The following is a 46,954-nucleotide window of genomic DNA, read 5'->3' as shown; positions in this document are numbered from 1 at the left end:
GAGCCACCGATGCTGGCTGAAGAATCTGCGATCTGCATCATTAAGTCAGAAACGCCTCAGTCGCCCTTACCTGTAGCGCGTCAAAATACAGCCACGACGGGCGCTGACCTGCGGTTAGACGGGGTCCGTCCCCGCAGAAAAGATCGCGTCTTGTGCTTGTCCGTCTGCTCTATCTGATCGCGCTCCGGGTGTTCGGCTGGCTGATGTTGCTGGGCCGCGGTGAAGTGTCGTAGGACACGGAGATCATGGTGTTGCGTCACGAGGTGGCGGTGCTGCGGCGTCAGGTCGGACGCCCGAAGCCGGACTGGGCCGATCGAGCCGTTCTCGCGGCGCTGGCCCGGTGGTTGCCGTTGGCGCTGCGCGCTCATCGGCTGGTCACTCCGGCGACATTGCTGGCATGGCATCGTCGCCTGTTGCGACGGGCCTGGCCCTACCCGCATCGGCCCGGGCGTCCAGGAACGAGCCGGGAGATCCGGGACCTGATCATTCGCCTGGCGCGGGAGAACCCCGGATGGGGCCATCGACGGGTGCACGGGGAGTTGACGCGGCTTGGCTTCCAGGTCAGCGGGGCGACCGTGCGGCGCATCCTGCGCTCGCGCCGTTTCGGGCCGGAGCCCCGACATCTCGACACCTCCTGGCGGACCTTCTTACGGTCGCAGGCTAAAGGGCTTCTGGCTTGCGATTTCTTCCACGTTGACTCGATCTTTCTGAAGCGCTTGTACGTGTTGTTCGTGATGGAGGTTCGCACGCGACGGGTGCACGTCCTGGGCGTGACCCGCCATCCGACCGGGGCGTGGACCGCTCAGCAGGCCCGCAATCTCCTGATGGACCTCGGCGAGCGGGCAGGGTCGTTCCGCTTTCTCATCCGAGATCGGGATGCCAAGTTCACCACCGCCTTCGATGAGGTGTTCACCGCCGTGGGTATCACGGTGTTGAAGACGCCGCCGCGGACACCGAGGGCCGAGCGCTGGGTCCGAACGGTGCGCGCCGAGTGTACCGACCGCGTGCTGATCTATGGCGAACGTCACCTGCGCTCGGTCCTGAACGAATATGTCGATCACTACAACGAACATCGGCCGCGTCAGGCTCGTGGGCAACGGCCACCCGATCATGATGAGCATGTGGTGGTGCCGATGGAAGGCCGGATCGAACGCCGCAAGGTGCACGGAGGAGTGATCAACGAGTACCGCCGAGCCGTCTAGCTCGACTGGTGAACCCCCAGATCAACCCACGTGCGCGGGTTTGACGCGCTACAAGATCGCGGCTTAGGCGGTCTTCCACTCCTCCTGGAGTTGCCGCCGGGTTATCCCGTGGTGCCGCTCCAACTCTTGGTGGATCCGGCGGGTCTGGCGCAGCAGGTCCTCGTAGGTCGCTGCGGCCGAGTCCGGTGTCTCCTTCATGGCTGCCACGTTGCCACCCTCTGTTCCGCCACGCTGGTCAGATCTCTCTCCGGCGTGCAGCCAGGTCGTCCTCGGCGGCATTCGGGTCGCGCAGGTCGCGGATGGCGCCGGGCGAGAGGTCGGGCATGGCGAAGGTGTAGGTGTCATGGACGCCGAGGTGGGAGTGGACGACTGTCCTTTTCTCCCATATGGCTGGCGTTATCTCCCCCACCTCGGGGCTCGCTATCGCCAATGAGCGTTCGGTTGTTCCCGATGGGCCGTTCCCCGGAACATTGGCCGCTACGTCGGAGACCTTGCTGGCTAACTCGCCTTCAAGCGGTTAATGCGAGTTCTGTCAGTTCAAGACGGGCGAGATGGCTGGTTCGGCCTCGATCGAGGCTGCGGCCGTTCCACCAGGCGTCCAAGCGGGTCAGGTTGAGGGCGACGGCTGAGAAGACCTGTTCGAGGTGGACCTTGGCGATGCCTCGGTAGCGGGCGCGGCGAAGATCGGTGGCCACGATGGCCTGGCGGAATGTGTCCTCGACTCCAACGCGGATCTTGTGTTTTGCCCGGCGGCTCAGGCGAGAGATACGGGTGGTCCCCCAGAGCGCGGGCGCACCTGAAATCGTTCGCCGAATCCTGCTGGTGGCCCACACACTGGCGGTGTGGAAAGAACCGTGACCGCCCTGGTCACCTGTGGTGACAAGTATGTCGGCGTCGTCGGCCCGTTCCCGGTTGCGGTCCCGTGGTGGGCGATGGTCGAGCCGGTGGTCGAGTATCTCGAAGCCGTGCTGGGCGGGCCCGTCGTGGTCCTGCGCCTGGTGAGCGTCGAAGGCGGCGACCCGCCGCGCGGCGGCCACGTGACCTATCACGCCGAGTTCCTCGGCGATCCCCGGCGCGCTACGTCGCCTGCCGTTAAGAGTCCTTCCCCGAGCGTCCCGGCTGATCTGCTGGACATCCAGACAGGGCGTTCCGCGTGGGCCACGCCCCACGGCGTACGAGACGCTCTGGCCTGGGCCGGTGACGCGCTCCGCGCTGCCGGACGACCCGCGCTCGGCCCGGCCCGGCAGGTCAAGACGTGGAACCTCGCGGGGCTGTTTCGCATCCCGACGCTCGACGGCCCCGTCTGGTTGAAGATCACGCCGGAGTTCGCCGCCGACGAAGGCAGCGTGATGGCGGCGCTCGCCGAGGCCGACCCTGCGATCGTGCCGACCGTGGTCGCCGTCGACCCGGCCAGCCGCCGGGTCCTGCTCGATCACGTGCCGGGCGAGGACTGCTGGAACGCCTCACCCGATGTCATCCGTACGACCATCACCCGTTTCGTCGCCGCCCAGGCGGCCGCCACCCCTCCTGCAGGACTGCCCCGCCGTACGCCGGAGGGCCTGGCCGAGCGCGTCGACGAGGTGATCGACCGAACGGACCTTACGTCTGAGGAACGAGAAAAAGCCCGGCGGCTCGTCCACGTCCTGCCCGCTCTGGTCGCCGAACTCAACGCGTGCGGATTACCCGAAACCGTCGTGCACGGCGACTTCCATACAGGCAACTGGCGCTCGAACGGCGGGACCGCCGTCGTCCTTGACTTCGCCGACGCGCACGTCGGCCATCCCGTCCTGGACGGCCTGCGCACCCGGATGTTCATGTCCGAGGCCGACTGGCACCTGCCGATCACGACCTGGATCGACGCGTGGCGCAAGCACGCGCCCGGCTCAAATCCGGCCCGAGCCCTCGAACTCGCAGAGCCCTATCAGCACCTGTTCTACGCGGTCCGCTACCAGGAGTTCCTCGACGGCATCGAGCTCAGCGAGCGTGTCTACCACGACGGCGATCCTGTCGGTGAACTCCGAAAAGCCCTCCGCGCTATCCGTCCTTGAACGGTGTGAGCACATCTGATCCCGCAGCAGCACCGCGAGCTGACCGTCCATAATTGACCCGATTCCGCAGGCTCCGACTCTCCTGACCACCGATTCCGCCAGCAGTCCAGCATGTTGCGGAGACATATCGACGCCGCGTCGGCCGACCAGGAATGTTTGGCTATGAATGCCGGCTGCCATCTGCTGCCGCAGCCCTGCGGATTCGGCTCAGCAAAATCGCCAGGGTGCTTGCCTTCCTACCTCCACACGGGCGAACGTGGTCACGTGCGCGGACACTTCCCCTCATCTCCCGATCAGCGGGCAGGGTGAGCATCGTTCCGCAGCAAGGCCCGACAAGGAGTGCCACGGCCGCAACTTGGCGCGTACCTATCCACCTCTGCAGATCAGCAGCATGAGTGCCTGCTTGCAAACGGGAGCCAGTCACAACGCAGAGAAGTCCCCTTCCCTGGCCAAGCGATAGATGGGGACCGAAGGCGTGTGATCGTGTAATACTCCGTTGCTGTACGCCCTTGCTGTCGGGCCAAAAGAGAGCGGAGGACGCCACCTTCACCGCGCTAAGGCCGATCGCCACGGCCGCGAGCACCATTCCCGCTACTGATGTACTGCGGTTGGACACCATAGTGATCGTGGCTTGCTTCCGCACCCCCGGCCATGCCAACGCCGCCGCAGCAGCCCCAAGCGCGGGGCCGCGTCGCACAGCCGCCGCCACACCTGCGGGGATGCCGATCCTGTGGGCGCTGGCCAACCCGAAGATCGGCGAGCGGGAGGTGCTGACCGCGATGCTCGAGATCGACGCCGACCTGATCGCCGAGCGCGAGGACATCCTGCTCATCTCGGATAAGGGCTTCGCCTCCAAGCCCTTTGAGAAGGACCCGGCCGAGCAGGGCATCGAACTGCTGCGTCCCTCACGCAAGCGAGAGAAGCAGCGCTACGGCGAGCCGATGCTCAAGAAGGTCCAGCCAGCTCATCGAGTCGGTCAACGACCCTCTCAAAGGGCAACTCGACGTTGAACAACACGGAGGGCGAACCTTCGAGGGCGTGGCCATCCGGGTCGCTCAGCGCATCCTGGCAATGGCCGCAGCGATCTAGCACAAAAACAAGACCGGAGCCCCGATCACCCGCTCGCTGATCGTCTACGACCACTGATCACATCGGACTTACTCGTTAAGATGTCGCCTCGATCAGAATCTGGCTCTGCACCACAAATCCATGATCCGAGGGGCACGCCTTAGAGCATACGCTGTGCCCAGTACTGCTCAAGGCCGTCGCCTTTCTGCCACTGGATGACCGGCGCGCCATTCTTGTCACTGCCCCTGCCCACGGCCAGCCACAGGCCGCTGTGCACGTTCTGGATGCGCCAGCCGTCATTGGCGCCCTCCGAAACCTTTCGCCAAAGTTGCTCCTGGCCACCGTCGCACGCCCAGTGGATCGCGGCTGCGCCGGCGGCCTTGCTGGAGCTACCGATGGCCAGGCACTTGTCGGGTCCTATGGCGTTGAAGTTGACCAGTTCGAACAAGGCCAGCTTCGCGGTGCCGACCGATGCTGTGCCGCCGCCGGTAAGCGACGTTACCGTGGCCGTCACACCGACCGTCATGGTGATCGTTACCTGCCGCAGGAATCCGTTCGCAGGTTGACACTTTCGCTGCATTCCTGGCTACCAAGGAAACATCCACCCGGCGTGGATGGACGGCCAGGATTTTCTCGTCTGAAATGCCGTCCGTCCACATGAAGGGCATGACCTGATCGCTAACAGTAGGTTGCTCCGGAGCGTCGGCAGGGCAATCCCGGGCTCGACTCACCACCGGAGAGGAGGGGTTGCTCTCGCCCCTATAACGGACAGGCGCCGTCCGCTATCCGCCCTACCTTCGGCCGCCACGATGAGAAACACAACGACATCCACATCGTGGAAGCGAGTGAGAACAACCCCAAGGGCGTCAAGTCGTAACCATCACGGGGCGCCCAGGCAGGCTGGGCTGGCATGATATCCGATTCACTATCGAGGATCGGCTCCTACCGATATTGGACGGCGAGCGGTGAGGGTGATCTACTTCGACCGCTACAGCTTCTGAGGCGAAGAGCTCGCCGTACAGTTCCGTGCCCACTTTCGCCGACATTCGGCTGAGGATGGCACCGGGCCGTCGCCGGGACGACATTTTCTCTTCACTCAAAGTTTATCCGCAGAAGTCAGACCATTCAATTGATCGGAAGGGTGTCCTGTGAACAAGATTTTCCGGAAGACCTCCATCGCCATGGCGGTTGGTGTGGTCGCGTCAGTGACGTCGCTTACTGGCACGGCATCGGCCAGCGCCGCCACGTTCGAACTGCTCAACTACAACGGTTGGGCGCCCGAACTGTGCCTGGCCATCGCGGGCGGCAGCAAGGCCAATGGCGCACGCGCCATCCAGTGGGGGTGCAATGGGGGCAACGAGCAGCGTTGGTACTGGAGCGGCACGAGGCTCGTCAACGCCAATAGCGGTAAGTGCCTGGCCATCGGTAACGCCAGCAAGGTCGCCGGTGCAGCCGCGATCCAGTGGGAGTGCGGGGATGGCGCGGAGCAGCGTTGGCGGAAGGTTTCGATGGGCGCCGGTGAAGGCTGGGGCTTCCAGAATTACAACAGCAACAAGTGGCTGGCTGTGCCCAACAGCAGCCAGGCGAACGGTACGCCGGTCATCCAGTGGCATGCCAGCCAGAACCAGGACCAGAACTGGGCGATGCGTATGCACGGCTAGGGTCGCGCCATTCATCTGAACGAGAATTTGACATCGCAGTGTCCCCGCGAGCGCGGACACTGCGATGTTTCACGTACGAGGCAAGATGAAGAGTGTGATCATCCGGCGGCCCCATCTGGTCGATGGCACCCATGGGACAACCCTGCTGGAAGGCGCTTCATTCGCCAGGGGGTAAGCTTCAAGGTTCGGTGTCACAGGTCAGCTACGCGTTGAGCCGCGTAACAGGCCAGACGACCGCGATGACGGCGGTGGCTCCTGAAGGGTGTCAAAACTAGGCCCAAAGCCCTGACCTGCGTATTTCATGACTGCACCCCGTTGGTCAGCCAGCTCGCTGGTACTCGCTGATCAGCCCGCCGAGGACGTGACGGCGCTCGATCCGGCCCGCCGGCAGCGGAATCACGTCAGACCCGGTGGGCGCTCGAAGGCCGAGGGAGTGGTGTGGCCGGTGCCGATTGTAATGATCGGCATATTCGTCCAGCACAGTACGAAGGTGCGGCTCGTCGAAGATCAGCAGCCTGTCGGTGCACTCCGCGCGTGCGGTGCGGACCCATCGCTCGGCGAACGCGTTCGCGCGAGGCGACCGCGGCGGGACCTTCAGCACGTGAATGTCGTCGCCTGCGAACACCTCCTCGAAGCTGTCGGTGAACTTCATGTCCCGATCCCGGATCAGAAACCGGAACGTCCCGGCTGGTCGTTCAGATCGGCGAGAAGGTTACGGGCGTGCTGGGTAACCCTGCGCCTGCCGAAAATTACATCCGCCCGGGTCATGACCCTGAGAGGGCTTCGCGTGGCATGCGCAAGCTCCGGTCACCAGAGGCAAACGCGTGCGGCATGACGATCGGCCGTGCTCCTTCGCCTGGCCTGTCTCACGGCCACGAACACCTCGCCGCGCTGCGGTTGCTGCCCATGAGCGATCGGGACAAGGATGTCGAGATTCTCGCCCTGAGTCACCAGATCACCGTCCTTGAACGACGAACTCGGCACCGACACCAGAGTCAGATCCGCACCTGAAGGCCGGCCCTTCTCGCCGCTCTCCTGACCTCGCTGCCCCACGAACGGCCATCGGCTGATCATCCGCTCGACGGCTCATCCCGGAGCCAGGTCCTTTCGTGCGCTCTGAAAGGTCTCGCCGTCAAGCAGGCTCTGCACGATCGGCCCAGCCCATACGACGATGTCGTCGTGGTCGGCCGAGGCGACAGGGGCGACGCGCATGCCGTACCTGGCGATCGCCAGTCCCATGAGCTGAGCGGTGATGAGAGCGGCGCGCATCGCGCGGTCGGGACCATCGATTCTCTCTGCGATCTGCGCGGTGAACTCCCTGTCGATGAACTCGCGCAGCATCTGCGCCGACGGACCGTGGCTGCCTGCGGACATGGTCAGGGCGAGGATCGGCTCCAGGCTCGTGGTCGCGTCCCACAGTTGGAGGAAGCGCCGGACCAACTCGGCGCCGACTCCGGCGCTGCCATGGGCGAGCAGGGCGGTGACCGGCTCGCGTGGGCTGCCGGGCGCCTGCAGCGCGGCGGCGAACAGCTTGTCCTTGCCACCGAAGAAATAGCTGATCATCGAAGGGTCCACGCCGGCGTCCGCGGCGATGGCGCGCACGGTGGCCTTGTCGTAGCCGTCGCTGGCGAAGCGGGTGCGTGCGGCTTCGAGGATCTTGCGGCGGCTCTCCATGCCGCTGCGCCACCGGCCTGATCGTGCACTCATGACGCGATCCTACATTTTCTCCAACAGGCGTTGAAGTATGTCGCCGATCTGGCTATATTCTCCAACGGGTGATGAAGAATGGATGTGCTGATCGTCGGCGGCGGCTTGAGTGGGCTGACCGTGGCGGCTCTCCTCAGCCAGGTTGGTGTGACGTGTTTGGTGGTGGAGCGCGAGCGGGAGATGCCCAGAGCGCCGAGGAACCACCGACTCAATCCGCGCACCATGCAGGTGCTGCGTGGAGCGGGGTTGGAGGAGCCGGTTCGCGACATCGAGCTGGGGCGCGAGAGCGGCGGCCTGATCGTGGCCGACACGGTCACGGGCTCGGCGAGCGCTCGCTTGCTCTCGCCGTGGGACCCGATACCCCCGTCCGTCAGCGAGGTGCCCGTGTGCACCTGCAACGAGCGGGAATTGGCGGCGGTCATGCGTACCCAGGCGCGTGAACGCGGCGCCGAGGTGCGGCTGGGCGTCACGCTGACCGGCTTCGAGGCCAGTCCGGGCCGAGTCACGGGCGTGCTGGACGACGGCACGACGGTCGAGGCTCGCTACCTGATCGCGGCCTCCGGTTCCGCCCTCAGGGATGCGGCCGGGGTGTCCGCGCACGGGCCCGGCAGGCTCGGCCGCCAGCTCACCATCAGCTTCCGTGCTGACCTTGACCTGTGCGACGGCTATGTGCTCGGCAGCGTGAACGGGCTGCTCCTGCCGGAGGAACCAGGGATATTCGGGCTCACCGTGCCGATGACCGGCCTCACGACGGAACAGTGCGCGGAGCTGATCAGAACCGCGATCGGGCGTGCGGATCTACCCGTCGAACTGGTCGGTCTCGAGCCGCTCGAGATCGCGGCCGAGATCGCCGACCGGTTCGTATGCGGGCGCGTGCTGCTGCTGAGCAAGTCCGCATACGTGTCGCCGCCCACACCCGGTCTGATCGGTAACGCGCGCATCCAGGACGCGCACAACCTCGCATGGAAGCTCGAATTGGTCCTGTCGGGCGAGGCGGGGCCGGGCCTGCTCGACACCTATGACACCGAGCGCAGGCCGCTGGCGGAGTTGACCGTGCGCGACGGGCTGAGCAGGCTCCCTGCGCACATGACCGCGCCCACCGTGACCGCCGAGGCGCTGACGGTGGATCGCCTGACGTTCGAGCTGGGCTACCGCTACGGCACCGGCGACCCGTTCGAAAATCCACGTAGGCCCACACGGCAGCCGGGCGGCATGGTGCCGCATTTCGACCTGTCGGCCCGCTCGTTCGTCCTTCTCGCCGACGGCGACGAACAGCGCTGGCGCGCGGCCGCCGACCCGCTCGGCGTCGAGGTACGCGCGGGCGGCGGCGGAGCGGAGGCGCTGCTCGTGCGGCCCGACGGCTTCGTCGCGTGGCGCTCCACCGAACCCGGCCACCTCACCCAGGCGCTGGAGCGCCTCCTCCACAGAGAAGGGTCTTGACATGAACGAACCCCTGCGCGTGCTCATCGCGGGCGCCGGCCTGGGCGGGCTCTGCCTGGCCCAACGACTGCACCAGGCCGGCGTGGACGTGCTGGTCCTCGAACGCGACGCCGGGCCGTACAGCAGAGCCCAGGGCCATCGCGTCCACATCGACCAGCGCGGGGAGGACGCGCTCCGCGCCTGCCTGCCCGGACCGCTTTTCGAGCTGTATCAGGCCACGCGCGGTCAGCCGAGCGAGCGGATGATGCTGATCAACGCCGAAGGCGCGCGGCTCCAGGAGGTCCCCCTGCCCGCACTCCCCGACGGCACCTCGATCATCAGGACGGGCAGGGCGGTCAGCAGGAACACCCTGCGCGAGATCCTGCTCGGCGGCCTGGACGGCGTGGTGCGCTTCGGCAAGGCGTTCACCCGCTACGAGCAGGACGGGGGAGGGCAGGTCCGGGCCTGGTTCGCCGACGGCACCAGCGAGAGCGGCGACGTCCTGGTCGGTGCCGACGGGATCGGCTCAGCCGTACGCGGTCAGCGCCTGCCGCAAGCGCGGGTGGAGGATCTGGAGATCCGGTGGATCGGCGGCAAGGGCCCGATCACCGGCGAGATCGAACGCTCGCTCCCGGACGGGCTCGAGCACGCCTTCGCGGCCGTGACGGGCATGGACCCCGCGATGATGATCGGATACATGCGGTTCGAGAACCAGCCGCGGCCCACCGCCGAACACCTGGCGCCAGACGTGCTCCTCACCGACACCGGCGACTTCGTCATGTGGGCGATCACCGTGCACCGCGACCGGCTCGACGCGTCCGACGCCCACCTGCCCGGACCCGAGCTGCACCGGCGAGCCCTCGACCTCACCGCGGACGCGCACCCAGCCATGCGACGGATCATCGAGCGATCATGGCCCGAGCAGACCTTCCATCTCTCCATCGGCACGACTCTCCCGATCCCGGCGTGGGTGAGCGACCATGTGACGCTCCTCGGCGACGCCGTCCACGCCATGCCACCCTCCCGCGGCTCCGGCGCCAACACCGCACTGAGCGACGCCGCTGACCTGGCCCGCCACTTGATCACCGTCCAACAGGGCAGCAGCACCCTGCTGGAGGCGATCAGCGCCTACGAGCGCGCCATGATCGAGCGCGGCTTCGCAGCTGTCGAGTCCTCGACGAGCGCGATCGAGGCAATCGCCCGGAAGATCATCAGATGAGCTGCATCGAGTCCACCGTCTGCGTGGCCGGCGGCGGCCCCGCCGGCCTGATGCTCGGCCTTCTGCTGGCCAGAGTTGCCATCCAGGTCACGGTGCTGGAAAAGCACGCCGACTTCCTGCGGGACTTCCGTGGCGACACCGTGCACCCCGCCACCCTGGAGGTCCTGGACCAACTCGGACTGGCCGACCGTTTTCACGCGCTGCCACATCGCAAAGTCCCGGCCATCGAAATGGTGCAGGGCGGCCGACGGATGGAGATGGCCGACTTCCGGCTGCTGCGCGTGCGGTTCCCGTACCTGGCGTTCATCCCCCAGTGGGAGTTCCTGAACCTGCTGGCCGAGGTTGGCGCCGGCCTGCCGACCTTCCGGCTCCTCATGCGGTCTCAGGCCCACGACCTCGTACGCGACGGCGGGCGGGTGGCCGGCGTGCGATTCCGCGATGCCGATGGCGAGCACGAGATACGGGCCCAGCTCACCGTCGGCGCGGACGGCCGCAACTCCGCGATCCGCATGGCCGCAGCCCTGCCCTCACGAGCCTTCGGCGCGCCCACCGATGTGGGGCTGTTCAAGATCAGCCGTCGTGCCGACGATCCGGACGAAGGATTGTGCATACGGGTCGGAGGCGGCTCCGTCCTGAGCCTGATCGATCGGGGAAGCTACTGGCAGGCCAGCTTCGAGATCACCAAGGGCACGGCGCCGTCCGGTATCGAGCACGTGAGAGAACAGGTGGCCGCGCTCGCCCCCTTCCTGGCCGACCGAGTGAGCGAGATCCACGAGCTCCATCGACTCGACGTACGCATCGACCTGCTACGCCGCTGGCACGCCCCCGGGCTCCTGTGCATCGGCGATGCCGCGCACGCCATGTCACCGATCGGCGGATTCGGCGTCAACCTCGCCATCCAGGACGCCGTCGCCACGGCGAACCTGCTGACGGTGCCCCTGTTGCACGCGCAACGACACGGCACGCCGATTCCACCGACCGTGCTGGCCGCGGTGAAACGGAGAAGACGACAACCGACTGTGGCGGCACAGACGTTGCAGCGGCTGATTCAGCGTTTCGGCATCGAACCGGCCATGAGGGGAGACCGGCTCCGTCAACCGATCGCGGGCTCACGCCTGGTTCGCCAGGCGATGGCGTACATGGTCGGGGTCGGCCTCCGGCCTGAACGCATCACATGCCTGCCCGGCTCCGCTGATCAGTGAGTCCAGCAACCGACAACGCCTGGCCCGCCGCTGGGAGGGCGGGTCAAGATGCAGCGCCCGCAGCGAAGCGATGGCGAACGATCTTGACGCGGGACGAGCCGCGGCGATCGTCGCAGCGTCGAGGAAGAGCCCCGACGACCAGCCAGGAGGCCATGAACCCTCGCCGAGCCGATCAACCAGTTCGCGCATGAGGAAACTGCCCCCCGAACGGCAACTGACGGCCTGGGAAGCACCTGAAATCCTGGGTCTCCTGGCCTGAAGTGGTCAGCGGAAGTCGGCGGCGTGGTCCCGCGCCCATTCTGCGAAGGTCTGTACGGGCCGTCCGGTGAGCTTTTCGACGATGACGGAGGTCTCGGGGGCGACCTCGGAGCCCGCCTCCCACGCGCGCATGATCGCCTCTACTCCCATCGCGGGCATCGTCCTGCCCAGGTCGGCCGGCGCCTGTTCGGGTGTGACCACCTCGATCGGGATCTTCCTGCCGCAGACCGCCCGGCGATCGGCGCTCGGGCGGCAGCGACTCCGGCACGCCCAGCCAGGTCGCGGCCAGCGACACGAGCCCGAAGACCGTTAGCGCGCAGAACACCGTACGCCACCCGGAAGCGCTCACAGTCACCCCACCCAGCAGCGGTCCGAGGACCGGCGCGACGCCGAGGATCATGGCCAGGATCGAGAAGTAGACCGGCAGCCGCGGCCCAGCGAAGCGGTCGGTCAGGACGGCACGCGCCAGCGCCAGCCCGGCCGCCCCCGCGCAGCCCTGCAGGAACCGGCCGGCCACCAGCAACGGCACGGTCGGCGCCAGCGTGCAGCAGGCCGACAGGATGGCGAAGGCGGCGGCGCCCGGCACCAGCAGCCGGCGCCGGCCCAGCCTGTCGCTCAGCGGCCCGATCATGAGCTGGCCGGCGACCAGGCCGACCAGGAAGACGCTCATCGACAGTTGCACCGCCGACCCGCTCGCGGCCGGCTCTCGTCCCAGTTCGGGAAAGCCGGGCACGTACATGTCGATGGCCAGCGGCGCCACGGCGGTGAGCAGGCTCAGGACAACCAGCAGCGGGCCCGGACGCCGGAGGGCGGTGCTGTCTGTCATGAGAACAAATGTAAACCGATGGTCAACCCGTTAACAATATGGCGGAAGGCATGAGCCGCAGCACCGAACGAGTTCGCGAGTTGTGGGCCGCGGCCCGGCCCGACTTCGACACCTCGCCGATGGAGGTGATCGGCCCGCTCGAACGCGTCATCGCCCTTCTGGACGAGGCATCGGATACGCCGATGCGGCACTCACCGGCTCGGAGCCCGATGCCTGCGGACCCTGCGCGGGCTCTTCGTCGGACGTCGAGGCGGAAGCCGTACAGGGGGTCTCGGCCGCTGCGACGATCCCCTCGCCTGGATGCCCCGGGAGCTCGGAAGCCGGGGGACAGGGGCATGTTTCCGCCTCTTGACAGGTGATGGGTGTTCTGGGTTACTTGGCGCACATTAACCGAACGTTCGGTCGTTATATCCCGTGGTGCAGACCACGCGCAGAGCCCATCCCGTCGTCTCTGCCTGCGCATTCGCTTGGGCGCAGTGGCAACGAAGGAGTCGCGATGAACTTCGCACATACAGCCCGGGCGGGGCCGGGACTCCGCCTCGGCGACCTGCTGGACGACGCTGAGCGTCTGACGCGCGAAGAACGACGAGGACCTCGAGTGACCCGGCTGTGGGCCACGCCGGGCACGCGTACGAGAACGCGGAGCTGTATCGGAAGAAGTTCGACGACGCCGTGGTCAAGCCCAATAGCTGCCGGTCCCCAGCCACCACCGAGGCCGACCTGCGAGATACCTACCCGTACGGCATGTTCGCCGTCCCCATGGACGAAGTCCACCGGGGCCGCAAAAGTGCGCATCTCTTGCGTGCTGTTCACCGGTGGCTCGGCGCTGCGCAGCGTGAGGCCGTCGAGCGTGCGATCGCCAAGGGCATCAAGGACGGGGTCGGCGTCTCCGTAGAGGTGAAGATCGTCGAACCCGAGACCCTCGAACGCTCCCCAGGCATGCTCCGCCGGGTCAAGGACCTGTGCGCGCACTGAGCCACCAGCTCACGCCGCCTTCTCTCACCACACCCGTTTCCTCACCTGCGTCCCCCCGAATTCGGCGGCGCGGTCTGTCGCGCTGCCTTCAGTTCCGCACGCGATACAGGGCTTCCCCTTCACCGACTCCTCGCGCGCCTCTCCCTCCGCACACCACGGCCACATCCCCCCAAGGAGCCATCATGTCCGTGCCCTCAGAAACGTCTGGAGCATCCAGCAAAGCCCCTGACCCGCGCGGCCTGCGCCGCGTCGTCGGCGCCAGCTTCATCGGCACCACCATCGAGTGGTACGACTACTTCATCTACGGCTCCGCGGCGGCGCTGATCTTCGCCAAGCAGTTCTTTCCGACTTTCTCTCCGGCCGCGGGCACCCTCGCCGCGTTCGCCACCTACTCCGTCGGCTTCCTCGCCCGCCCCCTCGGTGGCGTGATCATGGGCCACTTCGGTGACCGAGCCGGGCGTAAGGCCATGCTGGTGCTGTCCCTCATGGTCATGGGTCTGGCCACCGCCGGCATCGGCCTGCTGCCCACCTACGCCACAGCGGGGATCTGGGCACCGATCCTGCTGGTCGTGCTGCGGTTTGCCCAAGGCCTGGCTGTCGGCGGCGAATGGGGTGGGGCGGTGCTCATGGCCGTCGAGCACGCCCCGCGCTCTCGGCGCGGCTTCTACGGCAGCTTCCCCCAGATGGGCGTCCCCGGCGGCCTCATCCTCGCCAACCTCGTCTTCCTCGTGACCTCCAGCGCCCTCGGTGCCGAGGTCTTCGCCGACTGGGGTTGGCGTATCCCGTTCCTGGCGAGCCTGGTGCTGGTCGCGGTCGGCCTGGTGATCCGGCTCAAGGTCGAGGAGAGTCCGGACTTCGCCGAGCTGCGCAAGGGGTCGACCGCGGGCGAGCGGTCCCGCGTTCCCGTGGTGGAGGTGCTGCGCACGCAGTGGAGGGCGGTGCTGCTGGCCGGTGGCGGGTTCATCGGTACCAACGCCATCGGCTACATCTTCATGGTGTATGTCCTGTCCTACACCACCCAGACGCTCGGCCTTGGCCGGGACGACATCCTGCTGCTCGTCCTGATCGCCGCCGCCGTCTGGCTCGTGACGATCCCCTGGGCGGCGGCGTGGTCCGACCGGTACGGCCGTCGCAGGGTGTTGCTCGTCGGCTCCGCCGTTCTGCTGCTGTGGGCTGCCGTCTTCTTCCCGCTCATCGACATGGGGACGACGCCTGCCGTACTGGGCGCGCTGGTGGGGATGGGGATGGCCCTGGGCCTGGTCTATGGCCCTCAGGCGGCGATGTTCGCTGAGCTGTTCGCCGTACGGCTGCGCTACAGCGGAGTGTCGCTGGGCTACCAGATCGGGGCTGTCCTCGGCGGCGGCATCGCCCCGACGGTGGCCACCGCACTGTTCGCCACGGGGAACGGCACGTGGCCGATCACGGTCTACCTCACCGGGGTGGCGGCGCTCAGCCTGGCCTGCCTTGCCCTGCTGACCCGCAACGATGAGCAGGGCCGCTGACGAGCCTCCTCGGGCCGGTACCACTCGACGAGGGAGTCGGGCTCCGGCTCGCTTTCTGGGAGCTGGTAACGGTGGGTGGCCTGGACGTCAGTTCAGCAGCGTGCAGGACCCTGCTGGTCAACTCGTTTCAGGCGGTCAGAGCTGGTTCGAGTCGGGCCAGGTGGCTGGTGCGTTTCCGGTCCAGAGGCTGGCCGTTCCTGGGCGCTGGTGCAAAGAGTCCGCGCCGACAGGGGGCACACAGAACAAGGGAACGGTCTTGGGTCGCCGATCCTCCTTCGGGAGGGTCGGCGATTGCGTTCGTGAGAGCTTTGATCGCTGGCAAGTTGTCCTCCTTGACGGTGATGTGGATGAGAACTTCGTGGGTGTTGACGCGGTAGCGGAGTTCGAGGTTGAAGGCGTCGAAGAGTTCGCGTTGGAGGTTCTCGTCATCGCAGCCGATCGCTGTGGCAGTCCTCTTGCGACGGGTCCTGGCGGCCCAGTCGGTCTCGCAAGGCGCTGGCGCGCTGGGTGTATGTCGCGGATCACGTATGAGCGGTAGGCGTATGTGCGGACGCTCTGGAAGGTGACGCCGCGCCGGTGCAGCAGCCGGCGCAGGTGCTCGCGCCCGATGACGACCCTGCGGTCGCTGTGGCGGGCCAGGTGGTCGGGGAGCTTGCGTACGCTCCAGTGGGTGAACGGACGCCCCGGCCTGGCCGGGCGCGTGGTGGCCGTCTGGATGATGAACGCGATGTCCTCATCCGTGGTCAGACGGGGACGGCCTCCCGCCCTCCGAGGGGCCAGCGCGGCCGGCCCCCCGTTCATTGAAGGCATCGATCACATCGCGCACGGTGTCCTCATGCGTTGCCATCAGTCGCGCGATCCCGGAGCGGGAGTCCCGACGCCGACGCCATAATGATCAACGCCCGCCGCATCCGAATCGACTCGTGTCTGTCCCGGCGCACGATCTGCTGCGACCGGCGGCCTTCGTTCCCGCTCGACCGTCGTGCTCTGACCGGCTCTGCCACCCACACACCTCACCCTCGACGACAACCTGCTGCCATCGAGAGCGACCGATCAGCCTGCCACCGCGGATCCCGAGATCGATGCCTCACGCCACCCGGTGAACCTTCGTGGTCACCCCACTAGCCGAAGAGGATCGGGGTCACTCCGCCCAGCGCGGCGGTTCCAACAGTCAGCCCCACGAGCAGGGCCGCGGACGGGCCCTTGCCCGAACGTCGCGCGACGACAACCGCGGCTCCCCCCGTCAAAACCGCGGCGGCGAGGGCGATGATCGTTTTAATGATCACCATGGTGGACATGCTTAGCGAACCTCCAAGATCCAAGGCCATCCAAAATGACCGCTAGGTGCTCTTCCTGCGGATTTACTATCAGCAACGCAGTACGGACGGCCGACGGATGATCATTTCGGAGCAAAATGGATCTTGATGGATTGATTTGAAACAACATGGAACGGATCTGAGCGATATGAGCCGGGAACTATGAGCTCCTGATGCGCATGGGGCATTAATGTGGCCAGAACACTCGTGACGTACGAGACAATTGGTGCTTCGTCAACGGCGACGGACTATGGGTGGTGGTACACGAGGTGGACGCTCCTTCTCCCGGCGCTGCCCTCAGTCAGCTGAGCGCAGAACTTCGCAAAATCCACCAGAAGGCCGGCATGCCGACGTATCGGGACATCCTGAACGGCTGGCCGCCTCCTGGAGAGATGAGTGGCCCATCGCTTACTCGACTGTTGAAAGGTCAAGGTGTCAGGTTTCCGCGTTGGAAGACGGTCGCCGGCTTCGTCCACGTGTGCAGGGACACGCTCGCGGAGACGGGTGTGGACCCTGACGTTGAGATCGGCAGCATTGGATCATGGCACACCTATTGGAAGCAGTTAAACGATCTTCACCTGGGCAACGCCGACGAGTGCCCGGCTGTCCTCGACAATGAAGACGCGGGCGCGGGTCGTGACGTCGCTGGGCCGAACATCCATGGCCAACCCATAAGCCACGTGCCGAGACACGCGTCTGACGGGAGGCTCTGCTCCGCTCTCGATGAAATTCTTTTCAAGCGCTGGCTCGGGTATCGGGGGACGGAGCTGCTCGACTGGGTAGAGAAGCGGAAAGCCCTCCCGACTTTCGAGCTCGGCATTCTGTTGACTCTTCGAGGGCAGTCAGAGGGGTCGATATTCCTGGAAAGGGCCGCGTCTTTGGACTCGAGGCTCACGCTGAACCTGACGCTAAATCCCCCAGACAAGCTGTACGGCCGCATCCCCTCGGACATCTGTCACCGCGTGGGCACCGGTTATGCTTATGAAGGGCAAGCGGATTTGGCTCAGCAATGGCACGCCTACGCGAGGTCGCTCAACGGCATCCCCATGATCGGGATCCTGTCGCCCCCGGGTCGACATGCGGTCCCTGCGGATGTTCTCGATCTTCAGCCCGTTCGCCACGCTCCGCTCGATCCGAACAAAGTCCTCCAGATCGACACGGCTTATCACGAGGTCTATGACTGGACGCCGGAGCCCAAGGGGGACTGCGAGATCCTTCCGATGCCGCCACCACCTGCCGAGGAAACGGGAACGGCCGAGATATCCGTAGCACTGCAAAGCTCGTCACAAAGAAAGTGATCGCCCCATTACCTGATGGCTCTGCGCTCGGTGGCCGTTGTGAGCGCGACGAGGAAGAGGTGGCGAGGCGGAGAAGGCACAGGAGTTCAGCGCTTTCCGTTGGGTGCCGGCCGTTCCACAGGCGTGGATATGCAAGCCGCCAAGCACCCGCAGATGGACGAGCACCTCCTGGACCCTGACCGCTCTGATCCAGAGTTCCCGCGTTCTCGACACGCGGGTAGGCGCGTACTTCCCGAGCTTCCCTACAGTCGGCGACGTCGCCGGACCGCGCGAGGGTAGGGCTGTTGCGCGACAAGTAGTTGACAGCGGTTCCCAGCGCGGACTTCCCGATGCCGCCGGGCCCGTCGATCACGGTCACGGAGAAGCCCGCGCCCGCGTCGATCGCGGCGCGCAGATGCGCGACCTCGGCGTACCGGGCCGTGAACGCCGAGATGTCAGCGGGTAGTTCGGCGGGAACGATCGGCTCACCCATCGAGACTCTTTGCTCCGGGGCGCCCAGGTCGATGACGGGATCCTCGGCGAGCACGGCCTGCTGGAGCCTCCGCAGCTCCGCGCCCGGCTCCAGGCCCAGCTCCTCGATCATGACCGCGCTGGTAGACCTCCAGCGCGTCCATGCCCGCGAGGCCCGGTACAGGGCGAGCATCAACTGAGCCGCCGAGCGCTCACGCAGCGGATACGCGTTGACATGCGCGGCCAGTTCCCTCGCCACGGCGTCGTGGTCTCCAGCCCCAAGTCGCAGGTCGACGTGCTCCTCGAAGACGGCGAGCCGTTCGTCCTCCAGGCGCGCCGCCTCGACCCTGGCCCACAAGGCGCCAACCCCGCTCAACGCGGGGCCACGCCACAGGCCCAGCGCCCGGCGGAACAACGCGTCCGCGGTGGGCATCCCCTGCGCGCGGGCGGTACGGGCCCACCGCCGCGCAACCCACCCGGTGGACATACCGCCCGTATACCGGCGTTCCCTACCGTGCGGCCTATGAGATGGGTGAGATTCGGCGTGTGCGCCGGCCTGATAGCGATGTCGACGGTAGTGGCCGTCTCCGAGCCCGCAGAGCCCGCCGCGGCGCAGGCAAGCGGGCTGAGCCCGTATGACCAACTGGTCCTCTCGCACAAACCTGCGGCGTACTGGCGGCTGTCCCACCCATCGGCCGGTACGGAACTCGACCGGGCCGGCAACGGGTACAAGGGCACCTTCCGCGGCGTCACCAGCTCCGAACAGCTCCCCAACAGGGACGGCGCCGCCGTCTTCAACGGCACGTCGGGTTACTTCGAGGTGCCCAACGCCAACGCCTTCCACATATCCACCACCGGGAAGTTCACCGTGAAGGCGTGGATCAGGCCGCACGCCCTGAACTTCCCCGACGGGGAACAGGACGGCTACGTCTACTTCATGGGGAAGGGCACGAAGTCGAACGCGGGCGGCGACCAGGAGTGGGCCGGCCGCATGTACAACAAGTCTCACCCGGAACGCCCCAACCGCATCTCCGGCTACGCGTGGAACCCCGAGGGCGGATTCGGGGCCGGCGCCGCCTTCCAGCACCCGCTGACGGTCAACCAGTGGATCCACGTCGCGATCACGTTCGACACCTCTGAGGGCACATACGGGAAGGTGCGCATCTACAAGAACGGCGTGCTCTCCGGCTCCGACAACCTGGTCTACCGTCCGGGCCAGGAGGACGAGGTCATCGTCAAGCCCAGGCCCGGCTCGGCCCCCGTTCGGGTGGGCACCCGCAACTTCGCCTCCTATTTCAAGGGGGCGATCGGGAAGTTCGCGATGTACAACCGCGCGCTCACAGCGGCCGAACTCCGCTCGCACTACGCGGTGATGACCGGGGCGAACCAGGACTTCAACCGCGACGGGGTCGGCGACCTCTTCTCGACCGCCACCGGGACGCTGACCATCTGGAACGGCACGGGCACCAACAGTTTCACCTCCGCCACGCCCGTCGGGTCCGGCTGGAACGCCTACAGCCGACCGATCGCGGGCGACTTCAACCGAGACGGCCTCACCGATCTGGCCGCATCGAGGAAGGACGACCACACTCTGCACATCTGGAACGGCAAGGGCGCCGACAACTTCACCTCCGCCCAGCAACTCGGGGCGGGCTGGGCGCCGTACGAGGACACGTTGACCTCGCTTGGAGACATCAACCAGGACGGCAACGACGACATCGCGGCCGTCTACAACAGCACGCTGTACGTCTGGAACGGCAAGGGCGGGAACGCCTTCGGCCCGAAGACCGCCATCGGCCCGAACTGGGGCGCCTACACCCGGCCGATCGGCGGCGATTTCAACGGCGACGGGATCGGTGACCTGGCGGCGGTCAGGAAGGCCGATCACACCCTCTTCATCTGGAACGGCAAGGGCGCCAACAACTTCACCCCCGGCCAGGAAATCGGACCGGGCTGGCAACCGTACGAGAGCACGTTGATGACGCCCGGCGACATCAACCAGGACGGCATCACCGATCTCGCCGCCACGCACAACGGCACCCTGTACATCTGGAACGGCATGGGCGCCAACACGTTCGGGATCGCCCAGTCCCGCGGCTCGGGCTGGGCTGGGTATTTCTGAGTTCGCGTCTTGGCTTGATCTTCAACCTTCGCCGTCGGCCGACTCGGTGGACTGGGTGAAGGTTCAGCCGCTCGGGGGACGGCGAGACGGCCTTGGCGTGATCATGCGCGTTGCCGAAGACGCTGCCGATCACCGCCAAGGCCGTGAGGATGAGTGCGCTGAACGATGCTGCCAATGTCACGTCCCTGGCCGTGTTGTCCAGCCCGCATCAGGACCGACTACGGCTGCCTGCCCATTCTCGGCGGTTTCAGGTGGCGATCTGGTACTCGTTGATGAGCCCGTCGGCGCTGAGAGGCATGCCGGTCGGCTACTCTCACCCGTGATCATCCGCCCGGTGAGAGGCTGCCCGTGTTCCGTGCCCTGGCCGTCTTGGCCGCCGCCGCACCGCAGTTGTTATCCATCTTCATGCTCGAAAGCTGCGGCTGGTTCGCGTATGAAGTGATGGAGCCGGGGCCGTTGGAGATCGCCGTCTGGCGGACCGCCGGATACGCCAGTTTGCTGCTGCCTCTCGTGCTGGCGTTCCTCGCGCTCTGGACGCCTCGGCGGTTCCGGACGGTCGGCACGATCTTCGCGGCGGTGACGCTGGCGCTCAACGCGCTGACCCTCGTCGTCCCCTACACCACCCCCTGCGGCCGGAAAAGCGGCGAGTGGCTCGTGGTGGCCTGCCACGCGGTCGCCGTCGTCGCCCTGCTGCGGACCCGCCCGGGGCAGCAGGTGCCGAGGCCGCGGGCAGCCGTCTGGAGCGCCGTCGTGCTCCTCGTGCTCGGCCGCGCCTTGGTCCGGAACCACTCCTCCGACGGCGCCGTCGGCTGCTGGGCGGACCTGCAGGGCACCTGGGCCCAGACCATGATCCACCTCGACACTGCCGAGGCCCTCTACATCTGGGTCTGCCTGGCTGCTGTCGGAGCCGTGCTGGCCACCCATCGGAGCGCGCCGTTCGTCGGCCTGGTGCTCCTGGTGCCTGGATTGTTCCAGCCGATCGCCTGGGTGGTGTCGGACGCGACGCACGGTTGCTCCAGCACGTTCGAACTGTTCGCCTGGCCCTACCTGATCGCCGGAGCGCTGGCTCTGCTCTCCCAGGCTCGCCTGCCCGGCCGGGGTGATCCCGGGGCGACCCCGGAGCGGGACGAACGGTGATCTTGGTCGACACCGTTCCAGCAGGCGCTCCGTTGCCGTCTCCGCAGGCTTGACAGACCTGCCATCACGCCAACTGAGCGGCATCGGGACTAGACCTCTACGCGAGCGGGCACAACGTGCAGACGGGCGGAACCCGCGGCCTCCTCACCAGGCCTCGCAACACCCGCTCGCGACATGCCGCAGATGTTCCCTGCCCGTCTGCCGAAGGGGTGACATTGAGCAGCGCCACCCGCACTTCTCCACCGCCTGCGCCCGGACGCCTTCCCGTGATCGGCCACGCCCTCCAGCTATGGCGGCGGCCACTGGAGTTCCTCGACACCCTCACCGCCTACGACCCGCTGGTGGCCGTCCACCTCGGCCCAAGGCCGAGCTACGTCCTGATCAACCCTGGCCTGGTCCAACAAGTTCTGGTCACCGACGCGGCCCGGTACGCCAAGGGTCGTTCCTTCGAGAAGCTGCACGACTACCTCGGTCAGGGCCTGGCCACCTCCGAAGGCCCGTTCCATCTGCGCCAGCGGCGGATGATGCAGCCCGCCTTCCACCACGGTCAGATCGCCCACTATGTCGACATCATGGCGCGCCTGGCCGCGCAGCGGGCCGCGTCCTGGAGGCCCGGCCAGATCGTCGACGTCACGCATGAGATGCACGACCTCTCCCTCGCCGTGGTCACCTCCACGCTGTTCTCCACGGCCCTCGACGAGGGCCTCGTCGCCGACATCCGCCACGCGATGCCTGTCGTCCTGCGGGGCGCGTACACCCGTGTGCTCGACCCCACCAACCTGTGGCACAAGATCCCCACCCCGGGCAACCGACACCTGGCGGACGCGAACCGGCGACTGCACACCGCCATCGACCGCCTCATCCGCACCCGGCGCGAGAAACCGCAGGCAGAGCAGCAGGACCTCTTGTCAATGCTGCTACAGGCCCAGGACGGCGACGGCGGGACCATGACCGACCAGCAGGTCCACGACGAGCTGATCACCCTGCTGGTGGCGGGAACGGAGACCGCCGCCGGTGGCCTGGCCTGGCTCTTCCACGAACTGGGGCAGAACCCGGCCGTCGACCGGGCACTCCAGCGGGAACTCCGGGACACACTCACCGGTGCCCTCACCCCCGATGTTCTGAGCCGGCTCCCGTACACCCGCCGGGTGGTCGACGAGGCACTGCGGATGCGCAACCCCGGAGGCATGACGACCAGGCGGGCGATGGCCGAGGTCGAACTCGGCGGTCACCACTTCCCCGGCGGAACCGAGTTCATCTTCAGCGCCTGGGTGCTGCACCGCAATCCGCGGTACTTCCCCGACCCTGTCCGGTTCGACCCTGACCGCTGGCTTCCCGACCGGCCGCCGGTTCCCCGCGGAGCGTTCATCCCCTTCGGCGCGGGCAGCCACATGTGCATCGGGGAGTCCTACGCGCGCACGGAAATGACGACGGTGGTCGCGGCCGTCGCGAGCCGATGGCGCCTGGAACCCCTGCCCGGAGCCGAGGTACGCGGCATCATGACCTCGACCAACAGCCCCGGCAAACTCCTGATGCGCGTGCAGGAACGCTAGTGCCGCATCAGGCCCATGTCCGGCCCCACGCGAGGGCGGGAGGCGTCACCCGCGACGCCCAGGCCGCGCGCCGGCGCCCCGCCGGTCGAGAGTGGGGGTGGCATCGACGATGGCACCCCCACTCGGCCCGTGGCCAGATGCAGGTGATGACGCCCCACCGGCTCGTGTCAGCGGGCTGGAACGAGGCCGGCGGGACAGATCCACCGGATTGTGCCTCCCGGCCGGATGACGCGGCGGACGCTAGACGTAGGCGTAGGAGCGGTCGAAGGGGATGGCGTGGCTGTCCGGGGTGATGAACGCGGAGGTGCTCCCACAGTTCCGGTAGTACACGTTGATCGTGGTGCCTTTGACCGGCCAGACGCCCGTTTCAGAGGTTAGAGGCAAAGCTCGGCCGAGATGCCCATGGATCGGCCAAGCATCGTCGGCGCATCGCGGATGTATCAACCCCGCCGAGGATCCTTGGGATTGTCAGCACAGCGGCACTCCGAAGGAGCACAGCGATGACCGCCTCCCAGGCCTTCCATAGCCTGCCCAGCAAGGCCAGGACCACGATACTGACCCTGACGGCGGTATCGGCCTCATCCTGCCTGCGATGACGGGCGTCAAGCCGAAGCTCACGCCGCTCGCCGCGGCCGGCCTGGCCCTGACGATGACCCTCGCGACGGTGTTCCATCTCATGCGCGGCGAGTATGGCCTGGTACCCGCGAATCTCGCTCTGGGCGGCGTCGCGGCGTTCGTCGCGGTCGGACGATGGAACTTCAGACCCACCGCGGCGGCGACCCTGATCACCCCACACCTTCTCAAGTCGCTTGCGGTCCTCGCCATGATGGCCCTGCTGGTGTTCGCTCCGACCTGGTACACGATGACCCACGCTCAATTTTGAGCTGCGCGGTCAGGCCCGCCGGCACGCCACCGTCGAAGCGGTACGGCTCGGCCATCGCGTCCAGTACGGCACGCAGGTCGGCCACCCGCACCGCGAAATCCCGAGAGTAATGCTTGAGACCGGCGCACCGACCCGGAGACGGCGAGTGCCGCCGGGTTTCCTCGTCGAACGCGAGCCGGCGACCGCAGCCCGACGTGCGGTACTGAAACAGAGACATCGTGAGAGGCAGCAATGAACCAAGGCACCCGCGGCGAGCTCATCAGTCGGCTGGCCGAGGCGATCAGGTCCGTCACGACCGCGCACCCGCTGCGGGTCGCCATCGACGGGCCGCCCGCCGCCGGCAAGACCACGCTGGCCGACGAGCTCGCCGTCGTGCTGCGCGCGCAGGACCGCGACGTCATCCGCGCGACCATCGACGACTTCCTCTTCCCCCGTGCACAGCGCTACCGACGCGGCCAGTACTCGGCCGAAGGCTGCTACTTCGACGCCCACGACCACGCCGCGCTGTGCCGGGTCCTGCTCGATCCGCTGGGACCAGGCGGAGACCGAAGGTTCCAGCACGCGGTCTACGACAGAGACACCGACACCCCGTCGTCCCCGCCGGCCATGACCGCGCCCGCAGACGCCGTACTGCTCTTCGACGGCGTCTTCCTCCTGCGCCCAGAACTCATCGACCGATGGGACCTGCGCATCTTCGTGTCCGTCCCATTCGAGCAGACGGTGGATCGCGCCCGAGAGCGAGGTACAGCGCCGGCCGGATCCACCGCAGACACCGCCGAAATCGAACGGTCCTGGCGCAACCGCTATATCCCCTCCCAACAGCTCTACTTCGCCACAGCCCGCCCAACCGACCACGCCGACATCATCGTGTACAACGATCAGCTCCAACGGCCGACCTGGGAAGTCCGACCACACTCATCGAGACACAGGATCTGACAATTGCTCCCCGCCCCACGCCCGCGTACGCCCTGCCGGACCACGGGAATTTCGCCGTGTGCTACAAGCCCTCTGACTGCGACATGGGCTTCACCAAAGCCGCCATCACCTGGCCCTTCGAGTGGTCCATCACCGCTGTGTAGTGCTCGGGGGCAGGGCCGGCGGAACGCGCTGCTCGCGGCCTGCCAGCGATCGGGTTCCCATCGTTGGCAGGCCGCCCGCCTCAGAAGGCCATCCGGGTACGTACGTCACAAGGACGGAGCGGCTGTAGTCCAGGCCGAGAGCGCCGAACCTCTGGACGGCAGTGGTCTCGTCTCGGCGGGCTGGGTCAGACTCCGAACGCCGCCGGGTAGCGGATGGTGCCGGTCGGCGCAGGCCGGGTGGGGTCGAAGACGAGCGCCATCATGTACTTGTCCTCGACGTCGAAGGGCGGCCGGATGAAGTGGCCGGAGGCCGGGACGAAGCCGAAGCGGGGATAGTACTCGGCGTGGCCGAGGACGAGCACGAGGTTCTCGCCTTGCTCACGGGCGGCGTCGAGGGCTGCGTGGATGGTGGCCGAACCGGCGCCGGACCGCTGGTGTTCGGGCCGCACGGCGCACGGGCCGAGAGTGAGGGCCGGAGAGTCGTCGACGTGGCAGCGGGTGAGCAGCGCGAACCCGGCGATGGAGCCGTCGGGCGCCTCTGCGACCCAGGACAGGCCGGGGATCCACGCCTGCTGGTCGGCGCGCAGGGCCTCGACCAGGTCGGCCTCGTGTGAGGTGGGGAAGGCCGCGAGGTTGACCTCACGGATCTGGGCGAGGTCGGCGGCGGTCTCGGTGCGGGTGATCCAGGAAGTGCTCATGGGAGTGTTCGAGTCCGTTTCTGTGCTCGCCTGCGGGCGCAGGACGTAGCCGGTGTACTGGTGGTCAGTGCCATGCTCGTGGCGCATGGTGATCTCTCGCTGGGTGGCCGCGACCGCTTCGCGCATCCCGGCCCGTGCCTCGGCGGACGGGGAATCGGTGGACGGGGAATCGGTGGTCGGTTCGCATTCGGTGACGACCAGCGTCGATGGGACGCGGTCGGTCATGACTGCTGGTCCCTGAACTTGTAGGTCGCGCGCAGATGGCTGGTGATGGCCTTCTGCCGGTTGGTACGCTCGCCGCGCAGCCGGGCATCGGTGCGCGAGGCCGCCCACGCGTTCTCGCGCTGTAGCTTGCGGTAGCTGTCCAGACGGCGCTCGGTCAGCTCGCCCGCCTGGATGGCGGCCTGGACGGCGCAACCCGGTTCGGTGTCGTGGGAGCAGTCGCCGAAGCGGCAGTCCTGGGCGAGGTGTTCGATCTCGGCGAAGACCTGTTCCAGGCCGGCGGCGGCGTCATAGAGACTGATCCCGCGCAGCCCGGGCGTGTCGATGAGGACGCCGCCACCGGGAAGGGGAACCAACTCGCGGCGGACGGTGGTGTGGCGGCCCTTGCCGTCCTGCGCGCGTACCTGGCCGGTGGCCAGAAGCTCGTTGCCGAGCAGTGCGTTGCCGAGTCTGGACTTGCCCGCGCCGGAGGATCCGAGCAGGACCGTGGTGCCGCTCAGCAGCGCGGTCAGCACATCGATGTTCTGACCGGTGGCGGCGCTGGTGATCAGGATGTCCACGCCCGGTGCCAGCGTGCTCGTTTCGGCGTGCACGGCGGCGGCGTCGGCGGCCAGATCCGCTTTGGTCAAGACGATCAGCGGCCTGGCGCCACTGTCCCACGCCAGGGCCAGCAGTCGTTCCAGCCGGGCCGCGTCCGGCGGAGCGGTCAGTGAGACGGCGACGACAACGGTGTCGACGTTGGCGGCCAGCACCTGCCCGTGGGAGGTGCGTGACGCCGACGAGCGCACGATCGCGCTATGACGCGGTAGCAGGGCCACCAGTCCCGGTTCGCGGCCCGGGCGCAGCGCGGCCCAGTCGCCGGTGCAGGGTGCCAGGATCGGATCGGGAGAGTACAGCGCCGTGAGGTCGGCCCGCACCGGGCCGGACTCGGTGACCGCGTCACACAGGCCGCGATCCACCCGTGCGATCCGGGCCGGTACCAGGCCGGCCTCGCGGTGTTCGGTGAAGGAGTTGTCGAGTGTTTCCGTCCATCCGTACTGGGACAGGCCGACGTCGGATGGATCTGTGAAGAGATTTGGCAACGTGAGACACCTTGCGGGAAGGGGCCCCGACGAGACGCAGAAACTACCCCGCCTCGTAAGCCGGATGGCTCACGGCAAGGTAAGAAGTGGGTCAGACCGGAGCCCGGGACGTGAGGAATGTCCGGGCGCTGCACACGGCAGCGGTCTTCACCGCGGTCATCAAACCTCACCTCCCTCTCATCCGGAACCCGACACCAACGACCTGCAGCCTAACACTCCCAGCAGAATGGTCTGTCGCGGGTTCCTGTGCCGGAGGCCCGCGAACCCCGTGTTCTGGCTCTTGTCGTAGGCCATCACGGGGCCAGCTCGCTTCGGCGGGCGGACTCAGGCGGCGGCGGGGAACGCGAACCGTACGGCGGTCAGCCGTTCCGACAGCTCCCACAGCCGCCGTCCGGTCTCAGCGTCGGCGGCCGCCGGGGACAGGTGCACCTGCTTCGGCGCGCCGCGCAGCTCGCCCATGCCGTCCGGCCCGAAGAACTGCCCGCTTTCCACGTCCGGGGCGGTCGCCGCGTACAGCTGGGGGAGTGCGCCCTGGTCCGGGGCCTGGGCAAGCGGGGTGAGGATGCGGCCGAACAACACCTTCACCAGGCCGACCGGCGCGCTCGTCTGCAGGTTGGTGGAGGTGTAGCCGGGATGGGCGAGCACGCTGCGCACCGGGCTGCCGGCTGCGGTCAGCCGCCGGTGGAGCTCCCATCCGAAGACGGCGTTGGCGAACTTCGATTGGTTGTAGAACCCCATGGGCGAGTACTTGCGCTCGCCGGAGAGGTCGTCGAAGAAGAGGCGCCCCTGCCGGTGGTTGGTCGAAGTCACCGTGACCACACGAGGGTCGTTCCCGTCGGCCAGCAGGTCGAACAGCAAGCCGGTGAGCGCGAAGTGGCCGAGGTGGTTGGCGGCGAACTGCAGCTCGTGGCCTTGCGCGCTGAGCGTTCGGGGCGGCGCCATCACGCCGGCGTTGTTGACGAGCACGTCCAGCCGTGCGGGGTCGGAGCGCAACCGGTCGGCGAAGGCGCGGACGGAGTCCAGATCGGCCAGGTCGAGGAGGCGCACCTCAAGGCGGGCGCCCGGCTGCTCGGCGGTGATCTCCGCGATCGCCCGACGGCCCTTGACCTCGTCGCGTACGGCGAGGATCACGTGCCCGCCCTTGCGGGTGATCGCCCGGGTGGTCGCCAGGCCGAGGCCGCTGTTGGCTCCGGTGACGACGAACACCCGGTTGGCCTGGTCCGGAATCTGTGTGGCGGTCCAAGGCTGCTGCTTCATCATGTGGCACATATTGCTGAACTTGGCATCAAGTGTCAACAAAGCGTCCTAATGCCATGGATGGCAGGACGTGTACGATGGCCCGATGACCATCCGTCCTGAAATGAGCCTGGCCCAGCGCAAACGTCAGCTCGTCTCGGACGAGCTGACCGAAGCGGCGCTGAATCTGCTGGCGCTGAAAGGGTTCGACGCGGTCACGGTCGACGAGATCGTGACCGCCGCAGGCGTGTCCAAGCGGACGTTCTTCCGGTACTTCGCGTCAAAAGAGGACGTGGTCGTCCAGTTCCTGACTGAGATGGGCGCCGGCATGCGCGCGGAGCTGGCGGGCCGCCCCGCGGAGGAACTGCTGTCGGTGGCGCTGCGGCACACCATCTGGATCTCCATCGATGCCTGTGCCGGCCATGCCGACCGGGCGCTACGTGTGGTGCAGTTGATCTTGGGCACACCCGCCCTGCTCGCCCGCTTCCTGGAGCGCCAGGCGCAGTGGCGCGACGAGCTGGCGGCGGAGGTGGCCCGGCGGCTGGGACTCGATCCCGCGACCGACCTGTATCCACAACTGGCCGCCGGGATGGCGCTGGTCGCCTTCAATGCCGTGTTGCGGCGGTGGAGCGACAGTGGCGGCGCCGAGGACCCGGCCGCCCTGATCGACCGGGCCTTCGCTGTCATCGCGCCGACACTGGACACCGTCGCATAGGAACAGGCGTCGTCGAACGTGGGCCCACGACCGCAGGCAGATATTTGAACGATGGTACAACTTGTACTATCGTTCAAATATGGAATCGCACAAGCGAGCCGGCGTCCGGGTGTGGCTGGGGCTGGGGTTGCTGGCGCTGCCGACCGTGCTGCTGGGCCTCGACGTCACCGTGTTGTACCTGGTCATGCCGAGCATGGCCGCCGAACTCGAACCCACGGCCACGCAAACGCTGTGGATCATGGACGCTTACGGCTTCTTCATCGCCGGGTTCCTCATCACCATGGGGACTCTGGGCGACCGCATCGGCAGGCGGCGCCTGCTCATGATCGGGGTCGCGGCGTTCGCCGCCGCGTCGGTGGTCGCGGCGTTCGCTCCTGACGCAGGGCTCCTCATCGTCGCCCGTGCCCTGCTCGGCATCGCGGGCGCGACGCTCATGCCGTCCACGTTGTCGCTGATCAGCAACATGTTCGCGGACGTACGCCAGCGGGCGGTCGCCATCGGTGTGTGGGCGACCATGTTCGCCCTGGGCATGGCGGCCGGTCCGGTGGTGGGCGGTGCGCTCGTCGACCGGTTCTGGTGGGGGGCGGCCTTCCTGATCGCGGCGCCGGTGGCGGTGGTCGTGCTGGCCCTGGCGCCGGTCCTGCTGCCCGAGTACGCCGCCCCCGGGCAAGGGCGGCTGGATCCGGTCAGCGTCGTGTTGTCGCTGGTCGCCGTGCTGCCGCTGGTCTATGCGATCAAGAGCGGTGCCACGCACGGGGTCGACGCGCTGACGCCCGTGCTCGTGGTGGTGAGCGCGGTCGCGGGGACGGTGTTCGTACGCAGGCAGCTCAGGCTGGCCGCACCGCTGCTGGACATGACGTTGTTCAGGGACCGGGCCTTCTCCGCCGCCTTGACCGTGCTGCTGGTCGGATTGGTCGGCGTGGGCGGCACGATGTACCTGGTCACCCAGTTTCTCCAACTCGTGGAGGGGCTGTCGCCCGCCATCGCCGGGCTGTGGATGGGGCTGCCCGCGCTGGCGATGTTCGTCGCCGCCATCGGCGCTCCGATCGTGGCCAGGCGCATCCGGCCGGGGACGGTCATGGGGGCGACGCTCGGAGTCTCGCTGATCGGGTACGGCCTGCTCGCCACGGCCGAGGTCGGCGACGCGACGAACGTGGTGCTCGGGTTCGGGTTCGTCTACCTGGGACTCGGGGCCATCGCGGCACTGGGCACCGACATCGTCGTCGGGGCGGCCCCGGCGGAGAAGTCCGGATCGGCGGCGGCGTTGTCGGAGACCGTACAGGAGTTCGGCATCGCCGCCGGGGTCGCGCTGCTCGGCAGCCTCTCCACGGCCGTCTACCGATCACTCGCGCAGGCCCCCGCCGGGGTCACGCCCGAGGTCGCCGAGCGGATCACCGCCAGCTTGGACGGCGCGCTCGCGGCCGACCGGGCGGACACCGTCCAGCAGGCGCGAGAAGCGTTCGTCGTCGGGCTGAACGTCGCCTCCCTCGCCGTCGGAGCAGCGATCCTGGCCGTGACCGTGCTGGGACTGTTCATGCTCAGGCACATCCGTCCCATCGGGGAAACCCGGCCGTGAAGGTCGTCTAACCTGGGATCATGGACGGACGCAGGGCCAGAGGCCAGAGGCGCCGGGCCGAGATCATCGACGCGACTCTGGCGGTCGTCCAGCGAGACGGGGCCGCCGGAGTGACCCACCGTACGGTGGCCAAGGAAGCGGGCATCCCGGTCAGCCTGAGCACGTACTACTTCGACACCCTCGACGACCTGCTCATCGCCGCGCTGACCAGCGTCGCGGACACGTACACCGCGCGCATCCGCGACATCATCGACCACCACGACGACAAGTTGCGCGGGCTCGCCGAGCTCATCGTGGAGTCGGCCGGGCCGGGGCGGGAGCGCGCCCTGGCCGAGCGGGAGTTGTCCACCCTCGCCGGCCGGCGGCCCGCCCTGCGGACGGTCGCGCGGCGCTGGCGCGAGAATGTCGCGAAGCTCGGCTCGCAGTGCACGGACGATCCCACGGCCGTCGCCGCGCTCGTCGCGGTGTCCGACGGGTTGTGCACCGCGCTGCTCATCGACAACGCGCCCGCCGAGGTCGACTATGTGCACGCCGTCCTGGAGCAGGCACTCATCCGCCGGTGACGCTACGTATCGCGAACGACAACAGTGTGTAGCCGTCAGTCACGTTCCGCTACGGGGGTGGCTGGCAATCACCATCGTTGATCTGTCCAGCGACACCGGAGGTACCGCGATATGCGTCGTATCCTGCCCGCTCTCTTCGTCTCCCTGGCCGCCGCCACGTTTGTCCTGGGCCCAGTCTCAGCCGCTCACGCCGTCGTCGATCCCAGTAAGAACCAGGCTCTGGAGTCGATCCAGAAGGTCGACCCCATCATGATGGCCAATTGCGCAACCGGTGGCGTCGCCGATCCCGTCGGCGCTGTCGCCGTTCCGCCGGAAGTCCCGCTCGTGGGCTGCCTCACGCTCTAGGTCGGTCATGTCCTGATCGTTGGTGCGGTCGCCCGCAACGAGGTGACGCCGGAATGCCGGTGCTCGTTGTGCTTCGGGGGAAGGTCGTCGCCTGGCGGCCGCACCGGCGGGGTTCGGACGGCCGACGAAGACCGTACAGTTCCCGCCTCCACCATTCAGAGGATGCGGTAGCCCACCCCAGGGGTGGTGACGATGACGGCCGGGGGGCCGAGTTTGCGGCGCAGGCGGCCGATGGTGACGGTGACGGTGTTGGTCAGCGGGTCGGCGAACTCGTCCCAGACCTGTTCGAGCAGATCCTCGGTGCTGAGGAAGGCGGGGCCGGCCCGCAGGAGGGCCTCAAGGAGGGCGAACTCCTTGACCGACAGGTTCAGCGGGCGGCCGTCGCGGGTGACCGTACGGCGTAGGGGGTCGAGTTCGAGACCGGCCACCCGGAGGGTGCGGCTGCGAGCTCGGCCTTCGCCATGAGCTTCACCGAGGTCACGGCCACCTTCGACCAACTCGCCCTGCGGGGCGCGGACGGCGAGTGGAGCCGCGACGACATCGGGATCCTGTACGAGCGGGACGGCAGAACACCGCACCACCCGGGCGGGGTCGTCCAGGATGCGTGCCGCCCTCCCCGACCTGGAGTGGATCGTGCCGGGGCACGGGCCGATCGGCGACGGCCCGACGGCCCTGGCCGAGCTGATCGCCTATCTGGAGCGGCTGGAGGCCGAGGTGTCGGCCGCCGTCGCCGCCGGGAGGACCCTCGACGAGACGTACGCGGTGTGCACCGACCCGTGGGCGCGGGGCCTGCCCGAGTCGCTGACCACCGCGCTCGCCGCGTACGGCCTGCCCAGGGACGCCGTGCACACCGGGTTCCGCGAGCTGGCGCGGCACCTGCACCGCCTCAACGTCCTGGTCACCTACCGGATGCACAGCACCTCATGACGCGCGGGCCCGCTCCAGGGCAACCGGGCACCGGATGATTCCCTGTCGTCTTTCTGGCCCTGGCGGAATCATTCATCCGCACCTAAATTGTTCGCCTGGTAATTGTCCGGCAAGCCATCGCCTGGCCGATGTTCGAGTTTATCGTCGCGAGATCACGGACAGCCATCACCCATGTCCGGGAGGAATCTACACATACGGCCGTCGCAACCATGAAGTTCGCCAGAACCACAAATCTCTGGCGACGGCAGGGTTCCGCCTCTTCGCGGGACCGGGCCGGGGCGACGGGCGTCGATGCGTACCGCCGCGTCGATGACGCCTACCGCCACTGCGAGCAGATCATGCGCGGTCAGGCCCGCAACTTCTCGTACGGTCTGCGACTGCTGCCCGCCCGCAAACGCCGCGCGCTGAGCGCCGTCTACGCGCTGGCCCGCAGGATCGACGACATCGCCGACGGCGACGGTCCCGCCGAGACGCGACTGGCGCACCTGTCCGCGGTGCGCGGGATGCTCGACGGGACCGCTCCCGCGCAACACGACCTCGTGCTGGTGGCGCTGCTGGAGGCGGCCGGCCGCTATCCGATACCGCTCGCGGCGTTCGAGGATCTCGTCGACGGCTGCGCGGCCGACGTACGCGGGACGACGTACGAGACGTTCGACGACCTGGTCGGCTACTGCCGGTGTGTCGCCGGTTCGATCGGGCGGCTCTCGCTGGGGGTGTTCGGCACGGACGACGCCGAGGCGGCCAGACCGCTCGCCGACGCGCTCGGCGTGGCCCTGCAGATCACCAACATCCTCCGCGACCTGCGCGAGGACCGGATGTTCCAGCGGATCTACCTGCCCGCCCACGACCTCGAACGGTTCGGCTGCACGCTGGGCATCGACGCGCACGGCCGGTTCAGCGATCCACCGGAGCACCTGGCCGAACTCATCAGGTTCGAGGCGGACCGGGCGCGCGACTGGTTCGCGGCCGGGATGCGCCTGCTGCCCATGCTGGACGCCCGCAGCGCCGCCTGCACGGCCACCATGGCCGGCATCTACCGGTCACTGCTCGACCGCATCGCCGCCGATCCCGGCCTGGCGCTGGCGGCCAGGATGTCGCTGACGACGGGGGAGAAGTCGCTGGTCGCGGTGCGTGCCCTCGCCCGCGCCAGGCGCGGGAGAGGCGGCTAGGGCATGGTCAGGGCGATCCGGCGCCGCCGGGGGAGTGCCGCCAGGTTCCCCGGTCGGCACCGGAGTGCCAGGCGCCCCGGCCGGCGCCGCTGCGGTGTGTGGTCGAGGTGGCCGGCGTGACCCAGTCATTGACCGCCGCGCTGCTGGCGGTGGTCGCCGCGCTGTGCAACGCCACTTCGACGGTGCTCCAGCGACAGGCGGCGCAGACGGTGCCGGCGGAGTTGGGGTTGCGGCTCGGCCTGATCTGGGCGCTTCTCGGGAACACGCTGTGGCGATGGGCGATAGTGGCGATGATCGGGGGCTTCGTCTTCCAGGCGGCCGCGCTGGCCGTGGGGGGCATCTCCCTGGTCCAGCCGGTTCTGGTGGTCGAACTCGCGTTCACCGTGATCATTCTCGCCTGGGCGTTCGGCACGGTTCCCGACCGGCGGGAGTGGCTGGCGATCGGCGCGTTGTCGGCCGGTCTCGCGCTGTTCCTCGCCGCGGCGGATCCGGGCCCGGGGCAGTGGGTGCCGGACACCGCCGCGTGGATCGCCGCCGCCCTCGTGACCACGGCGGTGGCCGCCGCGCTGGTGGCGGCGGGGGCCAGAGCCGGCGGGCCGATCCGCCCCGCCCTGCTGGGCGTGGCCGCGGGCATCGGCTTCGCCTTCACGGCCACGCTCATCAAGAAGTGCATGACCATACTGGAGGAGGATCCGGGTGCGCTGCCGGTGTCCTGGGCGCCGTACGCGATGGTGGCCGCGGGCCTGTGCAGCCTGTTCCTCCTGCAGAACACCCTGCACAGCGGCCCCTTGGTGGTCGCCCAGCCAGCCTTGACCATCAGTGACCCCCTGGCGGGCATCCTGTACGGCGCGCTGATGTTCGGGGAGCCGATCCGTACCGGGTCGTGGCTGGTGTTCGAGGCGGCAGGCGCCGGGCTGCTGGCGTACGGCGTCGTCGTGCTGGCCAGGTCGCAGCTCATCCAGACCCGTGGCGCGACCGCCCCGGCGCGGAGATGAGCCCCGCCTGGACCGGCAGCGCGGAGAACAGCGCGAAAGCCCGGTCCGTCCGGCGCCTGCGCGCTGCCTCGTCCTCCAGCAGGTCCAGCGCGTCCAGCAGCCCGGACGCGGTGCCGGTGTGGCTGACCACGCTGGCCTCGGCCATCGCCCGCGCGCTGGCCACGCCGTGGCCGGGGATGGGCCGGTGGATGACGACCGGCAGCCCGGCCGAGAAAGCCTCCCAGCAGGTCACTCCTGAGCCGTTGTCGACCAGGGCGTAGGCGTCCGCCATCAGCTCCGGCACGTCGTCACGCCACCCGAGCGCCCGGCCCAGACCGTCGGACTCCAGGCGGCGGCGCAGCCGTGCGTTGTTCCCGCACAGGACGAGCGGCGTGTACCGCCCGGAACCGACCAGGGCGCGCGCGGTCGCGACGATGTCCCCGACTCCCCACGCCCCTCCCGACACCAGCACGAACCGTCCGCCGGAGTCCATGCCCGACCGGCCGGCCGGCGTCCGCGTGAACTCCGGGCGCACGACCGGCGCGCAACGCAGCGCCGACCGGCGGGTCCGGACGGCGATCTCCCCGACGACGTCTCCGTTCGGGCTCAGGCAGCGGTCGTTGCCCGAGTGCAGCCACAGGTGATGCACCGCGAAGTCCGTGACCAGCACGGTGCTCGGGCAGCGCAGCCGGCCGCGCTCGCGCAGCCGTCCGGTGATCTGGGCCGCCAGGTGAAAGGTCGAGACGATCTCGTCGGGCGACCCGGCGGCGACGAGACGGCGCAGGCGAGGGGCGGCGAGCGCCGTGAGCGGCGACGTGCCGCCGGACCGTTTGCCGACGAAGAAGACCTGGTAGATGACCTCGTAGAGCCAGGGGGCGCGCAGGATCATCCAGCGGTACCCGCGACGTAGCGCCGATCCCAGCCGGAGCGGGAACAGGTGGAGGACATCGATGATCTCGGCATCGGCATTCTCGGCGGTGAGCCGGGCGGCCAGTTCGGCGGCGACCCCGTCATGGCCGTTGCCCATCGACGCGCTGAGGATGAGCACCCGGCGACGCCGCTCGCGCCCCGCCCGCTCGGGCGGCTCACTTCCTCGGATCGGCTCACCTTCCACGGCCGGCCGCGCCTCCTCCCGCGACGGGTCCGCGAGGATGCGCCGCGTCGCGCTGCCGCTCGGGCTCGCCGGCCTGGCGCTGCTGCACGCCGGTCCCGCCGCCACCTGGCTGCCCTCGGTACGGCGGCGGCTGCCCGGGATCGCCGGCGTCGGCGATCCCGGTCATGTGGCGCTCACGTTCGACGACGGACCCCACCCCGACTCGACCCCGCGCTTCCTGGACGAGCTGGAGCGGCTCAACTGTCACGCGACCTTCTTCGTCCTCGGCGAACTGCTCGAACGCCACCAGTGGCTGGGCCGCCGCATCGTGGCCGAGGGTCACGAGCTGGCCGTGCACGGCTGGCGGCACGACAACGCCCTGCTGGCCCTTCCGGGACGGCAGGCAGCCGACATCGGCAGAACCGTCGAGCTGGTGAGGGCGGTGGGCGGGTGCGCGGCGTGGTACCGCCCGCCGTACGGGGCGCTCAGCCTGGAGGCGCTCGTCTCCGCCCGCATGAGGGGACTGCGCCCCGTGCTGTGGACCGCCTGGGGCCGGGACTGGGAGGCGGCGGCCACGCCCGGCTCGGTCCTGGCCACCGTGGCGGCCGGGTTGCGCGGCGGGGCGACCGTCGTGCTGCATGACTCCGACCACGCCTCCGTCCCTGGTTCCTGGCGCTCGGCGCTCAGCGCCCTCCCCGCGCTCGTGGACCGCTGCAGGCTCATGGGCCTGAACGTGGGCCCGCTGCGCGACCACGGCGTGGGGGCGCGTTCGTATAACGGGACCACTCCCCTTTCCCGGTAATTCCAACACCCTTTTCCAAATCACCGACGAGTAAATTCAGCGCCAATCAGCGGGCAACGAAATATAGCCCCAATTACCCATGTTTTGTGCCGCCCGGCAGCGGATAGTTCCCTGTCGTGCGGGCGGCAGGGAGAAGCCATTGGCGGGTGCCGGTGGAAAAGGCGCGCCGGGAGAACTTCCCGGTGGCCTCCCGACTGCTTCCCCGCCGACAGCGCGACCATCTCATGGCCGTGTACGGCTTCGCCCGCTCGGTGGACGACATCGGCGACGACGCGCACCCCGATGACCGCCTGCGGCTGCTGGACGAGGTGGACGCCGACCTGGCCCGCCTGTACGACGGCCGCCCGCCACGGCTCGGGCCGGTCCGCGGGCTGGCCCGCACCGTCAGGGAGTGCTCGGTACCCGCCGACCCGTTCCACCGCCTCGTGGCGGCCAACCGGCGCGACCAGCAGGTCGTCCGCTACGAGACGTTCGACGGGCTCCTCGGCTACTGCGAGCTGTCGGCCAATCCGGTCGGCCATCTCGTGCTGTGGGTGTTCGGCGAGGTCAGCGATGCCCGGCTGGCCCTGTCCGACAAGGTGTGCTCTGCGTTGCAGATCATCGAGCACTGCCAGGACGTGGGGGAGGACTACCGGCGCGGTCGCGTCTACCTGCCGGGGGAGGACCTGCGCAGGGCGGGGTGCCCGATCGGGCATCTCGCGGCGACGGCCACGTCACCGCGGTTGCGCGAGGTGGTGGCCGCGCAGGCCGAACGGGCCGGGGCGATGCTGGCCGAGGGAGAGACGATCGTCGGCACGCTGTCCGGCTTCGCCCGTACGGCGGTCGCGGGCTATGTCGCGGGCGGCCACGCGACCCTGGCCGCGCTGAGAGACGCCCGTTACGACGTTCTGGGCCGGGCCGTCCGGCCGCGCCGCGTACGCCTGCTCGGTGGGTGGGCCCGTCTCCTCGTGACCATGAGGCGGCCGGCGCCGGCGCGACGGCTGCCGTCACCGTGAGAGGCGCGCCGATGACGCTCCCTGGGATGCCCGCGACGAGGCCCGCGACGACGATCGCGCCGGTGGCCGTGGTCGGCGGCGGCCTGGCCGGCATCACCGCCGCCCTCGCGCTCGCGGAGGCCGGCTGCCCCGTGACGCTGTACGAGGCCCGCCCGAGGCTGGGCGGGGCGGCGCACTCCTTCCAGCGCGGCGGGCTGACGGTGGACAACGGCCAGCACGTCTTCCTCCGCTGCTGCACGGCGTACCGGGGGCTGCTCGACCGGCTCGGCGGCACCGCCCTGGTCAGCCTGCAGAACCGGTTCGACGTGCGGGTGCTCGGCGGGGCCGGCCGGTCGGGGCGGCTGCGCCGCGCCTCGCTGCCCGGCCCGCTCCACTTCGTGCCCGCGCTCGCGGGATACCGCCTGCTCGGGCCGGGCGACCGGATCCAGGCCCTGCGCGGCTCGCTCGCGCTGAGCAGGCTCGACCCCGCGGATCCGGTGCTCGACACGATGACGTTCGGGAGCTGGCTGGCGGCGCACGGCCAGGGCGCCCCGGTCCGGCAGGCGCTCTGGGACCTGCTCGCGGTCGCGGCCCTGAACACGGGCGTCGAGGAGGTCGCGCTCGGCCCGGCGGTGAAGGTGTTCAAGACCGCCCTGCTCGGCCGGCCGGACGCCGCCGACCTCGGCATCCCCCTGGTCCCGCTCGGCCGGCTGCACGACACCGCGGCCCAGGAGGCCATCGCGCGGCGCGGCGGGGTGGTGCGCCTGTCGGCGAAGGTCACGGCCATCGAGCCGGACGCCGTCATCGTGGACGGCGTCAGGACGAAGGCGTCGGCGGTCGTTGTGGCCACGCGTCACGAGCAGGCCGCGACGCTGGTCCCCGCAGGGGCGGCGCCCGGCAGGGACGCGTGGAGCGCCCTGGACGCGAGCCCCATCATCAACGTCCACGCGCTCTACGACCGGCCCGTCATGCGGATGCCGTTCGTCGCGGTCACCGGCTCGCCCGTGCAGTGGGTGTTCGACAAGACCCGAGTGGCCGGGCTCGGCAAGGGCCAGTATCTGGCCGTCTCGGTGTCGGTCGCGGACACGTGGATCGACCGCCCGACCGCGGACATCCGCGCGGCCTTCGTCCCCGAGTTGCGCTCGGTGTTCCCGGCCGCGCGCGAGGCCAGGTTGACCGACTTCTTCGTCACCAGGGAACGGCGCGCGACGTTCCGTCAGGCCCCGGGCAGCGGAGCGCTCCGCCCGCACGGCGCCACCCGCTGGCCCGGCCTCTATCTCGCCGGCGCCTGGACCGACACCGGCTGGCCCGACACGATGGAGGGCGCCGTGCGCAGCGGACTCCACGCGGCTCGCCTGGTCAGACACCACGTGCGACATCAGGAGAGCGCCTCATGACCCTCACCCTGCCACCGGCGCAGGCCGCCCGCGAACTCGTCGACCCGGTGCTGCGCGAGGCCGTCGACCGCCTCGACCCGCACACCGCCCGCGTCGCCCGCTACCACTTCGGCTGGACCGACGCCTCGGGGCGGCCGCACGTCGCGGGCGGCAAGGCGCTGCGGCCCGCGCTCGTCGTGCTGTCGGGCCGGGCGGCGCAGGCCGACGTCGAACGGTGCCTGCCCGCCGCCGCGGCGGTGGAGTTGGTGCACGCGTTCTCCCTCCTGCACGACGACGTCATGGACGACGACCCGGTGCGCCGCCACCGCCCGTCCGCCTGGACGGTCTTCGGCCGCTCCGAGGCGATCCTCGGCGGCAACGCGCTGCTCGTCCTGGCCGGGGAGCTCCTGCTGGAGCAGGGCACCCCCGGCTCCGTGGCGGCCGCCCGCGCGGTCAATCACGCCACGCTCTCGCTCCTCGCCGGCCAGGCCCTCGATCTGGAGTTCCAGGATCGCGACGACGTGACGAGGGAAGAGTGCCTGCGGATGTCGCGTCACAAGACCGCCTCGCTGCTGGCCTGCGCCTGCTCGATCGGGGTGACGGCGGTGGCGGGCCCCGCCCCGCTGGCCGGCGCGCTGGCCGCGTTCGGCGCCGAGGCCGGTCTGGCCTTCCAACTGGCCGACGACCTGCTCGGCATCTGGGGCAGCACCGAGGTGACCGGCAAGCCGGTGCTGTCGGACCTGCGGGCCCGCAAGAAGAGCCTCCCCATGGTGGCCGCGCTCACCGGCGGCACGGAGGCCGGACACCACCTCGCCGAACTGCTGGCCAGGCCGGGGCAGCTCACGGAGGCCGACCTGCGCGACGCCGCCCGCCTGGTCGAGGAGGCAGGTGGCCGGGCGTGGGCGGAGCAGGAGGCCGGGCGGCGCCTCGACGCCGCGGCCAGGTGCCTCTCGGACGCTGACATGCCCGCGGACGTGCGCGATGAATTCCTGCGCATCGCCCGGTTCATCACCTCCAGGGACCATTGACATGACCACCCTCGACACGCCCCAGAGCCTGCGCACCGACGCCGAGCACGCCCTCCAGGCCGCCAGCGACCACCTGATCGGCCTGCGGTCGCCCGAGGGCTGGTGGAAGGGCGAGCTGCAGACCAACGTGACCATGGACGCGGAGGATCTGCTGCTGCGGCAGTTCCTCGGCATCCGCACCGAGCAGGAGACGGCGGAGGCGGCCCGGTGGATCCGCTCCGAGCAGCGGGCCGACGGCACGTGGGCCAACTTCCACGGCGGGCCGGCGGATCTGTCCACCACGATCGAGGCGTACACCGCGCTGCGCCTCGCGGGCGATCCACCCGACGCGGAGCACATGCGTGCCGCGGCCAAGCAGGTGCTGACCATGGGCGGGATCGAGGCGAGCCGGGTGTTCACCCGTATCTGGCTGGCCCTGTTCGGGGAGTGGTCGTGGCGGGACCTGCCCGTCATGCCTCCCGAGATCATGTTCCTGCCCTCGTGGTTCCCGCTCAACATCTACGACTGGGCCTGCTGGGCCAGGCAGACGATCGTGCCCCTGACCGTCGTTACCGCGCACCGGCCGGTGCGCGAGCTGCCGTTCGGGCTGCCCGAGCTGCGTAGCGGCAGGGCGCCGCGCCGTGCCGTACGCGGGGGCTGGGCCGCGGTGTTCGGCGCGCTGGACAAGGGGCTGCACCGGTACGAGCGGCGCCCGTCGCCGAACCTGCGCCGGGCCGCGCTGCGGCGGGCCGTCGACTGGATCGTCGCACGCCAGGAGGCCGACGGCTCCTGGGGCGGCATCCAGCCTCCATGGGTGTACTCGATCATCGCCCTCCACCTGTCCGGCTACCGCCTCGACCACCCGGTGATGCGCGGGGCGATCGGCGGGCTCGACCGGTTCACCATCCGCGACCAGCGGGGACGCCGGGTGGAGGCGTGCCAGTCACCCGTCTGGGACACGGCGCTGGCGGTCAACGCGCTGCTCGACGCGGGCACCCCAGCCGATCACCCGGCCGTCGCCGGAGCCGCCGACTGGCTGCTGCGCGAGGAGGTCACGACGGCGGGTGACTGGGCCGTGCGCAGACCCGGCCTGGCGCCCGGCGGCTGGGCGTTCGAGTTCGACAACGACGGTTACCCCGACACCGACGACACCGCGGAGGTCGTGCTCGCGCTGCGCCGGCTGGCCCGCCCCGACGCGCGGCCGGCGATCGAGCGCGGGGTCCGCTGGCTGACCGGGATGGCGAGCGGCGACGGGGGCTTCGCGGCGTTCGACGCCGACAACGACCGCACGCTCTGCACCAAACTGCCCTTCTGCGACTTCGGCGCGGTGATCGACCCCCCGTCCGCCGACGTCACCGCGCACGTCGTCGAGGCCCTGGCCAAGGAGTCGCCCCACGCACCCGCCCTGCGCAGGGCCGTGGTCTGGCTGCTCAAGGCGCAGGAGGCGGACGGATCGTGGTTCGGGCGCTGGGGCGCGAACCACGTCTACGGCACCGGGGCCGTCGTGCCCGCCCTCGTCGCCGCGGGAGTCCGTCGCGGGCATCCTTCGCTGCGCCGCGCCGTCGGCTGGCTGGAACGGCACCAGAACGACGACGGCGGCTGGGGCGAGGACCTGCGCTCCTATCGCGAACCGGTCTGGGTCGGCCGCGGCGCCTCGACCGCCTCGCAGACCGCCTGGGCGCTGCTGGCCCTGCTGGCCGCCGGTGAGCGTTCGCCGTCGGTGGACAGGGGAGTGCGCTGGCTGGTCGAGCGGCAGCGGCAGGACGGCACCTGGGACGAACCGTACTTCACGGGCACCGGCTTCCCCGGTGACTTCTACATCAACTACCACCTCTACCGGCTCGTCTTCCCGATCAGCGCCCTCGGACGTTACCTGCGCCGCGAACCGGCAGGCCAGGGCCCCTCATGACGGAGCTGCTGATCTGCACCGCGCTCGGGATCGAGGCCCGCGCCATCAGGCGCGGCCTGCCGTCGCACCTCGCCGGCGTCCGGGTGATCGTCACCGGCGTCGGCCCGCGGCGCGCGGCCCGTGTGGCCGCCGGCCTGGAGGGCACGGAGGCGATGGCCGTGGCCGGCTTCGGCGGCGCGGTCGACAGGAGCCTGCGGCCCGGCGACGTCCTGGTGGCGAGCGAGGTCCGGTTCGCGGGACGGGTCCATCCCTGCCCTGCCGCCCGTCTCCTCGCCGGGGAGGTGGCCCGCGCGGGCCTGCGGGCCAGGGTCGGGCCGCTGGTCACCACCGATCACGTGGTCGGCGGCGCGGAGCGGCACCGGCTGGCCGCGGAAGGCGCGTACGCCGTGGACATGGAGACCGGCCCGCTGGCCGCCCACGCCGCTGCCGTCGCGGGACGGCCGCTGGCCGCCGTACGGGTCATCGTCGACACGCCCGACGCGCCGCTGCTGAGCCCGGCGACACTCCCTCGCGGCATCGCCGCCCGCCGCACGCTCGGTGACCTCGGCCCCGTCCTGGCGCGGTGGGCGGCGGCCACCGGGTCCCGAACCGTCCTGCCGGCCGAGCCGCGCTCGTTCCGTGACGCGGCGGCCGACCGGCAGGAACCCGTCCGCGCGACGGCCAAGGAGCCGGACGTCGTCCTCACCGTGCAGTTCTCGCTACCCAAGGGAGCCTTCCCATGACGATCCCGCTTCGGCAAAGCCTGCGCGTCGGCTCCTACATCCTCGGCCAGCGAATACGGGGACGGACCAAGTACCCGCTGCTGGTGGAGCTGGAGCCGCTGTTCGCGTGCAATCTCAAGTGCGCCGGCTGCGGCAAGATCCAGCACCCTGCCGACGTGCTGAAACGGCGCATGCCGGTGGAACAGGCCGTCGCCGCCATCCAGGAGTGCGGCGCGCCCATGGTGTCCATCGCCGGCGGGGAGCCGCTCATGCACCCGCAGATCGGCGAGATGGTCCGCCGTCTCGTCGGCATGAAGAAGTACGTGTTCCTGTGCACGAACGCGCTGCTGATCCCCAAGAAGATCGACGAGTTCCAGCCCTCGCGGTACTTCACCTGGACCGTGCACATCGACGGCGTGCGCGAGCGCCACGACGCCTCGGTGTGCAAGGAGGGCGTCTTCGACGAGGCGGTCGCCGCCGTACGCGAGTGCCAGCGGCGCGGCTTCCGGGTCACCACCAACACGACGTTCTTCTCCACGGACAGCCCGCAGACCGTCATCGAGGTGCTCAACTACCTCAATGACGAACTCGGGGTGGACCAGATGATGATCTCCCCGGCGTACGCCTACGAGAAGGCGCCCGTCCAGGACCAGTTCATGGGCGTGCGGGAAACGCGCGCGCTGTTCCGCGAGGCGTTCGCCGAGGGGAGGCGGCGGCGCTGGCGGTTCAACCACTCGCCGCTGTTCCTGGACTTCCTGGAGGGCCGGATCGAGCTGCCGTGCACCGCCTGGGCCATCCCGTCGTACTCGCTGTTCGGCTGGCAGCGGCCGTGCTACCTGATGGCGGACGGGTACGCCCAGACCTACCGCGAGCTGATCGAGGACACCGACTGGTCGGCCTACGGCCGGGGCCGCGACCCCCGGTGCGCGAACTGCATGGCGCACTGCGGGTACGAGCCCACCGCCGTCCTGGCCACGATCGGGTCGCTGAAGGAGTCACTGCGCGCCATCAGGTCCGGCTGACCCCTGGATGCGCCCGAAGCGCCGCGCGAGCAGCCGGAACGCTCCCGGCGCCGCCCCGCGCAGCCTGGCCGGCACCCGCAGCCATCCCGGCACGAACGACTCCGGCCGGCCGTCCGTGATCGCCGCCACGATCGCCCGTGCCACCCGCTCCGGCGCGATCGGCACCGGCCAGGCCCGCGTGTACGGGGCGCCGCGCCGTACGAAGAAGGGCGTGTCCACCACCCCCGGCAGCAGCACGGACACGCCGACGCCCGGCACGTGGTGCAGCTCGTGCCGCAGGCCCTCCGCGAAGGTCATCAGCCCCGCCTTCGTGGCCGAATAGACGGACTCCTGCGCCACCCCCACCGCCCCGGCGATGGAGGCCACGAACACGAGGTGCCCGCGGCCCGCCGCCACCATCCCCGGCAGCAGCAGCCGGGTGAGCGCGATCGGCGCGCCGAGGTTGACCGCCAGCAACCGCTCGGCGGTGCCGGCCGGCATCCGCACGAACGGCCCCGCCCACCCCACGCCCGCGTTGTTCACCAGAACGTCGACGTGCCCGGCCCGCGAGACCAGCTCGTCGGTCTGGGTGGCCACGTCGTAGGCCAGCGCGCGCCCGCCGGTGGCCGCGGCGACGGCCGCCAGCCGCTCGCGATCGCGCCCGGCCAGCGTCAGCCGAGCGCCGGTGCCGGCCAGCGCCAGCGCGGTGGCCGCCCCGATGCCGGAGGAGGCCCCGGTGACGAGGACATGGGCGTCGGCGAGCCTCACGGCTGCCCGCCCCGAGGCGTCGGTCGGTCCGCGAGCATCGGTCACCTGTCTCCGCGCGTGTCACTGCCGTACAGGTGTGCTTTCCACTCCCGCGCCGGGTCACACCGTCTGACGTGCTGTCTTGACCATGGGACGGAAGTACCTAAGCGTGACTGATTCCCCGTCGTCCCCGTCTCCCTAACGTGGTGGTCACACGAGAGCACGACCACTGAGGAGACGAACATGAGCGACACGAACGAGCTGGTCCAGCGCTACCTCGCCGCGTGGAACGAGACCGATGCCGCCGCGCGGCAGGCCGTCCTGGAAGAGATCCTCGCCGAGGACGCGGTGTACACCGACCCGCTGGTGTCCGTCCGGGGCAGGGCCGGGCTGGACGCCACCATCGCGGCGGTCCAGGCGCAGTTCGGCGGGCTGGTCTTCAGCCTCGGCGGCGCCGTGGACGCCCACCACGACATCGCCCGGTTCACCTGGCACCTGGGACCTGAGGGCGCCGAGCCGGTCGCCGTCGGCTTCGACGTCGCGGTGATCGGTGCCGACGGGCGGATCAGCCAGGTGCTCGGCTTCCTGGACCAGGTGCCGGCCCAAGCCTGACCGACGCCCCGCCCAGCCACGACAACAGAGGAGGAACCATGACCGCCTACGTCATCGCCCACCTGCAGGACGCCGCTCCGCACCCGGAGGTCGCCGAGTACATGGAGCGCCTGCCCACCACCTTCGAGCCGTACGGCGGCCGCTACCTGGTGCACGTCGCCCAGCACGAGGTGAAGGAGGGCCGCTGGCCCGGAGCGGTCGTGATGCTCGGCTTCCCCGACCTCGCCCGAGCGCGAGCCTGGTGGGACTCCCCCGAGTACCGGGAGATCGCGCCGCTGCGCTCGCGGCACATCGAGGGCGACATCATCCTGGTCGAAGGCGTCCCCGAGGGCTACCACCCGGCCGCCGCCGCGCAGGCGGTACGAGAGGCCGCGCGTGCGGCGGTGTCCGCCGAGTAGCGCCCGGACCCGTCAGGCGGTGACGTCGTAGTTGAAGCCGAAGGCACGCGCACCGGTCTCGGTACGGGGCCGGTGGCTGGTCTTCGGGCCGAAGGCGACGTACGTGCCCGGGCCGTGGACGCGGTCGCCCTCGACGAGTTCGCCGCGCACGACGAAGTACGCCTCTCCGTAGGTGTCGTGGACGTCGAGGTCCGGCCATTCGGCGCCAGGGGCGAGGTCGATCACCCACGTTCTGATCCCCGGCATGCCCGGAAGCATCCGTACGTGCACGCCGGGACTCAGCTCGACCGGCGGGACCTCATCGACCTCCACGGGGAGCATTTGTCCAGGTAGCACCTGCTCTGGAGGGTTCATCGGGACACCATCTCACAGCCCGAGTCGGCCGGCGAAATCCTTCAGCTCGCCCCGGGAGGCGATGCCGAGCTTGGGATAGGCCTTGTAGAGGTGGTAGCCGACCGTCCGGTGGCTGAGGAAGAGCTGCGCGGCGATGTCCCGGTTGGACAGGCCCTGCGCGGCCAGCCGGGCGATCTGCAGCTCCTGCGGGGTGAGGTCGGCGGCTGGCCCCGCAGCGGGCCTGGCGGCCTGGGCGCCGGTCGCGGTGAGCTCGCCGCGGGCGCGTTCGGCCCACGGCCGCATGCCGAGCCGGTCGAAGACCTCCAGGGCGTCGGTCAACCGCCCGCGCGCCTCGGCCTTGCGCCGGGCCCTGCGCAGCCACTCGCCGTACAGCAGCGCGGTCCTGGCGTACTCCAGCGCGCGGCGGTCCTGGTCGTGCAGGCCGAGTGCCGCCGTGTAGAACGCCTCGGCCTGGTCGTCGGCGGCGAGCAGCCCGCGGCAGCGCAGCACGAGCGCGTCGGCCCACGGCCGCCGGACCGAACCGGCCCACCGCTCGAAGCGCGCCAGAGGCTCGGCGGCGCGTTCCGACGCCCCCACCCGTACGGCCGACTCCACCAGGTCGGGAGTGGAGCGGGTGGCGCAGATGTGGTGGCGCATCGGCTCGCGGGTCAGGCGCTCGAAGCGGGTGAGCGCCGCCTCGGCGCGGCCGAGCCCGAGATCCAGCAGCCCGAGCGACCAGTGCGCCCACGGCACGCCGCCGGAGACGGCCCCGGATGCCGTGCCCGCCAGGGCCTCCTCGGCGTTGCGCCGGCAGGCCGCCTCCTCGCCCTTGGCCGCGTCCAGGTAGGCGAGCACGCTGCTGAACTGACTGATCCACTGCTGCTGGCCGGTGTCTCGGGCGAGCGCCATGGCCTCGGTCGCGGTGGCGAGCGCGTCCAGGTGCCGCCCGGTGAACACCTCGCCCTCGGCCATGAAGAACAGTGCCGTCGGCAGCCGCCCGGCGCCGCCCCGGGCGCGGTGTTCTGCGGCGAGCGCGGTCGCCAGCTCGTAGGCGTCGGCGTCCTGGCCCAGCGCTAGTGCCGCGCCGCTGAGGATCATCAACGCCTGATCGGGGGCGCGGCCCCGCCGCCGTACCTCGGCGAGGGTGTCGCTCAGTGGCGGCGGCCGTTCGGCACGGCCCCGGTCGAGGTGGGTGAGGTAGGCCGCGACCGGCGCGAGTGGGTCCGCGTCGTCCAGCGGCAGCCCGGCCAGCTCGGCCAGTGTCGCCGCGAGCTGCCGTTCCCCCAGGTACCAGGAGGTGTGCACGGCCTGGATCAGCAGCAGCGCGGCCTGGCCGGGATCGGTGTCGCGGACGCGCCCGGCGCCGTCCAGCAGCAGCCGGTGAGCGGCGGGGTAGGAGCCCTGCCAGAAATCCGCGAGCGCCCGCACCTGGGCGATGCGCGCGTGCACCGCCGGGGCCTCCTCCAGCCGCCGGGCCGCGCGGGCGCCGAAGGCTCTGGCGCGCGCCAGATCACCCGCCTCCAGCGCCGCCTCCGCCGCCAGGGCCTCGCGGCGAGCCCTGGCGAGGTC

General features: G+C 69.3%; 48 protein-coding genes and 2 pseudogenes. 32 read left to right on the top strand and 18 right to left on the bottom strand.

Going from position 1 to position 46,954, the window contains the following annotated elements:
- The first annotated feature begins 245 nt into the window (after nt 1-245).
- A complete protein-coding gene (locus ABD844_RS45750; protein ID WP_344893743.1) occupies nt 246-1,202 on the top strand; it encodes an integrase core domain-containing protein in 957 nt (318 codons plus the stop codon).
- A 63-nt stretch (nt 1,203-1,265) separates the two neighbouring features.
- Here the strand turns inward: ABD844_RS45750 and ABD844_RS45745 are convergent, their stop codons facing one another.
- Both ABD844_RS45745 and ABD844_RS45740 read right to left on the bottom strand, forming a co-directional pair.
- On the bottom strand, nt 1,266-1,400 hold the full coding sequence (locus ABD844_RS45745; protein ID WP_344893740.1) for a hypothetical protein: 135 nt from the start codon (nt 1,398-1,400) through the stop codon (nt 1,266-1,268).
- A 311-nt stretch (nt 1,401-1,711) separates the two neighbouring features.
- Nucleotides 1,712-2,035, bottom strand: a complete 324-nt coding sequence (locus ABD844_RS45740; protein WP_344893737.1) for a transposase — start codon at nt 2,033-2,035, stop codon at nt 1,712-1,714.
- 9 nt (nt 2,036-2,044) lie between these two features.
- On the opposite strand from ABD844_RS45740, the gene ABD844_RS45735 reads away from it, so the two are divergent.
- Both ABD844_RS45735 and ABD844_RS45730 read left to right on the top strand, forming a co-directional pair.
- The gene (locus tag ABD844_RS45735) at nt 2,045-3,250 is read left to right on the top strand and encodes a phosphotransferase family protein (protein ID WP_344893734.1); all 1,206 of its coding nucleotides are present in this window, start codon (nt 2,045-2,047) and stop codon (nt 3,248-3,250) included.
- A 704-nt stretch (nt 3,251-3,954) separates the two neighbouring features.
- Nucleotides 3,955-4,339: pseudogene (locus ABD844_RS45730) on the top strand (transposase family protein); the annotation flags it as partial.
- Nucleotides 4,340-4,478: 139 nt separating this feature from the next.
- Here ABD844_RS45730 and ABD844_RS45725 read toward each other — a convergent pair.
- The gene (locus tag ABD844_RS45725; RefSeq protein WP_344893728.1) at nt 4,479-4,844 is read right to left on the bottom strand and encodes an RICIN domain-containing protein; all 366 of its coding nucleotides are present in this window, start codon (nt 4,842-4,844) and stop codon (nt 4,479-4,481) included.
- A 622-nt stretch (nt 4,845-5,466) separates the two neighbouring features.
- Between ABD844_RS45725 and ABD844_RS45720 the strand changes: the two genes are divergently transcribed.
- On the top strand, nt 5,467-5,979 hold the full coding sequence (locus ABD844_RS45720; RefSeq protein WP_344893725.1) for an RICIN domain-containing protein: 513 nt from the start codon (nt 5,467-5,469) through the stop codon (nt 5,977-5,979).
- Nucleotides 5,980-6,298: 319 nt separating this feature from the next.
- On the opposite strand, the gene ABD844_RS45715 is transcribed toward ABD844_RS45720, so the two are convergent.
- From ABD844_RS45715 to ABD844_RS45705, 3 genes are all read right to left on the bottom strand, one after another.
- Nucleotides 6,299-6,631: an integrase core domain-containing protein gene (locus tag ABD844_RS45715; RefSeq protein ID WP_344893722.1), complete on the bottom strand. Its 333-nt coding sequence runs from the start codon at nt 6,629-6,631 to the stop codon at nt 6,299-6,301.
- Nucleotides 6,632-6,786: 155 nt separating this feature from the next.
- On the bottom strand, nt 6,787-7,053 hold the full coding sequence (locus ABD844_RS45710; protein ID WP_344893719.1) for a hypothetical protein: 267 nt from the start codon (nt 7,051-7,053) through the stop codon (nt 6,787-6,789).
- 12 nt (nt 7,054-7,065) lie between these two features.
- Nucleotides 7,066-7,686, bottom strand: coding sequence for a TetR/AcrR family transcriptional regulator (locus tag ABD844_RS45705; protein ID WP_344893716.1), 621 nt, complete (start codon nt 7,684-7,686; stop codon nt 7,066-7,068).
- 78 nt (nt 7,687-7,764) lie between these two features.
- Here ABD844_RS45705 and ABD844_RS45700 point away from each other — a divergent pair, with 78 nt between their 5' ends.
- Genes ABD844_RS45700 through ABD844_RS45690 form a run of 3 tightly spaced genes read left to right on the top strand, consistent with a single transcriptional unit; the run spans nt 7,765 to nt 11,526 of the window.
- Entirely contained in the window at nt 7,765-9,126 is a 1,362-nt protein-coding gene (locus tag ABD844_RS45700) for an FAD-dependent monooxygenase (RefSeq protein ID WP_344893713.1), read from the top strand.
- Nucleotide 9,127: 1 nt separating this feature from the next.
- Nucleotides 9,128-10,324, top strand: coding sequence for an FAD-dependent oxidoreductase (locus ABD844_RS45695; protein ID WP_344893710.1), 1,197 nt, complete (start codon nt 9,128-9,130; stop codon nt 10,322-10,324).
- Between the two features lie 23 nt (nt 10,325-10,347).
- On the top strand, nt 10,348-11,526 hold the full coding sequence (locus tag ABD844_RS45690; RefSeq protein ID WP_344893707.1) for an FAD-dependent oxidoreductase: 1,179 nt from the start codon (nt 10,348-10,350) through the stop codon (nt 11,524-11,526).
- Between the two features lie 172 nt (nt 11,527-11,698).
- Here the strand turns inward: ABD844_RS45690 and ABD844_RS45685 are convergent, their stop codons facing one another.
- The gene (locus ABD844_RS45685) at nt 11,699-12,610 is read right to left on the bottom strand and encodes an MFS transporter (protein ID WP_344893704.1); all 912 of its coding nucleotides are present in this window, start codon (nt 12,608-12,610) and stop codon (nt 11,699-11,701) included.
- Between the two features lie 609 nt (nt 12,611-13,219).
- Between ABD844_RS45685 and ABD844_RS45680 the strand changes: the two genes are divergently transcribed.
- Nucleotides 13,220-13,585 (top strand): acyl-CoA synthetase family protein, encoded by a 366-nt coding sequence (locus tag ABD844_RS45680; protein ID WP_344893701.1) that lies wholly within the window; start codon nt 13,220-13,222, stop codon nt 13,583-13,585.
- Between the two features lie 182 nt (nt 13,586-13,767).
- Entirely contained in the window at nt 13,768-15,087 is a 1,320-nt protein-coding gene (locus ABD844_RS45675) for an MFS transporter (RefSeq protein ID WP_344893698.1), read from the top strand.
- A gap of 135 nt (nt 15,088-15,222) precedes the next feature.
- On the opposite strand, the gene ABD844_RS53485 is transcribed toward ABD844_RS45675, so the two are convergent.
- Nucleotides 15,223-15,888: a helix-turn-helix domain-containing protein gene (locus ABD844_RS53485; RefSeq protein ID WP_425568767.1), complete on the bottom strand. Its 666-nt coding sequence runs from the start codon at nt 15,886-15,888 to the stop codon at nt 15,223-15,225.
- A gap of 320 nt (nt 15,889-16,208) precedes the next feature.
- Nucleotides 16,209-16,385, bottom strand: coding sequence for a hypothetical protein (locus ABD844_RS45670; RefSeq protein ID WP_344893695.1), 177 nt, complete (start codon nt 16,383-16,385; stop codon nt 16,209-16,211).
- A 272-nt stretch (nt 16,386-16,657) separates the two neighbouring features.
- Between ABD844_RS45670 and ABD844_RS45665 the strand changes: the two genes are divergently transcribed.
- Nucleotides 16,658-17,701: a hypothetical protein gene (locus tag ABD844_RS45665; protein WP_344893692.1), complete on the top strand. Its 1,044-nt coding sequence runs from the start codon at nt 16,658-16,660 to the stop codon at nt 17,699-17,701.
- A 532-nt stretch (nt 17,702-18,233) separates the two neighbouring features.
- Here ABD844_RS45665 and ABD844_RS53480 read toward each other — a convergent pair.
- Nucleotides 18,234-18,638 (bottom strand): annotated as a pseudogene (locus ABD844_RS53480) (AfsR/SARP family transcriptional regulator); the annotation flags it as partial.
- A gap of 36 nt (nt 18,639-18,674) precedes the next feature.
- Between ABD844_RS53480 and ABD844_RS45660 the strand changes: the two are divergent.
- The 6 genes from ABD844_RS45660 to ABD844_RS45635 all read left to right on the top strand — a co-directional run bounded on the left by ABD844_RS45660 (nt 18,675) and on the right by ABD844_RS45635 (nt 24,782).
- Nucleotides 18,675-20,273: an FG-GAP-like repeat-containing protein gene (locus ABD844_RS45660; RefSeq protein WP_344893689.1), complete on the top strand. Its 1,599-nt coding sequence runs from the start codon at nt 18,675-18,677 to the stop codon at nt 20,271-20,273.
- Nucleotides 20,274-20,383: 110 nt separating this feature from the next.
- A complete protein-coding gene (locus ABD844_RS45655) occupies nt 20,384-20,596 on the top strand; it encodes a hypothetical protein (RefSeq protein WP_344893686.1) in 213 nt (70 codons plus the stop codon).
- Between the two features lie 25 nt (nt 20,597-20,621).
- Entirely contained in the window at nt 20,622-21,410 is a 789-nt protein-coding gene (locus tag ABD844_RS45650; protein WP_344893683.1) for a hypothetical protein, read from the top strand.
- Nucleotides 21,411-21,526: 116 nt separating this feature from the next.
- Complete coding sequence (locus ABD844_RS45645) at nt 21,527-22,963, top strand: cytochrome P450 (RefSeq protein ID WP_344893680.1); 1,437 nt, start codon at nt 21,527-21,529, stop codon at nt 22,961-22,963.
- Nucleotides 22,964-23,534: 571 nt separating this feature from the next.
- Nucleotides 23,535-23,846, top strand: a complete 312-nt coding sequence (locus ABD844_RS45640) for a DoxX family protein (protein WP_344893749.1) — start codon at nt 23,535-23,537, stop codon at nt 23,844-23,846.
- Nucleotides 23,847-24,077: 231 nt separating this feature from the next.
- A complete protein-coding gene (locus ABD844_RS45635; RefSeq protein WP_344893677.1) occupies nt 24,078-24,782 on the top strand; it encodes a cytidylate kinase family protein in 705 nt (234 codons plus the stop codon).
- Between the two features lie 328 nt (nt 24,783-25,110).
- On the opposite strand, the gene ABD844_RS45630 is transcribed toward ABD844_RS45635, so the two are convergent.
- The 3 genes from ABD844_RS45630 to ABD844_RS45620 form a co-directional block, all read right to left on the bottom strand.
- Nucleotides 25,111-25,623 carry a GNAT family N-acetyltransferase gene (locus ABD844_RS45630; RefSeq protein WP_344893746.1) on the bottom strand — a complete coding sequence of 171 codons (513 nt, stop codon included), beginning with the start codon at nt 25,621-25,623 and terminating at the stop codon, nt 25,111-25,113.
- A gap of 221 nt (nt 25,624-25,844) precedes the next feature.
- A complete protein-coding gene (rsgA, locus tag ABD844_RS45625) occupies nt 25,845-26,927 on the bottom strand; it encodes a ribosome small subunit-dependent GTPase A (protein WP_344893674.1) in 1,083 nt (360 codons plus the stop codon).
- Nucleotides 26,928-27,251: 324 nt separating this feature from the next.
- Nucleotides 27,252-28,187 carry an oxidoreductase gene (locus ABD844_RS45620; protein WP_344893671.1) on the bottom strand — a complete coding sequence of 312 codons (936 nt, stop codon included), beginning with the start codon at nt 28,185-28,187 and terminating at the stop codon, nt 27,252-27,254.
- Nucleotides 28,188-28,269: 82 nt separating this feature from the next.
- Here ABD844_RS45620 and ABD844_RS45615 point away from each other — a divergent pair, with 82 nt between their 5' ends.
- The 4 genes from ABD844_RS45615 to ABD844_RS45600 all read left to right on the top strand — a co-directional run bounded on the left by ABD844_RS45615 (nt 28,270) and on the right by ABD844_RS45600 (nt 31,362).
- Nucleotides 28,270-28,878 (top strand): TetR family transcriptional regulator, encoded by a 609-nt coding sequence (locus tag ABD844_RS45615; RefSeq protein WP_344893668.1) that lies wholly within the window; start codon nt 28,270-28,272, stop codon nt 28,876-28,878.
- A 79-nt stretch (nt 28,879-28,957) separates the two neighbouring features.
- Nucleotides 28,958-30,454 (top strand): MFS transporter, encoded by a 1,497-nt coding sequence (locus ABD844_RS45610; protein WP_344893665.1) that lies wholly within the window; start codon nt 28,958-28,960, stop codon nt 30,452-30,454.
- A gap of 20 nt (nt 30,455-30,474) precedes the next feature.
- Nucleotides 30,475-31,017, top strand: coding sequence for a TetR/AcrR family transcriptional regulator (locus ABD844_RS45605; protein WP_344893662.1), 543 nt, complete (start codon nt 30,475-30,477; stop codon nt 31,015-31,017).
- 111 nt (nt 31,018-31,128) lie between these two features.
- Nucleotides 31,129-31,362, top strand: coding sequence for a hypothetical protein (locus ABD844_RS45600; RefSeq protein ID WP_344893658.1), 234 nt, complete (start codon nt 31,129-31,131; stop codon nt 31,360-31,362).
- Nucleotides 31,363-31,517: 155 nt separating this feature from the next.
- Here ABD844_RS45600 and ABD844_RS45595 read toward each other — a convergent pair whose 3' ends face one another.
- Complete coding sequence (locus tag ABD844_RS45595; protein ID WP_425568766.1) at nt 31,518-31,790, bottom strand: winged helix-turn-helix domain-containing protein; 273 nt, start codon at nt 31,788-31,790, stop codon at nt 31,518-31,520.
- A 172-nt stretch (nt 31,791-31,962) separates the two neighbouring features.
- Between ABD844_RS45595 and ABD844_RS45590 the strand changes: the two genes are divergently transcribed.
- The 3 genes from ABD844_RS45590 (at nt 31,963) to ABD844_RS45580 (ending at nt 34,453) form a co-directional block, all read left to right on the top strand.
- Complete coding sequence (locus tag ABD844_RS45590) at nt 31,963-32,289, top strand: hypothetical protein (protein ID WP_344893655.1); 327 nt, start codon at nt 31,963-31,965, stop codon at nt 32,287-32,289.
- A gap of 209 nt (nt 32,290-32,498) precedes the next feature.
- Nucleotides 32,499-33,458: a phytoene/squalene synthase family protein gene (locus tag ABD844_RS45585; protein WP_344893653.1), complete on the top strand. Its 960-nt coding sequence runs from the start codon at nt 32,499-32,501 to the stop codon at nt 33,456-33,458.
- Nucleotides 33,459-33,574: 116 nt separating this feature from the next.
- Nucleotides 33,575-34,453: a DMT family transporter gene (locus ABD844_RS45580; protein ID WP_344893650.1), complete on the top strand. Its 879-nt coding sequence runs from the start codon at nt 33,575-33,577 to the stop codon at nt 34,451-34,453.
- Here ABD844_RS45580 and ABD844_RS45575 read toward each other — a convergent pair.
- Entirely contained in the window at nt 34,413-35,546 is a 1,134-nt protein-coding gene (locus ABD844_RS45575; protein ID WP_344893647.1) for an MGDG synthase family glycosyltransferase, read from the bottom strand. The genes ABD844_RS45580 and ABD844_RS45575 overlap by 41 nt on opposite strands.
- Nucleotides 35,547-35,583: 37 nt before the next feature.
- Here ABD844_RS45575 and ABD844_RS45570 point away from each other — a divergent pair, with 37 nt between their 5' ends.
- The 7 genes from ABD844_RS45570 to hpnH all read left to right on the top strand — a co-directional run bounded on the left by ABD844_RS45570 (nt 35,584) and on the right by hpnH (nt 43,316).
- A complete protein-coding gene (locus tag ABD844_RS45570) occupies nt 35,584-36,327 on the top strand; it encodes a polysaccharide deacetylase family protein (RefSeq protein ID WP_344893644.1) in 744 nt (247 codons plus the stop codon).
- 146 nt (nt 36,328-36,473) lie between these two features.
- Nucleotides 36,474-37,322, top strand: a complete 849-nt coding sequence (hpnC, locus tag ABD844_RS45565; RefSeq protein WP_344893641.1) for a squalene synthase HpnC — start codon at nt 36,474-36,476, stop codon at nt 37,320-37,322.
- Nucleotides 37,323-37,348: 26 nt separating this feature from the next.
- Entirely contained in the window at nt 37,349-38,698 is a 1,350-nt protein-coding gene (hpnE, locus tag ABD844_RS45560; RefSeq protein ID WP_344893638.1) for a hydroxysqualene dehydroxylase HpnE, read from the top strand.
- Nucleotides 38,695-39,705: a polyprenyl synthetase family protein gene (locus ABD844_RS45555; protein WP_344893635.1), complete on the top strand. Its 1,011-nt coding sequence runs from the start codon at nt 38,695-38,697 to the stop codon at nt 39,703-39,705. Before hpnE ends, ABD844_RS45555 begins: the two co-directional genes overlap by 4 nt.
- Nucleotide 39,706: 1 nt before the next feature.
- Nucleotides 39,707-41,593 carry a squalene--hopene cyclase gene (shc, locus tag ABD844_RS45550; RefSeq protein ID WP_344893632.1) on the top strand — a complete coding sequence of 629 codons (1,887 nt, stop codon included), beginning with the start codon at nt 39,707-39,709 and terminating at the stop codon, nt 41,591-41,593.
- On the top strand, nt 41,590-42,315 hold the full coding sequence (locus ABD844_RS45545) for a phosphorylase family protein (protein ID WP_344893629.1): 726 nt from the start codon (nt 41,590-41,592) through the stop codon (nt 42,313-42,315). The genes shc and ABD844_RS45545 overlap by 4 nt, the downstream gene beginning before the upstream one ends.
- Nucleotides 42,312-43,316: an adenosyl-hopene transferase HpnH gene (hpnH, locus tag ABD844_RS45540; RefSeq protein ID WP_344893626.1), complete on the top strand. Its 1,005-nt coding sequence runs from the start codon at nt 42,312-42,314 to the stop codon at nt 43,314-43,316. Before ABD844_RS45545 ends, hpnH begins: the two co-directional genes overlap by 4 nt.
- On the opposite strand, the gene ABD844_RS45535 is transcribed toward hpnH, so the two are convergent.
- Nucleotides 43,290-44,063: an SDR family NAD(P)-dependent oxidoreductase gene (locus ABD844_RS45535; RefSeq protein WP_344893623.1), complete on the bottom strand. Its 774-nt coding sequence runs from the start codon at nt 44,061-44,063 to the stop codon at nt 43,290-43,292. The genes hpnH and ABD844_RS45535 overlap by 27 nt on opposite strands.
- Nucleotides 44,064-44,285: 222 nt before the next feature.
- Between ABD844_RS45535 and ABD844_RS45530 the strand changes: the two genes are divergently transcribed.
- Nucleotides 44,286-44,654, top strand: coding sequence for a nuclear transport factor 2 family protein (locus tag ABD844_RS45530; protein ID WP_344893620.1), 369 nt, complete (start codon nt 44,286-44,288; stop codon nt 44,652-44,654).
- Between the two features lie 38 nt (nt 44,655-44,692).
- Nucleotides 44,693-45,052, top strand: a complete 360-nt coding sequence (locus ABD844_RS45525) for a DUF1330 domain-containing protein (RefSeq protein ID WP_344893617.1) — start codon at nt 44,693-44,695, stop codon at nt 45,050-45,052.
- Between the two features lie 12 nt (nt 45,053-45,064).
- Here ABD844_RS45525 and ABD844_RS45520 read toward each other — a convergent pair whose 3' ends face one another.
- Both ABD844_RS45520 and ABD844_RS45515 read right to left on the bottom strand, forming a co-directional pair.
- A complete protein-coding gene (locus ABD844_RS45520; protein WP_344893615.1) occupies nt 45,065-45,406 on the bottom strand; it encodes a cupin domain-containing protein in 342 nt (113 codons plus the stop codon).
- 12 nt (nt 45,407-45,418) lie between these two features.
- A partial coding sequence (locus ABD844_RS45515; protein ID WP_344893612.1) for a helix-turn-helix transcriptional regulator occupies nt 45,419-46,954 on the bottom strand: 1,536 nt, incomplete at its 5' end.

This window comes from Nonomuraea antimicrobica (genome assembly GCF_039536965.1).
GTDB classification, from domain to species: Bacteria; Actinomycetota; Actinomycetes; order Streptosporangiales; family Streptosporangiaceae; genus Nonomuraea; species Nonomuraea antimicrobica.
This window is presented reverse-complemented; position numbering and strand designations above follow the sequence as displayed.

Bases quoted from the DNA above. Each gene is read 5' to 3' on its own strand.
- ABD844_RS45750 (WP_344893743.1), top strand. From the start codon at position 246: ATGGTGTTGCGTCACGAGGTGGCGGTGCTGCGGCGTCAGGTCGGACGC.
- ABD844_RS45745 (WP_344893740.1), bottom strand. From the start codon at position 1,400: ATGAAGGAGACACCGGACTCGGCCGCAGCGACCTACGAGGACCTGCTG.
- ABD844_RS45725 (WP_344893728.1), bottom strand. From the start codon at position 4,844: ATGACGGTCGGTGTGACGGCCACGGTAACGTCGCTTACCGGCGGCGGC.
- ABD844_RS45715 (WP_344893722.1), bottom strand. From the start codon at position 6,631: ATGAAGTTCACCGACAGCTTCGAGGAGGTGTTCGCAGGCGACGACATT.
- ABD844_RS45710 (WP_344893719.1), bottom strand. From the start codon at position 7,053: ATGATCAGCCGATGGCCGTTCGTGGGGCAGCGAGGTCAGGAGAGCGGC.
- ABD844_RS45705 (WP_344893716.1), bottom strand. From the start codon at position 7,686: ATGAGTGCACGATCAGGCCGGTGGCGCAGCGGCATGGAGAGCCGCCGC.
- ABD844_RS45700 (WP_344893713.1), top strand. From the start codon at position 7,765: ATGGATGTGCTGATCGTCGGCGGCGGCTTGAGTGGGCTGACCGTGGCG.
- ABD844_RS45695 (WP_344893710.1), top strand. From the start codon at position 9,128: ATGAACGAACCCCTGCGCGTGCTCATCGCGGGCGCCGGCCTGGGCGGG.
- ABD844_RS45685 (WP_344893704.1), bottom strand. From the start codon at position 12,610: ATGACAGACAGCACCGCCCTCCGGCGTCCGGGCCCGCTGCTGGTTGTC.
- ABD844_RS45675 (WP_344893698.1), top strand. From the start codon at position 13,768: ATGTCCGTGCCCTCAGAAACGTCTGGAGCATCCAGCAAAGCCCCTGAC.
- ABD844_RS53485 (WP_425568767.1), bottom strand. From the start codon at position 15,888: ATGAACGGGGGGCCGGCCGCGCTGGCCCCTCGGAGGGCGGGAGGCCGT.
- ABD844_RS45670 (WP_344893695.1), bottom strand. From the start codon at position 16,385: ATGTCCACCATGGTGATCATTAAAACGATCATCGCCCTCGCCGCCGCG.
- ABD844_RS45660 (WP_344893689.1), top strand. From the start codon at position 18,675: ATGAGATGGGTGAGATTCGGCGTGTGCGCCGGCCTGATAGCGATGTCG.
- ABD844_RS45635 (WP_344893677.1), top strand. From the start codon at position 24,078: ATGAACCAAGGCACCCGCGGCGAGCTCATCAGTCGGCTGGCCGAGGCG.
- ABD844_RS45630 (WP_344893746.1), bottom strand. From the start codon at position 25,623: ATGAGCACTTCCTGGATCACCCGCACCGAGACCGCCGCCGACCTCGCC.
- ABD844_RS45620 (WP_344893671.1), bottom strand. From the start codon at position 28,187: ATGATGAAGCAGCAGCCTTGGACCGCCACACAGATTCCGGACCAGGCC.
- ABD844_RS45615 (WP_344893668.1), top strand. From the start codon at position 28,270: ATGACCATCCGTCCTGAAATGAGCCTGGCCCAGCGCAAACGTCAGCTC.
- ABD844_RS45610 (WP_344893665.1), top strand. From the start codon at position 28,958: ATGGAATCGCACAAGCGAGCCGGCGTCCGGGTGTGGCTGGGGCTGGGG.
- ABD844_RS45605 (WP_344893662.1), top strand. From the start codon at position 30,475: ATGGACGGACGCAGGGCCAGAGGCCAGAGGCGCCGGGCCGAGATCATC.
- ABD844_RS45600 (WP_344893658.1), top strand. From the start codon at position 31,129: ATGCGTCGTATCCTGCCCGCTCTCTTCGTCTCCCTGGCCGCCGCCACG.
- ABD844_RS45590 (WP_344893655.1), top strand. From the start codon at position 31,963: ATGCGTGCCGCCCTCCCCGACCTGGAGTGGATCGTGCCGGGGCACGGG.
- ABD844_RS45585 (WP_344893653.1), top strand. From the start codon at position 32,499: ATGAAGTTCGCCAGAACCACAAATCTCTGGCGACGGCAGGGTTCCGCC.
- ABD844_RS45570 (WP_344893644.1), top strand. From the start codon at position 35,584: ATGCGCCGCGTCGCGCTGCCGCTCGGGCTCGCCGGCCTGGCGCTGCTG.
- hpnE (WP_344893638.1), top strand. From the start codon at position 37,349: ATGCCCGCGACGAGGCCCGCGACGACGATCGCGCCGGTGGCCGTGGTC.
- ABD844_RS45555 (WP_344893635.1), top strand. From the start codon at position 38,695: ATGACCCTCACCCTGCCACCGGCGCAGGCCGCCCGCGAACTCGTCGAC.
- shc (WP_344893632.1), top strand. From the start codon at position 39,707: ATGACCACCCTCGACACGCCCCAGAGCCTGCGCACCGACGCCGAGCAC.
- ABD844_RS45545 (WP_344893629.1), top strand. From the start codon at position 41,590: ATGACGGAGCTGCTGATCTGCACCGCGCTCGGGATCGAGGCCCGCGCC.
- hpnH (WP_344893626.1), top strand. From the start codon at position 42,312: ATGACGATCCCGCTTCGGCAAAGCCTGCGCGTCGGCTCCTACATCCTC.
- ABD844_RS45530 (WP_344893620.1), top strand. From the start codon at position 44,286: ATGAGCGACACGAACGAGCTGGTCCAGCGCTACCTCGCCGCGTGGAAC.
- ABD844_RS45525 (WP_344893617.1), top strand. From the start codon at position 44,693: ATGACCGCCTACGTCATCGCCCACCTGCAGGACGCCGCTCCGCACCCG.
- ABD844_RS45520 (WP_344893615.1), bottom strand. From the start codon at position 45,406: ATGAACCCTCCAGAGCAGGTGCTACCTGGACAAATGCTCCCCGTGGAG.